General features: G+C 62.0%; 56 protein-coding genes and 3 tRNA genes. 28 read left to right on the forward strand and 31 right to left on the reverse strand.

The window, feature by feature from the left end; translation table 11 throughout:
• The coding region (locus LB554_RS26905; protein ID WP_263486042.1) for a GTP-binding protein at nt 1-203 on the reverse strand (203 nt) is incomplete at its 3' end.
• Between the two features lie 293 nt (nt 204-496).
• Between LB554_RS26905 and LB554_RS26910 the strand changes: the two genes are divergently transcribed.
• Nucleotides 497-1384: a DMT family transporter gene (locus LB554_RS26910; protein WP_023773054.1), complete on the forward strand. Its 888-nt coding sequence runs from the start codon at nt 497-499 to the stop codon at nt 1382-1384.
• 109 nt (nt 1385-1493) lie between these two features.
• On the opposite strand, the gene LB554_RS26915 is transcribed toward LB554_RS26910, so the two are convergent.
• On the reverse strand, nt 1494-1751 hold the full coding sequence (locus LB554_RS26915; protein WP_015318000.1) for a GlsB/YeaQ/YmgE family stress response membrane protein: 258 nt from the start codon (nt 1749-1751) through the stop codon (nt 1494-1496).
• A gap of 132 nt (nt 1752-1883) precedes the next feature.
• Between LB554_RS26915 and LB554_RS26920 the strand changes: the two genes are divergently transcribed.
• Nucleotides 1884-2348 carry a YidB family protein gene (locus LB554_RS26920; protein ID WP_015318001.1) on the forward strand — a complete coding sequence of 155 codons (465 nt, stop codon included), beginning with the start codon at nt 1884-1886 and terminating at the stop codon, nt 2346-2348.
• Nucleotides 2349-2426: 78 nt separating this feature from the next.
• Here the strand turns inward: LB554_RS26920 and LB554_RS26925 are convergent.
• Both LB554_RS26925 and LB554_RS26930 read right to left on the reverse strand, forming a co-directional pair.
• Nucleotides 2427-2500 (reverse strand) — tRNA-Gly (locus LB554_RS26925).
• Between the two features lie 89 nt (nt 2501-2589).
• Nucleotides 2590-2674: transfer RNA gene (locus tag LB554_RS26930), tRNA-Tyr, on the reverse strand.
• A gap of 200 nt (nt 2675-2874) precedes the next feature.
• On the opposite strand from LB554_RS26930, the gene LB554_RS26935 reads away from it, so the two are divergent.
• On the forward strand, nt 2875-3723 hold the full coding sequence (locus LB554_RS26935; RefSeq protein ID WP_224587852.1) for a TrmH family RNA methyltransferase: 849 nt from the start codon (nt 2875-2877) through the stop codon (nt 3721-3723).
• Nucleotides 3724-3843: 120 nt separating this feature from the next.
• Here LB554_RS26935 and LB554_RS26940 read toward each other — a convergent pair whose 3' ends face one another.
• The 3 genes from LB554_RS26940 to gcl all read right to left on the reverse strand — a co-directional run bounded on the left by LB554_RS26940 (nt 3844) and on the right by gcl (nt 7595).
• Nucleotides 3844-4755, reverse strand: coding sequence for a 2-hydroxy-3-oxopropionate reductase (locus LB554_RS26940; protein ID WP_140616907.1), 912 nt, complete (start codon nt 4753-4755; stop codon nt 3844-3846).
• An 89-nt stretch (nt 4756-4844) separates the two neighbouring features.
• The gene (gene otnI / locus LB554_RS26945) at nt 4845-5642 is read right to left on the reverse strand and encodes a 2-oxo-tetronate isomerase (protein WP_015318004.1); all 798 of its coding nucleotides are present in this window, start codon (nt 5640-5642) and stop codon (nt 4845-4847) included.
• A gap of 171 nt (nt 5643-5813) precedes the next feature.
• Entirely contained in the window at nt 5814-7595 is a 1782-nt protein-coding gene (gene gcl / locus LB554_RS26950; protein ID WP_224587854.1) for a glyoxylate carboligase, read from the reverse strand.
• A 208-nt stretch (nt 7596-7803) separates the two neighbouring features.
• Between gcl and bhcR the strand changes: the two genes are divergently transcribed.
• Together bhcR and LB554_RS26960 are read left to right on the forward strand one after the other, a co-directional pair.
• The gene (gene bhcR, locus LB554_RS26955; protein ID WP_224531065.1) at nt 7804-8625 is read left to right on the forward strand and encodes an HTH-type transcriptional regulator BhcR; all 822 of its coding nucleotides are present in this window, start codon (nt 7804-7806) and stop codon (nt 8623-8625) included.
• A 101-nt stretch (nt 8626-8726) separates the two neighbouring features.
• Nucleotides 8727-9149: a hypothetical protein gene (locus LB554_RS26960; protein WP_140720542.1), complete on the forward strand. Its 423-nt coding sequence runs from the start codon at nt 8727-8729 to the stop codon at nt 9147-9149.
• A gap of 67 nt (nt 9150-9216) precedes the next feature.
• Here the strand turns inward: LB554_RS26960 and LB554_RS26965 are convergent, their stop codons facing one another.
• The 3 genes from LB554_RS26965 to LB554_RS26975 all read right to left on the reverse strand — a co-directional run bounded on the left by LB554_RS26965 (nt 9217) and on the right by LB554_RS26975 (nt 10395).
• Nucleotides 9217-9522: a BA14K family protein gene (locus LB554_RS26965; protein ID WP_041163844.1), complete on the reverse strand. Its 306-nt coding sequence runs from the start codon at nt 9520-9522 to the stop codon at nt 9217-9219.
• A 293-nt stretch (nt 9523-9815) separates the two neighbouring features.
• Nucleotides 9816-10040: a hypothetical protein gene (locus LB554_RS26970; RefSeq protein WP_015318009.1), complete on the reverse strand. Its 225-nt coding sequence runs from the start codon at nt 10038-10040 to the stop codon at nt 9816-9818.
• Nucleotides 10041-10227: 187 nt separating this feature from the next.
• Nucleotides 10228-10395: a hypothetical protein gene (locus LB554_RS26975; protein WP_224587855.1), complete on the reverse strand. Its 168-nt coding sequence runs from the start codon at nt 10393-10395 to the stop codon at nt 10228-10230.
• Nucleotides 10396-10551: 156 nt separating this feature from the next.
• On the opposite strand from LB554_RS26975, the gene LB554_RS26980 reads away from it, so the two are divergent.
• Nucleotides 10552-10627, forward strand: a tRNA-Thr gene (locus LB554_RS26980).
• A 105-nt stretch (nt 10628-10732) separates the two neighbouring features.
• On the opposite strand, the gene LB554_RS26985 is transcribed toward LB554_RS26980, so the two are convergent.
• Both LB554_RS26985 and LB554_RS26990 read right to left on the reverse strand, forming a co-directional pair.
• Complete coding sequence (locus LB554_RS26985) at nt 10733-11302, reverse strand: DUF2569 family protein (protein ID WP_140792561.1); 570 nt, start codon at nt 11300-11302, stop codon at nt 10733-10735.
• Between the two features lie 127 nt (nt 11303-11429).
• Entirely contained in the window at nt 11430-12044 is a 615-nt protein-coding gene (locus tag LB554_RS26990; protein ID WP_224587856.1) for a TetR/AcrR family transcriptional regulator, read from the reverse strand.
• Nucleotides 12045-12135: 91 nt separating this feature from the next.
• Between LB554_RS26990 and LB554_RS26995 the strand changes: the two genes are divergently transcribed.
• Genes LB554_RS26995 through LB554_RS27015 form a run of 5 tightly spaced genes read left to right on the forward strand, consistent with a single transcriptional unit; the run spans nt 12136 to nt 16704 of the window.
• The gene (locus LB554_RS26995) at nt 12136-13221 is read left to right on the forward strand and encodes a spermidine/putrescine ABC transporter substrate-binding protein (protein WP_224587857.1); all 1086 of its coding nucleotides are present in this window, start codon (nt 12136-12138) and stop codon (nt 13219-13221) included.
• A 12-nt stretch (nt 13222-13233) separates the two neighbouring features.
• A complete protein-coding gene (locus LB554_RS27000; RefSeq protein ID WP_224587858.1) occupies nt 13234-14094 on the forward strand; it encodes an ABC transporter permease in 861 nt (286 codons plus the stop codon).
• 2 nt (nt 14095-14096) lie between these two features.
• The gene (locus LB554_RS27005) at nt 14097-14879 is read left to right on the forward strand and encodes an ABC transporter permease (protein ID WP_140717309.1); all 783 of its coding nucleotides are present in this window, start codon (nt 14097-14099) and stop codon (nt 14877-14879) included.
• Nucleotides 14876-15940 (forward strand): ABC transporter ATP-binding protein, encoded by a 1065-nt coding sequence (locus tag LB554_RS27010; RefSeq protein ID WP_224587859.1) that lies wholly within the window; start codon nt 14876-14878, stop codon nt 15938-15940. The genes LB554_RS27005 and LB554_RS27010 overlap by 4 nt, the downstream gene beginning before the upstream one ends.
• Before the next feature lie 2 nt (nt 15941-15942).
• On the forward strand, nt 15943-16704 hold the full coding sequence (locus LB554_RS27015; RefSeq protein WP_224587860.1) for an MBL fold metallo-hydrolase: 762 nt from the start codon (nt 15943-15945) through the stop codon (nt 16702-16704).
• Between the two features lie 135 nt (nt 16705-16839).
• Here the strand turns inward: LB554_RS27015 and LB554_RS27020 are convergent, their stop codons facing one another.
• The gene (locus tag LB554_RS27020) at nt 16840-17763 is read right to left on the reverse strand and encodes a hypothetical protein (protein WP_224587861.1); all 924 of its coding nucleotides are present in this window, start codon (nt 17761-17763) and stop codon (nt 16840-16842) included.
• Between the two features lie 284 nt (nt 17764-18047).
• Between LB554_RS27020 and LB554_RS27025 the strand changes: the two genes are divergently transcribed.
• Together LB554_RS27025 and glf are read left to right on the forward strand one after the other, a co-directional pair.
• The gene (locus tag LB554_RS27025) at nt 18048-18932 is read left to right on the forward strand and encodes a hypothetical protein (RefSeq protein WP_224587862.1); all 885 of its coding nucleotides are present in this window, start codon (nt 18048-18050) and stop codon (nt 18930-18932) included.
• Nucleotides 18933-18947: 15 nt separating this feature from the next.
• Nucleotides 18948-20132, forward strand: coding sequence for a UDP-galactopyranose mutase (glf, locus tag LB554_RS27030; protein ID WP_015318020.1), 1185 nt, complete (start codon nt 18948-18950; stop codon nt 20130-20132).
• 133 nt (nt 20133-20265) lie between these two features.
• Here glf and LB554_RS27035 read toward each other — a convergent pair whose 3' ends face one another.
• Nucleotides 20266-20487: a hypothetical protein gene (locus tag LB554_RS27035; RefSeq protein WP_083883050.1), complete on the reverse strand. Its 222-nt coding sequence runs from the start codon at nt 20485-20487 to the stop codon at nt 20266-20268.
• A gap of 306 nt (nt 20488-20793) precedes the next feature.
• Here LB554_RS27035 and LB554_RS27040 point away from each other — a divergent pair, with 306 nt between their 5' ends.
• Complete coding sequence (locus tag LB554_RS27040) at nt 20794-21567, forward strand: NAD kinase (RefSeq protein ID WP_041163462.1); 774 nt, start codon at nt 20794-20796, stop codon at nt 21565-21567.
• A 192-nt stretch (nt 21568-21759) separates the two neighbouring features.
• Nucleotides 21760-23343 carry a DEAD/DEAH box helicase gene (locus LB554_RS27045; RefSeq protein WP_181171181.1) on the forward strand — a complete coding sequence of 528 codons (1584 nt, stop codon included), beginning with the start codon at nt 21760-21762 and terminating at the stop codon, nt 23341-23343.
• A gap of 151 nt (nt 23344-23494) precedes the next feature.
• Here LB554_RS27045 and LB554_RS27050 read toward each other — a convergent pair whose 3' ends face one another.
• From LB554_RS27050 to LB554_RS27080, 7 genes are all read right to left on the reverse strand, one after another.
• Entirely contained in the window at nt 23495-24100 is a 606-nt protein-coding gene (locus LB554_RS27050) for a hypothetical protein (RefSeq protein ID WP_224587863.1), read from the reverse strand.
• 253 nt (nt 24101-24353) lie between these two features.
• Nucleotides 24354-25004 (reverse strand): OmpA family protein, encoded by a 651-nt coding sequence (locus LB554_RS27055; RefSeq protein WP_015318025.1) that lies wholly within the window; start codon nt 25002-25004, stop codon nt 24354-24356.
• Nucleotides 25005-25137: 133 nt separating this feature from the next.
• Nucleotides 25138-25506, reverse strand: a complete 369-nt coding sequence (locus LB554_RS27060; protein ID WP_015318026.1) for a GFA family protein — start codon at nt 25504-25506, stop codon at nt 25138-25140.
• Nucleotides 25507-25620: 114 nt separating this feature from the next.
• Entirely contained in the window at nt 25621-25989 is a 369-nt protein-coding gene (locus LB554_RS27065; protein WP_015318027.1) for a hypothetical protein, read from the reverse strand.
• A 585-nt stretch (nt 25990-26574) separates the two neighbouring features.
• Nucleotides 26575-27706, reverse strand: a protein-coding gene (gene prfB / locus LB554_RS27070; protein ID WP_015318029.1) for a peptide chain release factor 2 whose coding sequence is annotated in 2 segments (ribosomal slippage) — nt 26575-27639 and nt 27641-27706 — 1131 coding nt in all. Because the reading frame shifts where the segments join, the coding sequence is not laid out codon by codon here.
• A 124-nt stretch (nt 27707-27830) separates the two neighbouring features.
• The gene (locus LB554_RS27075; RefSeq protein ID WP_140720555.1) at nt 27831-30275 is read right to left on the reverse strand and encodes a penicillin-binding protein 1A; all 2445 of its coding nucleotides are present in this window, start codon (nt 30273-30275) and stop codon (nt 27831-27833) included.
• Between the two features lie 214 nt (nt 30276-30489).
• Entirely contained in the window at nt 30490-31767 is a 1278-nt protein-coding gene (locus tag LB554_RS27080; protein ID WP_224587873.1) for an N-acetylmuramoyl-L-alanine amidase, read from the reverse strand.
• Nucleotides 31768-32417: 650 nt separating this feature from the next.
• Between LB554_RS27080 and LB554_RS27085 the strand changes: the two genes are divergently transcribed.
• A complete protein-coding gene (locus LB554_RS27085; RefSeq protein ID WP_224587874.1) occupies nt 32418-35372 on the forward strand; it encodes a ribonuclease E/G in 2955 nt (984 codons plus the stop codon).
• A gap of 92 nt (nt 35373-35464) precedes the next feature.
• Here LB554_RS27085 and LB554_RS27090 read toward each other — a convergent pair whose 3' ends face one another.
• Together LB554_RS27090 and LB554_RS27095 are read right to left on the reverse strand one after the other, a co-directional pair.
• The gene (locus LB554_RS27090) at nt 35465-36412 is read right to left on the reverse strand and encodes a glutaminase (RefSeq protein ID WP_140823573.1); all 948 of its coding nucleotides are present in this window, start codon (nt 36410-36412) and stop codon (nt 35465-35467) included.
• 4 nt (nt 36413-36416) lie between these two features.
• Complete coding sequence (locus tag LB554_RS27095) at nt 36417-37565, reverse strand: pyridoxal phosphate-dependent aminotransferase (RefSeq protein WP_224587876.1); 1149 nt, start codon at nt 37563-37565, stop codon at nt 36417-36419.
• Between the two features lie 147 nt (nt 37566-37712).
• On the opposite strand from LB554_RS27095, the gene LB554_RS27100 reads away from it, so the two are divergent.
• The 6 genes from LB554_RS27100 to aat all read left to right on the forward strand — a co-directional run bounded on the left by LB554_RS27100 (nt 37713) and on the right by aat (nt 43052).
• Nucleotides 37713-39107 (forward strand): M48 family metalloprotease, encoded by a 1395-nt coding sequence (locus LB554_RS27100; RefSeq protein ID WP_140665507.1) that lies wholly within the window; start codon nt 37713-37715, stop codon nt 39105-39107.
• 69 nt (nt 39108-39176) lie between these two features.
• Nucleotides 39177-39995: a DsbA family protein gene (locus LB554_RS27105; RefSeq protein WP_224587877.1), complete on the forward strand. Its 819-nt coding sequence runs from the start codon at nt 39177-39179 to the stop codon at nt 39993-39995.
• Between the two features lie 145 nt (nt 39996-40140).
• On the forward strand, nt 40141-40575 hold the full coding sequence (aroQ, locus tag LB554_RS27110) for a type II 3-dehydroquinate dehydratase (protein WP_015318037.1): 435 nt from the start codon (nt 40141-40143) through the stop codon (nt 40573-40575).
• A gap of 26 nt (nt 40576-40601) precedes the next feature.
• On the forward strand, nt 40602-41054 hold the full coding sequence (accB, locus tag LB554_RS27115; protein WP_015318038.1) for an acetyl-CoA carboxylase biotin carboxyl carrier protein: 453 nt from the start codon (nt 40602-40604) through the stop codon (nt 41052-41054).
• Between the two features lie 10 nt (nt 41055-41064).
• Nucleotides 41065-42408: an acetyl-CoA carboxylase biotin carboxylase subunit gene (gene accC / locus LB554_RS27120; protein WP_015318039.1), complete on the forward strand. Its 1344-nt coding sequence runs from the start codon at nt 41065-41067 to the stop codon at nt 42406-42408.
• A gap of 26 nt (nt 42409-42434) precedes the next feature.
• The gene (gene aat / locus LB554_RS27125) at nt 42435-43052 is read left to right on the forward strand and encodes a leucyl/phenylalanyl-tRNA--protein transferase (protein ID WP_224587878.1); all 618 of its coding nucleotides are present in this window, start codon (nt 42435-42437) and stop codon (nt 43050-43052) included.
• Between the two features lie 9 nt (nt 43053-43061).
• Here aat and LB554_RS27130 read toward each other — a convergent pair whose 3' ends face one another.
• From LB554_RS27130 to LB554_RS27140, 3 genes are all read right to left on the reverse strand, one after another.
• A complete protein-coding gene (locus LB554_RS27130) occupies nt 43062-43445 on the reverse strand; it encodes a hypothetical protein (RefSeq protein WP_140720568.1) in 384 nt (127 codons plus the stop codon).
• Between the two features lie 63 nt (nt 43446-43508).
• Nucleotides 43509-44117, reverse strand: coding sequence for a DUF2155 domain-containing protein (locus LB554_RS27135; RefSeq protein ID WP_224587879.1), 609 nt, complete (start codon nt 44115-44117; stop codon nt 43509-43511).
• A gap of 138 nt (nt 44118-44255) precedes the next feature.
• On the reverse strand, nt 44256-44654 hold the full coding sequence (locus LB554_RS27140; RefSeq protein WP_015318043.1) for an NADH:ubiquinone oxidoreductase subunit NDUFA12: 399 nt from the start codon (nt 44652-44654) through the stop codon (nt 44256-44258).
• Nucleotides 44655-44883: 229 nt separating this feature from the next.
• Here LB554_RS27140 and panB point away from each other — a divergent pair, with 229 nt between their 5' ends.
• Together panB and panC are read left to right on the forward strand one after the other, a co-directional pair.
• Nucleotides 44884-45726: a 3-methyl-2-oxobutanoate hydroxymethyltransferase gene (gene panB, locus LB554_RS27145; RefSeq protein WP_224587880.1), complete on the forward strand. Its 843-nt coding sequence runs from the start codon at nt 44884-44886 to the stop codon at nt 45724-45726.
• Nucleotides 45723-46574 (forward strand): pantoate--beta-alanine ligase, encoded by an 852-nt coding sequence (gene panC, locus LB554_RS27150; RefSeq protein WP_224587881.1) that lies wholly within the window; start codon nt 45723-45725, stop codon nt 46572-46574. The genes panB and panC overlap by 4 nt, the downstream gene beginning before the upstream one ends.
• Nucleotides 46575-46708: 134 nt before the next feature.
• Here panC and LB554_RS27155 read toward each other — a convergent pair whose 3' ends face one another.
• From LB554_RS27155 to gatB, 3 genes are all read right to left on the reverse strand, one after another.
• Entirely contained in the window at nt 46709-47407 is a 699-nt protein-coding gene (locus tag LB554_RS27155; protein ID WP_140616931.1) for an AIM24 family protein, read from the reverse strand.
• Between the two features lie 151 nt (nt 47408-47558).
• A complete protein-coding gene (locus LB554_RS27160) occupies nt 47559-48053 on the reverse strand; it encodes a GNAT family N-acetyltransferase (RefSeq protein WP_224587882.1) in 495 nt (164 codons plus the stop codon).
• A gap of 4 nt (nt 48054-48057) precedes the next feature.
• Nucleotides 48058-49557, reverse strand: coding sequence for an Asp-tRNA(Asn)/Glu-tRNA(Gln) amidotransferase subunit GatB (gene gatB, locus LB554_RS27165; protein WP_224587883.1), 1500 nt, complete (start codon nt 49555-49557; stop codon nt 48058-48060).
• Between the two features lie 268 nt (nt 49558-49825).
• On the opposite strand from gatB, the gene LB554_RS27170 reads away from it, so the two are divergent.
• The gene (locus tag LB554_RS27170; protein WP_140617242.1) at nt 49826-50083 is read left to right on the forward strand and encodes a YjhX family toxin; all 258 of its coding nucleotides are present in this window, start codon (nt 49826-49828) and stop codon (nt 50081-50083) included.
• A 44-nt stretch (nt 50084-50127) separates the two neighbouring features.
• Here the strand turns inward: LB554_RS27170 and LB554_RS27175 are convergent, their stop codons facing one another.
• Together LB554_RS27175 and LB554_RS27180 are read right to left on the reverse strand one after the other, a co-directional pair.
• Entirely contained in the window at nt 50128-50559 is a 432-nt protein-coding gene (locus LB554_RS27175; protein ID WP_224587884.1) for a CBS domain-containing protein, read from the reverse strand.
• Nucleotides 50560-50645: 86 nt separating this feature from the next.
• A complete protein-coding gene (locus tag LB554_RS27180) occupies nt 50646-51401 on the reverse strand; it encodes a rhomboid family intramembrane serine protease (protein ID WP_224587887.1) in 756 nt (251 codons plus the stop codon).
• 430 nt (nt 51402-51831) lie between these two features.
• On the opposite strand from LB554_RS27180, the gene LB554_RS27185 reads away from it, so the two are divergent.
• The 3 genes from LB554_RS27185 to LB554_RS27195 all read left to right on the forward strand — a co-directional run bounded on the left by LB554_RS27185 (nt 51832) and on the right by LB554_RS27195 (nt 54093).
• On the forward strand, nt 51832-52464 hold the full coding sequence (locus tag LB554_RS27185) for a PAS domain-containing protein (protein ID WP_224587889.1): 633 nt from the start codon (nt 51832-51834) through the stop codon (nt 52462-52464).
• A 119-nt stretch (nt 52465-52583) separates the two neighbouring features.
• A complete protein-coding gene (locus LB554_RS27190; protein WP_015318053.1) occupies nt 52584-53201 on the forward strand; it encodes a PilZ domain-containing protein in 618 nt (205 codons plus the stop codon).
• A gap of 283 nt (nt 53202-53484) precedes the next feature.
• Nucleotides 53485-54093 carry a transglutaminase-like cysteine peptidase gene (locus tag LB554_RS27195; protein ID WP_140720580.1) on the forward strand — a complete coding sequence of 203 codons (609 nt, stop codon included), beginning with the start codon at nt 53485-53487 and terminating at the stop codon, nt 54091-54093.
• Nucleotides 54094-54177 lie beyond the last annotated feature (84 nt).

A 54177-nucleotide genomic window follows, 5' to 3' on the forward strand; every position in this document is an offset into this window, starting at 1 on the left:
GCGGTCTCGTATTCGACGTGAGCCGTCGAGATCGTGATGCCGCGCGCCTTCTCTTCAGGCGCCGCATCGATCTGGTCATAGCGCTTGTATTCGCCAAAATACTTGGTGATCGCCGCCGTCAGCGACGTCTTGCCATGGTCGACGTGACCAATCGTGCCGATGTTCACATGAGGCTTGGTGCGCTCGAATTTACCTTTTGCCATAGTCTCTTTCCTTGGACGGCCTGGACCTTCAGTTCAGTCGAATGCGGGGCGATTAGCGATAAAGGCCAAAAAACACAAGCGTCTTTTGCCCGGGCGCCATCTCACTCGGCCAGAACCCATGATCCGATTGCGGGGATGTGGCGCTGATATGGGGATCCGTCGTTGAAAATGGAATGGGCGAAAACCGAGGGAGCAAAGCGAGGATTGCTCGGGTCTCCACGTCAGTCGCTGTCGGATTTATCGGCGGTTCATGGCCCATTGCGGCAGCGATCCGCGTCTGATCTCCTGCGCCGATGCATTTCATCCCGACTGCCGTTCGCGGCCCGCTGTTCATGATCGTCTCCACCGGGTCGTATCTGGTCAACGACACGATGATGAAGCTCGCCACGTCGGGGTTGCCCTCCTACGAAGTGCTCTTCCTGCGTGGTGCCGCGGCAACGCTGTGGGGCCTTCCGCTGTTGTTTGCGCTCGGCTACGGCAAGCAGATCCCGCTGATCTTCGACAGGCGGGTGCTGCGCAGGAACCTCCTCGAACTGGCGGCGATCCTCTGTTACGTCGTCGCGCTCGCCAACATGCAGATCGCCGATTCCACCGCGTTGGGGCAGATCACGCCGCTGCTGATGCTGGTCGGCTCCTCGATCCTGTTTGGCGAGCGTATCGGCGGCCAACGCATGGCGCTGATCGGGCTGGGCTTCATCGGCGCGCTGATGGTGGCGCAGCCGACCATGCAAGGCATTTCGGTCTATGCCTTGCTGGCGCTCGGCAACGCGACGTTCGCCGCCGCGCGCGATCTGGCCGGCCGCAAGATCGCCGCCGAAGTGCCAGGAATGATCGTGGCGATCTCGGCGGTCGTCGTGGTCCTGATCGGCGCAGGCGCCGCGCACCTGGTTTCCGAGCGCTGGGTGGCGCCGGAGGCGCACCACCTGATGCTGATGGCGGGAGCCGGTTTCTTCCTGATCTTCGGCCACTTCTTCATCTTCATGGCCTATCGCGTCGGGCCGACCGGCGCGGTGGCGCCGTTCTATTACTGCTTCACGGTCTGGGCCGTCATTTCGGGCCTGCTGGTGTTCGGGCAATTCCCCAATGCACTGGCGGTCTGCGGCATCCTGCTGGTTGTCGCCAGTGGGCTGACCATCGTGTCGCTGGACCAGCGCAAGCGTCGGCTGGCCGTGGTTGCCTGATCCGCGGCTACGCACCGGCATAATAGTTTCCGATACCGTGAGCGCGGTCAGCACCGACGGCGGATCATCGCAATTCAGAATTCGGCAGCTGATAATCTGCCGATTGCGTCTAGATGGTCCGCTTGCCAGCGAACTGATGATAGGCCCACAACACCACGACGGCACCCACGACGGCGACGATCAGGCTATAGATGTTGAGGCCGGTCACACCCGAAGCACCGAAGGCGCTGAAGATCAGCCCGCCGACTATGGCGCCGACAATGCCGAGCACGATATCCATGATCATGCCCTGACCGGTCTTGTTGACGATCTTACTGCCAATGAACCCGGCAATGACGCCGAGAATGATCCAGCTGATGATACCCATTTTTTTCCTCTCCATTCCTCCGCCAACCGGACATTTTCATATGATTGTCAAAAGCTCAAGCCAGCTTGAAATTCCCCCCGAATGCGCCATTGTTGAAGATGGGCCGGGCTTGGTTGAAATGGAGGATCCACTATGGGACTTTTTGACAACGCCGTTCCCGGCGGCAATATCACCAAACCGCTGATGATCGCGCTCGGTGCGCTGCTGGTTGGGAAGATGCTGAGCGGCAGAAGCGCCGAACAGCCGGACCAGGCTCAGGCGCCGGCGCCCGCCGATCCCACGCCTGTCGGAACCGCGTCCGGTGACGGTGGGCTGCTCGGCGGACTGGGCGGGCTGCTCGACAAGCTCAAGAACGCCGGCCATGGCAATGTCGCCGACTCCTGGGTCGGCACCGGGCAGAACCAGTCAATCGGGGCCAATGAGTTGGGCAACGCGATCGGACCGCAGGTCATTCGCGAGATCGCCCAAAGGACGGGGCTCGACGAGCAGGAGCTGCTCAAGCAGCTATCGGCCGCCTTGCCCGGCATCGTCGACAAGCTGACCCCGAACGGCCAGGTACCGCAACAGCACCAGGTCGCCTCCGCCTTCAACAGCTGACGCGGCGCCCACCAATGCCTGAAGCGCTGCGCGCCTGCCGCGCAGTGTTTCGGCTTGCCGGTTGTTTCGCTGAAAATCTGGAGCGGGTAGCGGGAATCGAACCCGCATATTCAGCTTGGAAGGCTGCTGCTCTACCACTGAGCTATACCCGCGCCTTGCACTGAAGTATCGGATTTCCCGGGAAAGCGCCATGCGCTTTTCGCCTCCGATGCTTTCACGTTTCAGGGCTTCCGGCCGGCAGTGGTGGAGAGGGTTGGATTCGAACCAACGTAGGCTAAGCCAACGGATTTACAGTCCGTCCCCTTTAACCACTCGGGCACCTCTCCAGTCTGCCGCCGGAGCCATGCAACGAGGCATTCTTGCCGATCCGGACCCGAGATAGATGTCTTCTCCGAAACCAGCGAAGCGCCTTATGGCGGCAAGCCCATTGGGTGTCAACCGCGCGGCCACGGTTTTTCGATGTTGTTCGCCGGCTGCGGCGACAGGGCATATCCTTGGCCGGAGGACACGGCTATAGAAGCCGGCCATGAGCAACAATTCCAACACCCCCAAAGACACCCATTACGCCAAGCTGCGCCGCGCCTTCCGCGACGAGAAGAGCGGCGGCGCGCCGGCGTTCAAGCCACGGCAACCAGTGCCACCAGGCGAAAACGCAGCCGACGGGCTGGTGCGGCTCTATGGCCTGCATACGGTGCGCGCGGCACTCGACAATCCGCGCCGCCGGATCAAGAAAATGCTGGTGACGCGCAATGCGGCCGAACGGCTCGAGATCACCGATCTCGCCGCCCTGCCCTTCAAGGCTGAACTGGTCGAACCCAGGGACATCGACAAGATTACCGGATCGGACGCTGTGCACCAGGGGGTGCTGATCGAGGCCGAGCCGCTGAAGCCCAAGCGCCTCGACGCACTTGGCGACACAAGGTTGGTGCTGGTGCTCGACCAGGTCACCGACCCGCACAATGTCGGCGCCGTCCTGCGTTCGGCGGTCGCTTTCGGCGCTGGCGCGCTGATCACCACGGCGCGCCACAGCCCGCAGGAATCAGGCGTGCTGGCGAAATCCGCCTCCGGTGCGCTTGAGCATATCGACCAGGTCGAGGTGAAGAACCTCGCCGATGCGCTCGGCCAGTTGCACGAAGTGGGCTTCCAGACCATCGGGCTCGATTCGGACGGGCCGGCTGAGCTTGAAACCAGCTTTGCCGGCGACAGGATCGCTTTGGTGCTCGGCGCCGAGGGCAAGGGCCTGCGGCAGAAGACGCGCGAGACGGTGACGACGCTGGCCAGGCTCGACATGCCCGGCGCCATCCGCTCGCTCAATGTGTCGAACGCGGCGGCGGTGAGCCTTTATGCGGCGCGGGCATTTCTGAAGCGCGGCTGACTGGAAGCGGCAAGCCTCCCGCCAGAAATCAAAACGGGTCCCGGCGATGCTTGCCGGAACCCGTTGCTGGGTTAAGACGGAAGTTGACGGCCTGGGAACGTTACGCCGCCCTCTTCCGACCTATGCCGCTTTGATTTCCCTTGCCTCCTTGCCGATTTCGAAATTCGCCATCCGCTCCAGCGCCCTCACCAGCGCGGAATGATCTTCCTTCGCGCCGCCATTGGCGGCGCAGGAATTGAACAGTTGCTGGGCGGTCGAGGTGTTGGGCAGCGACACACCAAGCGCCTTCGCACCCTCCAGCGCCAGGTTGAGATCCTTCTGGTGCAGTTCGATGCGAAAGCCCGGCGCGAAGGTGCGCTTGACCATGCGCTCGCCATGTACTTCGAGAATGCGCGAGGCGGCCAGCCCGCCCATCAGCGCCTGCCTGACCTTGGCTGGGTCGGCCCCAGCTTTTGAGGCAAAAACAAGCGCTTCGGCGACCGCTTCAATGGTCAGCGCGACGACGATCTGGTTGGCGACCTTGGTGGTCTGGCCGACACCATTGGGTCCGACCAAAGTGATGTTCTTGCCCATTTTCTCGAACACGGGTTTTGCGCGCTCGAAGGCCGGTTCCTCACCACCGACCATGATGGTAAGCGAAGCCGCCCTGGCACCGACCTCGCCGCCGGAAACCGGCGCGTCGAGATAGTCGCAACCGAGATCGTTGATCCTTTTCGCGAAGTCCTTTGTCTCGATCGGCGAGATCGAACTCATGTCGATCACCAGCTTGCCCTTGGCCAGGCCGGACGCGACTCCGTTGTCGCCGAACAGCACATCGGCCACCTGCGGTGTGTCGGGAACCATCAGGATGATGATCTCGGCGGCCCTCGCGACGGCGGCATGGCCGGCGACCGACTTCAGACCCTTGGCGACGAGATCGGCCGGCGGTTTTGAGCGGTGGTCGCTGGCGATGACGCTGTAGCCGGCCGCCAGCAGATGCCCCGCCATCGGCGCGCCCATGATGCCCAGCCCGATGAAGCCGATGGTTTCCATTGCTTCTCTCCGTTTTTTGTCAGATCGCGTTCCTTCACGCCCAGAGGGGGCGCAACAGAACGCGACCTGAATTGCAAGATTCTTGACAGCTAAGCGGCAGCACTTCCCTGCCCGGTCAGTTCCCTGAACCACCCCAGACCGGCCTCCGTCCCTGCCTTCGGCTTGTACTCCGCGCCAATCCAGCCGGCATAACCAATCCGGTCGATATGCTCGTAGAGGAAGGGGTAGTTGATCTCGCCCGTCCCCGGCTCGTGACGGCCGGGATTGTCCGCAAGCTGGATATGCGCGATGCGGTCGAGGTTTGCCTCGATCTTGCGGGCGAGATCCCCCTCCATGATCTGCATGTGGTAGATGTCATATTGCAGGAACAGGTTCTTCGAGCCGACGCGGTCGATCAGCGCCAGCGCCTGGTCGGAATAGTTGAGGAAGAAGCCCGGGATATCGCGGGTGTTGATCGGCTCGATCAGCAGCTTGATGCCGGCTTGGTCGAGTTTCTCCGCCGCGAAAGCCAGGTTCTCGGCAAAGACATCCTCCAGCACCTTGCGGTCGACGTTGGCTGGCGCGATGCCGGCCAGGCAGTTGACCTGCCCGCAGCCAAGTGCCTGCGCGTAGGCGATCGCCCTGGCAATGCCCTGGCGGAATTCCGGCACGCGGTCCGGCAGCACGGCGATGCCACGCTCGCCCTTGGCCCAGTCGCCCGCCGGCAGGTTGAACAGCACCTGCGTCAGGCCGTTCTTCTTCAGTCGGGCGGCGACCACCTCGGGCGCATGATCGTAAGGGCCGATATATTCGACCCCCTTGAAGCCGGCGCGGGCGGCGGCATCGAAACGGTCGAGGAAATCATGCTCGCCAAAGAGCATCGACAGATTGGCTGAAAAACGCGGCATTCTTTTTCTCCTTTTCTTGCCTGGAACCAAAGCCGTGTTGAGATTCAGGTCAGGCCGAGTCGAAAATGGTGGTTTCCGAGAACCGGAGCGGAGCGTACTTTTCGTACGTGAGCACCGGAAGCGCAGGAAGCCGCCGTTTGCAGGCCGGCCTCACCTGAATCTCAGCATGGCTTAGTCCAGCATCACGATCGCGGTGGGCGCGTCTTCCTGATGTTCGGCAAGGTCTTCGAATTCGGTGATCTTGTCGATCTCGGTCCCCATCGAGATGTTGGTGACCCGTTCGAGAATGAATTCGAGCACGACCGGAACCTGGTGTTCCTTCAGCAACCGCTGCGCTTGCTTGAAGGCGCCGGCGAATTCCTCCGGCTTGCGCACCCTGACCGCCTTGCAGCCCATTGCCTCGGCGACGGCGACATGGTCGACGCCATAGCCCGCCTCCGGATCGTCGGCCCGGTTGATGTTCTCGAAAGCAAGGCTGACCTCATAGTCCATCGAAAAGCCGCGCTGCGCCTGGCGGATGAGGCCGAGATAGGCATTGTTCACGACCACGTGGATATAGGGCAGCTTGTGCTGCGCGCCGACCGCCAGTTCCTCGATCATGAACTGGAAGTCGTAGTCGCCCGACAGCGCCACGATGGTGCGCTCGGGATCGGCGGCGCGCACGCCGAGTGCGGCCGGCAAGGTCCAACCAAGCGGGCCGGCCTGGCCGCAATTGATCCAGTTGCGCGGCTTGTAGACATGCAGGAACTGCGCGCCGGCGATTTGCGACAGGCCGATGGTGGTGACATAGGTGACGTCACGGCCGAACGCCTTGTTCATCTCCTCGTAGACACGCTGCGGCTTCAGCGGCACCTGTTCGAAGTGGGTTTTGCGCTTCATCGTCTTCTTGCGGCCCTGGCATTCCCTGGCCCAGCCCGCCCAATCGCGCAGCCTGCCCGCCGTCTTCCACTCGGTGGCGGCGTCGAGCAGCATCTTCAGTGCAGCGCCGGCATCCGAAACGACGCCGAGATCGGGGGCGAAGACACGGCCGATCTGTGTGGGCTCGATGTCGACATGGATGAATTTCTTGCCCTTGGTGTAGACGTCCACCGAACCGGTGTGACGGTTGGCCCAGCGGTTGCCGATGCCGAAGACGAAATCGGCTTCCAGCATGGTGACGTTGCCGTAGCGGTGCGAGGTCTGCAGCCCGCACATGCCGGCCATCAGCCGGTGGTCGTCAGGAATCGCGCCCCAGCCCATCAGCGTCGGAATGACCGGAACGCCCGTGATCTCGGCAAACTCGATCAACAGGTCGGACGCGTCGGCATTGATGATGCCGCCGCCGGCAACGATCAGCGGCTTCTCGGCCGCGTTGAGCATCGCCAGCGCCTTTTCGGCCTGGGCGCGCGTCATCGCCGGCTTGAATGGCGTCAGCGGCTCATAGGCATCGATGTCGAACTCGATCTCGGCCAGTTGGACGTCGACCGGCAAGTCGATCAGCACCGGACCCGGCCGCGACGAGCGCATCAAATGGAACGCTTTTTGCAGCGCCATCGGCACCAGATAGGGCTCCATCACCGTGACCGCCCATTTGGCGACGGGCGCAGCGATCGCGGCGATGTCGACAGCCTGGAAATCCTCCTTGTTCAGCCGCGCGCGCGGCGCCTGGCCGGTGATGCACAGGATCGGAATGGAATCGGCCGCGGCCGAATAGAGCCCGGTTATCATATCGGTGCCGGCCGGCCCCGACGTGCCGATGCAGAGGCCGATATTGCCCGCCTTGGCTCGGGTATAGCCTTCGGCCATATGCGAGGCGCCCTCGACGTGGCGGGCAAGGACATGGCGGATCGTGCCCCTCGCCTTCAATGCCGAGTACAGCGGATTGATCGCCGCACCCGGCACGCCGAAGGCACAGGACATGCCTTCCTTTTCGAGAACGAGAACAGCGGCATCGACAGCGCGCATCCTGGCCATTTCCAGCCTCCACGAGATGATTGTTGGATGGCTAAGGATGTCATCGGGCGGGCGCTTTTTCAATTTTTTCAGAATATTTTTTCATTTCTAATAAACGGCTCTTACCAACTGATTTTGTTTCCTTTTCTCTTTTCCAGGATTTGCACCGAGAATTTCACGAAAAACTTTTTCATTGCATCTTGGGAGAAACGGGCGAGAATGCCAGCCCATGGAAACGAGCGAAAAACGTCAGCGTGGCCGCCCGCGCGCCTTCAATGGTCCGGCCGAAGCTGCCTCGGTGCAGTCGCTCGACCGGGCCTTGCGTATCCTGGCCATTGTCGCCGAAGGCAGCGGCCTGTCGCTGAGCGAGATATCGGCGCAGAGCGGGCTTGCCGCCTCCACCGCCTACCGCATGCTGACGACACTCGAAAACCACGGCATGGTCGAGTTCGATACATCGGACCAGCTCTGGTCGATCGGCGTCGAGACCTACCGCATGGGCGCGGCGTTCCTGCGCCGCCGCAAGCTGGTCGACCGCGCCCGCATCGTCATGCAGGAACTGATGGAGAAGACCGGCGAGACCGCCAATCTCGGCGTCGCGGAAGACGATTGCGTAGTCTTCGTCAACCAGGTCGAGACGCACCAGGCGATCCGCGCCTTCTTCCGGCCGGGTACGCGCAGCCCTTTCCATGCCTCCGGAATCGGCAAGGCGGTGCTGGCACATCTCGAACCGGAGCGCGTCGGAACCATCCTGCGCAAGGCGGGCCTGCAGCGCTATACGGACAAGACCCTTTCCGACATCTCCGCCCTCGCGCACGATCTGGCCGTCGTCAAGCATCGCGGCTGGTCGGTCGACGACGAGGAGCGCCATCCCGGCATGCGATGCGTGGCCGCCGCCATCTTCAACGAGTATGGCGAGCCGATCGGCGGCGTTTCCGTGTCCGGGCCGACGGTGCGGGTCACGCCCGAGCGGCTGGCCGAGATCGGCCCGCTGGTGCGCGACGCGGCGGCCGAAGTGACGAAAATGATCGGCGGCTCGAAGGCAGGCTGATCAAGGGATAGACTAAACGCGCCGAAAATCGCTGCATGCCGCCGGCTGCATGGGATTTGACCGTCTTGCCGTCGCGTTCGAATGCATGCGAAAGGGCGCGCATGAGGAAAGTGGTTCAGCTTCTGCTTGCCGTTTCGCTGTGCGGATGCGTGGCGGCGGCACCACGACCCGATACCGGCGACCAGCGGGTCAATCCCATCCCGATCTCGCTCGCGCTGGAGGAGATCATCACGGCCGGTATCCGCCAGCGGCTGCCGGATTCGGCCTCCGCCAGGTTCGGAACCATGCTCGCAGGCGAGCGAAAGCTTGATGGCCGCGAGGAGATCGTGGTTTGCGGCACCGTCAATGCCAAAACCTCATCCGGCGTCGGCGACAAGCCATTCATCGCCAAGGTCTACCCGGACGCCGCAAGCCGCTTCGAACTGGTCGCGATGGGCGACGAGACCGAGGTTGCCCGGCTTCAGATTGGCGGCATCTGCCGCGCGGCCGGTCTGCCGATCCTCGACCCGAAGATGCACCTCTAGAAAGACGGTCTTCAAACGACGAAGAGGGGCTGCCTCGCAACCCCTCTTTCCAGTCGCCCGCCGCCACTCAGAGCCGGCAGTAATGGCTGTAGCCGTCACGGCCGATATAGGTGTCGGAGTCCGGATCGTAGCTGGAGTAGCGATCGAAGCAGCGGCGGACGTGCCAGGAACCGCCATCTTCATCGACATAGACGGTGCGCGGCTGCTGCTGGGCAAGCAGGCTGCCGAGAACGAAACCGCCGACGCCGGCGGCGATGCCGATGCCGAGGCCGTGGTGATGCGAGTGGGCAGCAGAGGGCTGGACGGTGCCGACCAAAGCGGTGGCGGCGACGGTGGTGGCGATGAGGCCGGAAACGAGTGTGCGCTTGAACATGATGATCTCCTTGCTTCGTTTGGAGAGGCGAGCCATCCGCCTCTTGATGATCTGTCGTTGCGGCAAGGAAAAAGGTTCGACGGGGTTTTGATTTTTTTCGAAGAGCAGGAATTCGCTGGCTGAAAAGGCGTGGCGACCCTCGCCGACGTTGATCATCCATTCCGGCACTTCAGGCACCTTGCGCCGATCGGTCATCGTCCGTGACGGCGACTGGAAGCGCCGCGTTCGATGAGAAAAGGGCGGCCGAAGCCGCCCTTTGCTGGATTGGTTTCAATCAAGCCGCCAGGCTGCGCTCAGTAGAGGATGATGTGGCGGTGGTGGTGATGACGATGATGGTGATGGCCATAGACCCACCAGTAATCCGGATAGTCCGGGTAATCCTGGTAGTACAGGTAGTCGTCGAAATGACGATGATGATGATGCATGCCGTGAGCCGACGAAGACTGAACGGTGCCGGCGAGCGCGCCGGTTGCAACGACGATGGCGACGATGCTGGAAACGAAACTGCGCTTGAACATGATGATCTCCTGGATCTCTGATCGAGGCGACCATTCGCCTCTGAGGATCAGTCGGCGCGCCGCGGCGAAAGGTTCGACAGATCTGGAGATTTTTTTGGCGCACTGTTGGCGAAACTGAGTAGGCAGCACCGGCTCGCGCCATGACCGGCAGCAATTGCTCACTACTCACTACTCACCACTCCCCCACTCAGCCCATGCCGGTGACATGCCGAAGCCAGAAGGCGAGCGCGATAAAACCGATGATGGTGGTGACGCCTGTCCAGTCGACATTGGCCTTCTTCACATCGCTGAAGAGCTTCACCAGCAGCATCCACGCCACGACGACGATAGGGAGAATGATGACAAGCCTGATCATGCGACACTCCGTTCAGCGCATTGCACTTACCCTGATGTAGGAAGCGCGTTCGCGGATTTCAGCATGCGGGCACGTGGGCATCCTCCACCACGGCTGATGCCCAAAAACGGAGTTTTGTCTTTACTGGCGCAACAAATATGCTAACCGGAGCGCCGTGCCCTTGTAGCTCAGCTGGTAGAGCAGCGGTTTTGTAAACCGAAGGTCGGCGGTTCGATTCCGTCCGGGGGCACCACCCTACGCTCTTCGAGCTCCGGGTGGCAGGCCACCCCAACCCCGTAGAGACGCAGGAGTGTCCTCCGAAAACCCCCTTGAAGGGCGATTACGTCGCCACCCCCCTTTACGAAGCGCTCGCGATTTGGGCCGACACGTTCGTCCTGGTGAACGTATTCCTCACCCTCACAGACTTATAGACATAAGCGGCCCAGATGCCGGTCACCACAAACGAAGCCATGGGTGCCGCCAGCGCGTCGCCTGCGAGCACCTTGTTTACCGGAACGCCCAGGATTGACGAAATCCAGATCGTATCCAGGATAAACACAACAGGAATCGCAAACCATTGGCAGAGAAACAATTGCGGGAATCGACGGCTTCGCCGCAGCATTGAAACCAGCACCACCAGCTGAAGCGCCAGAAATGCCAGATTGAGGGCAACCTCGCCATACACAGCCAGAGAGCCGTTTGGGAGGGTCATGAGTTGCTGGTAGCCGTCGGCGGAATTGCCGAAATCGGCGAGCGTGCGCAGCGGTGACAATGTCTGACCGATAGCCAGCAGCATCAGCCAGCCACCGAAGCCCACAAGTGACTCAGGATTCTGCGACGGCTTCGCGGCTGACCGGACAGCAAAGAAAACAGGCACGCCGATCAGCAGCAGCACGATCGCCCAATGCCAGATGGAAAACGTCCCCATTTACCCTTCCCCCTTTTTATACCCCTATAAGTTGTAGCAGATTTCAAACTCAACTCAAGAGCCAATCATCGCGTAAGACGCCGTCCGATGCCGAAGCGACAACTTCTCCTGCCTGCTCCTGACGCCCTCACACTCCGATCGCCGCCACCAATATCCGGTTCTGCCGCCGTATCGCGGCCCTCAACTCCGGTATCCTGGCTTCATCCCGCTTCACGAATTCGATGAACATCATGTTCATGTTGTTGAAGATCAATTCGCCGAGTGCCGTGCCGTCGATATCCTGCCGCACCAGACCGATCTCCTGAAGACGGGCGATCAGCGCGCGGATCTGTTCGGTGAGCGAGCGGTCGAGGCCAGTATAAGCTTGGCCGAACGGGCTGTCGGGCAGTTGCGTCGAGATCGCCATCGCCTGCCGCCACATCTCCTTGCTGAGATAGTGCAGCGAGTGCTCGATATAGATGCCGATCAGCGTGTCCAGGGCGTCGCCGACATTGGCGGGCGGCCGGGAGACCACGCCGCGCCCGGCATTGAGCACCTCGTCGACTTCCATCGAGACGATGGCGCCGAGAATATCGCCTTTGTTCTGGTAGTAATTGTAGATGGTGCCGATCGAGACTTCGGCCTGCGCGGCGATCGTCTCGATCTTGGCGCCCTCATACCCGGTCTCGCGAAAAAGCGCCGCCGCCGCCTCGATGATACGCCGGTGGCGATCCGCCTTTTGCCTTGCCCGCAATCCGCTCATATCAGCCTCTTGCCACAAAAACAGAATTGACTCAATTTTAGAATTGGTTCAATTTTTTGCAAGAAGCCACAAAGGCAAGGGAGAACACTCGATGTCCGTCAAATCCGGCAATCCGCTTTCCGTCCTGAAGCGCCAGATGCACGCTGCATGTGCCGCCACGGCATTGCTGCTTGCGGCGGGCAGCCTCGCCGAAGCCGCCGATCTCAACGCGCTGATCTGGTGCGACCATTCCGATCCTGCGCTGCTGCAGCCTTTCGAGGAGGCCAACAACGTCAACGTCAACGTCAAGGAATTCGAAGGCACCGGGGCTGGGCTGGCCATCATCGAGCAGTCGCAGCCGGGCGACTGGGATGTGATGGTGATCGATAGCATCGACGTGCCGCGCGGCGTCGAGAAAGGCCTGTTCGAGCCGCTGCCGGAAGACAAGCTGCCGTTCGCCGATCTCTTCCCGCAGGTGAAGATGGACGGCTCGACCATTGTCGGGGGCAAGCGCTACGGCATCACCGAAAAGTTCGGTTACAACACGATCGGCTTCAACAAGACAAAGGTCGATCCGGCGGACATGCAATCCTTGGCGTCGCTGACATCAGACAAGTACAAGGGCAAGGTCGCCATCTACGATTATTATCTCCCCGTCATCGGCATGGCGGCATTGGCCATCGGCAAGAAGACGGCCGATCTCACGGAAGCCGACCTGCCCGCGCTCAAGGAAGAGCTGCTCAAGATGAAGGCCAATGCCAAGCTGGTCGGTGAAGTCACCGCCAGCCAGACGGCGCTGGCGACCGGCGAGGTCGACATATTGGTCGGCGGCGGCGAATGGGTGACGGCAGGGCTGGCCAAGGAAAACCCGGCGCTGGACTTTTCCATTCCAAAAGAAGGTGCGGTGCTGTGGTCGCAGTCGCTCGCCATGTTCAAGGATTCCAGGAACAAGGACACGGCGCTGAAATTCATCCAGTACATACTGAGCCCCGAGGGCCAGGCACGGCTCGCCACCTCGTCCTGTTACTGGGGCATGCCGTCCAACACCAAGGCCGCATTGACCGACGACCAGAAAAAGGTCCTGCGCTTCGACGAGCAGCCCGGCTTCCTCGCCCGTGCGCAGGCCTATCCGGCGCCGAGCGCCGACCTCGACAAGAAGATGCAGGATATGTGGACCGAAATGCTGCAGGCCAAGTGAGCCGATACGCTGATGAGCGCCGCGGGAAACAGTGAGGGCGCGCGGACAGGCCGTACCCTTCCCTGGGCGCTGGTCACACCGGCACTTGGCTGGACGCTTCTCTTCTTCGTGCTGCCCTTCGTCGCCATGGGGCTTTCGAGCTTCACCGCGCAGGAGGGCGGCGGGGGCACCCTGTCCAACTACAGCCAATTCTTCACCAACCCCGCCTACTGGCAGGCGATGGTGAACTCGCTGCAGGTCACCGCCATCGTCACCGTGGTTTCCGTGCTGCTTGCCTATCCCTTCGCCTGGATTCTGGCCGAACAGGTTCCTGAACGCTGGCAGCGGCTGGCGCTGATGCTGGCCGTGCTGCCGTTCTGGACCTCCTATGTCGTGCGCTCCTACTCCTGGCTGCTGGTGCTGGCGCAGAACGGCGTCATCAACCGGGCACTGACTGGCATTGGCGTGGTCTCCGAACCGCTGCAGCTCGCCAATACGCGCCTGGCCACCGTCACAAGCTTCGTGCATTTCTTCGTCATGCTTTTGACGCTGACCATCTTCGCCAATCTGAAGCAGCTCAGCCCCAGTTACCGCAAGGCCGCCGCCGATCTCGGCGCCGGACCGGTGCGCACCTTCCTGCATGTCATCCTGCCATTGACCTTGCCCGGCATCATGGTCGGCGCTTTTCTCACTTTCGTGCTGTGCATCGGCGACTACATCACGCCGCAGATCCTCGGCGGGAACAACGAGCTTCTGATGCCGCAGCTGGTGATGATGCAGATCGGCCGGCGCGGCGATTTTCCATTGGCCTCGGCGCTGTCGATCATCCTGATGGCGGTCGTGACCATCGCCTATCTCGCCTGCGCCCGCTGGCTAAAGATCGAGCGGACCTGATCATGCGCAGCATTGGCCGCATCGCTTCCTGGATTTACGCGCTTGCCGTCTACGGCTTCATCTTCCTGCCGGTCGTCGTGCTGGTGCTGTTCTCGCTGCAGTCGACGTCCTTCCCCATCCCCCCGTTCACAGGCCCATCGCTGCGCTGGTACGAGGCGGTTCTTTCCGATAACCGGCTGACTTCGGCGCTGGCCAATTCGCTGCTGGTCGCGGTTCTTTCCTCGGCCGCAGCCGTCATGCTCGGCTTCCTGTCGGCCTGGGGGTTCGCGCGCTTCGTCCTGCCAGGCTCGGGCCTGCTGCGCGGTTTGATCACCTTGCCGCTCACCGTCAGCTATCTCATCATCGGCATGGGGCTGCTGGTGCTGTTCAACTGGGCCGGCGTGCCGAAATCTCTGCTTGCCGCCGGGATCGGCCATGTGGTGATCAACCTGCCGCTGTGCTTCGCCATCATCTACAGCCAGTTAGGCGACCACCAGATCAACATCGAGCGCGCCGCGCGCGACCTCGGCGCGCCGGAATGGAAGGTGCTGCTGTTGATCACCGTGCCAGTCATGGCGCCGGCCATTTTCGCCGGCTTCTTCCTGTCGATGACGTTCTCCTGGGACGAGTTCGTGATCTCCTTCCTGCTGACGCGCTTCGATACCACGCTGCCGGTGGAAATCTGGAACCTGCTGCGCTCCGGCCTCAACCCCAAGACCAATGCGGTCGGTTCGCTGGTCTTTGCCGTCTCGATCGTGCTGGTGGTGTTCTTCGAACTGACCTTGCTGCGAAGGAAATCGGCATGAACGCGCCCCTGGTCGATATCCGCGACATCTGGCACCGCTTCGGCCAGCATCCCGTGCTGAAGAATGTCTCGCTGACGATAGCGGCCGGCAGCTATACGATCCTGCTTGGACCATCCGGTTCCGGCAAGACGACGCTGCTCTCCATTCTCGGCGGTTTCGTCAATCCGAGCGAAGGCAAGGTTCTCATCCGCGGCCAGGACTGCACCTCGGTGCCGCCCGCCAAACGCCCGACGACGACGGTGTTCCAGGATTATGCGCTGTTCCCGCATATGAGCGTCGGCGGCAATGTCGGTTTTGGGCTGCGCATGCAAGGTGTCGATGGAGCGACGCGGGCAGCAAAAGCGCGCGATGCGCTGGCCCTGGTGGGCCTCGCCGCCGCCTTCGACAAGAAGCCGCACCAGCTTTCCGGGGGCCAGCGCCAACGCGTGGCGCTGGCGCGCGCCCTGGTGATCGAGCCGGCGGTGCTTCTGCTCGACGAGCCGCTCGGGGCGCTCGACCTGAAACTGCGCCGCCAGATGCAGGACGAACTGAAGGCGATCCAGAAGCGGGTCGGCACCGCCTTCATCCATGTCACTCACGACCAGGAAGAAGCGATGGCGCTGGCCGACCATTGCGTGGTGATGAATGACGGCCGCATCGAGGACGAGGGGCCGCCCGAGCGCGTCTATGCGAGGCCGGCGACGCGTTTTTCCGCGACCTTCATGGGCGAGAGCACGATTCTTGCCGGCACTGTCATCGAGTCCAGTGACAGGACGAGCACCGTCACGACACCGGTCGGACCGGTTTCCTTATCCAGTGCCTTGCCGTTGGGGTCTACTGCCGCACTGGCGATACGCCCTGAGCACCTTGTGCTTGGCGCTGCGTCGGCTGGCACGAAGCTCGGCGAGGCTGATGTGAGCGACGTCGTTTTCCAGGGCAGTTTCAAGCGCGTGCTGGCGACCTCCGTCGAAGAGCCTTCCCTGCGGTTCATCGCCAAGCTGCCGGCGACCTCCATCGTCCATGCGGGCGACAGGGTCGCGATTTCCTGTGATACCGACCAGATCATCTTGCTGACGGATTGAACATGAGCACGCTTGCGGTCATCGACGCACCGGACTGGTACGAAAAAATCCGCATGGCCGACGGCATCACGCTGATCCACGAGCCATGGATAAAACCGTTCTTCCGCTGCAATATGTGGCATGTGCGCGGACGCGACCGCGATCTCCTGTTCGACACCGGCCTCGGTCATTTCAGCCTGCGCGCCCATGTGTCCCTGGTGAGCGAGCGCAAGCTGACCTGCGTTGCCAGCCACACGCATTTCGACCATATCGGCTGCCACCATGAATTTTCCGATCGCTGCGTGCATTCGGCCGAAGCGGCAATCCTGGCCGATCCGCGCAACGAATGGACCGCTGCCGGCACCTATGCGACAGAAGAAATGTTCGATGGCATGCCGCGGGGCTGGGACACGGCGTGCTATCGCATCCAGCCCGCGCCGGCCGACCGTATGCTCGCGCATGGCGACATCATCGATCTCGGCGACCGGGCCTTCGAGGTCGTCCACACGCCAGGCCATTCGCCGGGCGGCATTGCGCTCTACGAGAAGAAGACCGGCATCCTGCTGTCCGGCGACATCATCTATGATGGCCCGCTGATCGATGATGTCTACCACTCGGACATACCAGATTACATGGCGACGCTGCTCGCCATGCGCGATCTCGACGTCTCGGTCGTCCATGGCGGCCATTTCTCGAGCTTCGGCAAGGTGCGCTACCGCCAGTTGATCGACGAATATCTCGAACAGAAACGTCAGGCCGGCTGCCATCTGCGGCAGCGCCCTTGAGGGCTGAGTTACGGCATCAAGTCGAAATGGCGTGGGAAGGCCTGGGCGGCACGAGCCCGTCACCACCCCTCGCAGTGCGCTGATGGTGACACAGTGGGCGACCGGCTCGCGACACGAACGGCCGGAGCCAGTGCGTCACTCGGGAATGGGTGCCGGAAGCGAGATTGTATAGCGCGGTGGCGCCGATCCCCTGCGGCGTCTCCTCCATTGCCTCAGCTGCTCCCTCCAGCCGACTGGCGGTTTTTCGTAGACAGGGGGAGCCAGGCCGGCGAGCTCATAATAACCTTCGAGAATGTTGGTGCGCAGTAACTGGCGTTCCTGTGTATAGAAGCTGAAATGCGCGACGAGCAGGTCACCGAAAATCTTGCCCGGCCGGTCCAGCTTGGCCGGAAGCGTCGCCGACAACCACTCTTCCTCGTCGCCACGCGGTTGAAAGTGCTCTCCGAGATCGACAATGTCCGATCCGAAAAAACCGATTGCGTTGATCGAAAAGCGTGACAGCCTGATCTCCCGGTCCGGCACGCGAAAATCCTGGAGCCGATTGGAGCGCACAGCTTCAATGAACACCGGGTGTAGGGCCTGCGGAAAGGTCGCATGCGCCCAGGAGAATTCGCATGACGCCTGACAGGTAAGCGGGCCATCCACCCGCACCCTGGAAAGCTGCTTGATCAGCGAATTGCAGATTGCGTTGTTGACGATCAACGGAGCGTACCAGATGGCCGATCCCCTTTCGGCCATGACCCTTGCCATGAATTTTCGAAAGAAGCCGTCCTCGACAAAAACTACATCGTCGTCGAGGCGTAGGTAGAAAGCACCGGGATCGTCGCAGAAGCGATAGAAATCGCCGATGACGTTGATCCCGCCATCGGCATGTGGAACCCGCTTGATCTTGCAACGCGGATCGGAGGCCGCCAATCTTTGTAGATAGGCCCGGTCAGCCTCGTTGCGACAGTTGTCCCAGAGGTGCCACTCATGCACATCGAGGTTTTTCAAAACATGATGGCCAAGCAGACGCAGATATTTCTCACGACCGGCCGGGGTGACAACGATCAGTTTCATAGAATTCCTGGTTCCTGTAAAATCAGAGTCCCGTACATCAGCGAATCTTGATTATCAGAACGCTCGTTCGGGCAATAGCTGTTGACATGACAGGCCCCTGCCCCATTGGATTCGCCTCAAAACACGACGAATCGTCATGACGTTTAAATACACCCGCTATGCCGGCAAGACATCGTGCTCAGGTAACGCCAGGAGATCTTCCTCATGCCCTTCGCATTCAACTTGCTTTCGTGTAGGGCTCGCCGAGGACCCGGATTGAGGGTATGAGTGTCGGAAGCAGGACTTTGACGAACACCACACACCGCAATCTCGTGATAGTCAGGGCAGGCGACAAATCTCTCCATCGTGGATGGGGGGCGGACGATCCCAATTGTGAATTTGATTTGATCGTCAGCTACTTCGGAAGTGATCCATCTGCGTTTCGGCTGCCGCTTGAAAACCGAGTCGACTACAAGGGCGGCAAATGGGATGGCATCCATGCTCTGCTGAGCCAACAGCCCGAACTTCTTGACCGCTACCAGTATGTCTGGCTGCCGGACGACGATCTGGAAGCAGACCGGGCGACCATCGAGGCGATGTTCGCCAACATGCGCCGGCTTGGCCTCCATATCGGCCAGCCGTCACTGACGCTGGACAGCTATTATTCCCACCTCCCGTTCCTCCGCTGCAGGAGCTTCGAGTTTCGCCTGGTAGACACGATCGAGATCATGGCCCCCTGCCTGAGAGCCGATGTAGCGGCCAAGATGCTGCCTCTGTTCAAACACTCCATGAGCGGTTTTGGTCTGGACTTGTTGTGGACCAGGCTTGCCGAAGAAAACCGTGGAACATCTGCCGTGTTCGACGCCTTGCCGGTCCGCCACACCCGGCCGGTGGGAGCTCACCTGAAAACAGCGATGCTCGAGTCAGGAAGAACGCCCGACAAGGAATATCGCCAATTGGCGTCGCAATATGGATTTGGCGAGCTTTTTCCATTGTCCTATGAGGCCGTCGATCGAAAAGGCCGGCGCTGGCGGTCGAAATCGATGATCGGCCTGCGTATGGTGGCCGACTATCTCTTGGACAGGAAAGCCTTTCGCCAGGCGAATCGATTGAGGGAATTGTTATGGCGCCTTCTGCGCAGGCAGTATTCCAAGTCCGTCGACCTGTCCCAAATAATTCTCAAGCCCTAAGGTTCGGATACGCGAATGGACAGGACCCTGCTGGGCAAGGCCGAAATCCTCATTGTCGGCGCTGGTTTTTACGGTGCAACGCTTGCCGAGCGCATCGCCACGCAACTCGGGCGACGCGTGCTGGTAATCGACCGGCGCCGGCACATCGGCGGCAATGCCTACACCGAACAAGATCCTGTCACCGGTGTGGAGATCCATCGCTACGGGCCGCATCTGTTCCATACATCCAACGAGGAGGTCTGGAATTACCTGCGTGCCTTCACCGGTTTTACCGCCTATCGCCATCGTGCATTCTCGACATATCGCGACAAGGTCTATCCGCTGCCGATCAACCTTGCCACGATGTCCCAGTTCTTCGGCAGGCGGCTAAGTCCGGACGAGGCACGCGACATGATTGCCGAGCAGGCGACGGAAGTTGGCGACCGTCCGCCGGCCAATCTTGAGGAGAAGGCGATCTCCCTGGTCGGCCGCCCTCTCTACGAGGCCTTGATCAAGGGTTACACCGCCAAGCAATGGCAGACGGATCCGCGCGAACTGCCGGCGCAGATCATCGCGCGCCTGCCGGTTCGCTACACATTCGAGGACGGCTATTTCAACGACCGGTTCCAGGGCCAGCCTGTGGACGGCTACACGGCGATCTTCGAAAAGATGCTGGCGCAGGAGCTTATCGAAACACGGCTTGGCATCGACTTCTTCGACATCAAGTCCTTGCTGCCGAAGGACCTGCCGGTCGTCTACACCGGGCCGATCGACCGCTACTTCGACTATAGCGAAGGCGAACTCGGCTGGCGAACCATTGATATCGATCTGGAGGTCATGGACACGCCGGACCATCAGGGCACGGCGATCATGAACTACGCGGACGAGGCCGTGCCTTATACCCGCGTGGTCGAATTCCGGCATTTCAACCCGGAGCGCCAGCACGGGAGCGCCAAGACGCTCATCGGCCGTGAGTATTCCCGTTTCGCAGGCCGCGCCGACGAGCCTTATTATCCGATCGACACGCGCAAGGATCAGGCGGTCTATCGCCGCTATCTCGACCGGGCGGGTGCGGAGAAAAACCTGCACCTCGGGGGACGGTTGGGAACCTACCGCTATCTCGATATGCATCAGGCGATCGGCGCCGCCCTTAAGGTCTTCGAAACCGTGCTCGAGCCCTATTTCGCCGGTCGGCTCGATTCCGTCTCGCGTTCGACATGACGGGCCGGGTTCTGAAGCCGCAAATCTCCGGTTTTCAGGTCGTCGCCGCCGATTTGCCATCGGCGGCTATCCGCTTCCTGAACCATTCGAAAGTACGCCGGATCCCCTGGTGCGGATCGATGCGGTGTTTGACCTATAGCGCCCTTTGCGGGCAAGGCATGCCGGCGGCATCGCCGCAACGCGACGCCGTGGGGATCGGCCTAGCGCTCGTTTCTTCCGACTGGCGCACCAGTTCTGCGAAGACAAGCGCGAAACTTCCCAACATGAGAAAGACGATGATCAGGCGTGCTACCGGCAATATGTCGGCCTCGTCTGGCTGGCGCATATCCCCTGGCATCGAGAACCGCGGGTTCATGCACGCATATCTGAACTGCCGCAGCGTCCTTTGCGTCCCGAAGTGGCAAGGTAGTGCTGCGGGCGCCCCACGCCACCCCATGCCGGCTAACATGATCGACCCGGCTTTACGAGAGCTTAAGCCCTGCCTTAACCATCACATTCGCTCGCGCCGTGACATCAACCGCGACCGGCTGGTGCGGCGGCACTGCCGCACCCTCGTCTCATGGGCTGACAGAGGCTCTCTTTGCAGACCTGCCTGCCCCATGCTACCCCGGCGCTGGCGCGCCAGAACCTGCCGGCGCCAATCGGTCGCGATCGGGGAGCCATGAGCACAGCCACCAACAGCATCGCCTTCGTCTCGTCCGACACAGCAGACGCCAAGGCGGCGCTGGATAGCCTGTCGGCGCGCTATGGCCAATGTTCGGTCGCCGAGGCGACCGTCGTGGTGGCGCTGGGCGGCGACGGCTTTCTGCTGCAAACATTGCGCGACACGATGGGTACGGGAAAAAAGGTCTACGGCATGAACCGTGGCACCATCGGCTTCCTGATGAACGAATACCGGTCCGGGGGGCTCACCGAGCGCATCGCGGCGGCGGTCGCCGAAACGATCCGCCCGCTGGAGATGCTGGCAACCACCTCGGATGGCGAACACGTCACGGCACTGGCGATCAACGAAGTGGCGCTGTGGCGCCAATCCTACCAGACGGCCAAGATCCGCATCAGCATCGATGACCAAATACGGCTCGAGGAACTGAACTGCGACGGCGTCATGATCGCGACGCCGGCCGGATCGACCGCGTATAATCTTTCCGCGCACGGCCCGATCCTGCCTCTCGACGCGCCGCTTTTGGCGCTCACGCCGGTCAGCCCGTTTCGTCCGCGACGCTGGCGCGGCGCATTGCTTTCCAACAAGGCGACCGTGCGCTTCGACATTCTGGAGTCGGAAAAGCGGCCGGTGAACGCGGCCGCCGACCACACGGAGGTCAAGGCGGTGACCTCGGTCACGGTGCGGGAATCGCCAACGGCCACCGCGACTTTGCTGTTCGATCCCAACCACTCCTGGAACGAACGCATCCTGGCCGAACAGTTCCGTTACTGAGCCGGCACAGTGACAGGAGGCCGGATTAAGCATCGCGATTAAGGTTACAACTTCACAATCGCGCCAATCCTACCCGTTTCTGTTGACAAATCGCGGGCTTGCGCCTAATCGCAATACCAATCTTGCAGGCGCGTGGCGCTTGCCGCGACGAATGACGTTGCGCTTCCCCGAACCAGCCAAAGACAGCAACACTTGTCCTCAGACACGACGATCGCTCAAGAAGCGTTGACCTTTTCAGACCTCGGCCTGTCGCCGAAGGTGCTTTCCGCAGTCACCGATGCCGGCTATCTCCAGCCGACGCCGATCCAGGCTGGTGCGATCCCGCACGCCTTGCTCGGCAAGGACGTGCTGGGCATTGCCCAGACCGGCACTGGCAAGACCGCATCCTTCGTGCTGCCGATGCTGACCCGGCTGGAAAAGGGCCGTGCCCGCGCCCGCATGCCGCGCACGCTGATCCTGGAGCCGACGCGTGAGCTTGCCGCGCAGGTCGAAGAAAACTTCGTCAAATACGGCAAGAACCACAAGCTCAACATCGCGCTGCTGATCGGCGGGGTGTCGTTCGACGAACAGGACAAAAAGCTGGAGCGCGGCGCCGATGTGCTGATCGCTACGCCTGGCCGTCTTCTCGACCATCGCGAGCGCGGCAAGCTGCTGCTCAACGGCGTCGAGATCCTCGTCATCGACGAGGCGGACCGTATGCTCGACATGGGTTTCATTCCCGATATCGAGCGTATCTGCGAGATGATCCCGTTCACCCGGCAGACGCTGTTCTTTTCGGCGACCATGCCGCCAGAGATCACCAAGCTGACGGAAAAATTCCTGCATGCGCCGGTGCGCGTCGAGGTCTCCAAGGCCGCTTCGGCGGCCACCAACATCATCCAGCGGTTGGTCAAATCGGGCTCGAAGCCTTGGGACAAGCGTGAAACGCTGCGCAACCTGATCAAGGCCGAGGATGCGGAGCTGAAGAACGCGATCATCTTCTGCAACCGCAAGATCGAGGTTTCGGAGCTGTTCCGCTCGCTGCTGAAATATGATTTCGATGCCGGTGCGCTGCATGGCGACATGGACCAGCGCGCGCGCATGCAGATGCTGGCCAATTTCCGTGACGGCAAGCTGCGCTATCTCGTCGCCTCGGATGTCGCCGCGCGCGGCCTCGACATTCCCGATGTCAGCCATGTCTTCAACTACGACGTGCCGATCCATGCCGAGGACTATGTCCACCGCATCGGTCGCACCGGCCGCGCCGGACGCTCCGGCAAGTCCTTCACCATCGCGACCAAGTCCGACACCAAGTATATCGACGCCATCGAACGGCTGATCGGGACCAAGATCGAGTGGCATGACGGCGACCTGTCGACGGTGGTTGCCAGCGAAGGCGAGGACGATGCTCCGCGCCGCGGCAAAGGCGCGCCACGCCGCGCCGGCCGCAAGGACGAGGACCGCAACGACAGGGGCGGGCGCAAGAAGAGCGGCGAGCGTCGCGGCAGACACAGCGAGGAAGATGCCTCGGCCGTGGTTGCTCAGCCGCAGGAGCAGCCCGATGTGGCCGAGACGGCCGATATTGTCGAACGGCGCGCCCGCAAGGATGCAATCCGCTCGGAAAACACCGAGCGCAAATCGTCCGACCGCAATGAGCCGCGCGCCCCTGAGCGCGGCGACACCAGGCCGCAGCGCAGCAACAACCGCCCTGCCCGCCACCATCAGGAAGACAACGACGCCACGGTCGGCTTCGGCGACGACATGCCGGCCTTCATGCGCATCGTCGCCAAGGTCTGATTCCAGCCAGCAAGCCGCCTAGCCGGCTTGCCTTCTTTTTTGCCCTGCAGCCGACAGCAATTCGAGGAAAAGCCGCGTAGCGCTCTTCCGTCGCGAATTGCGTGGAAACAAGCAGGTGGGGCGATTCAGGCGAACGCTGATCCGCTCCAGTTCACATCGGCCCGGACATCATCTTGGTCGGTTTTTCCAGCATCGGAAACTCGGCCTTGTTGCATTTCACCCTTGGGTTCGTCGGACTGAACATGCCGTTCGGATTGTCATCGAGCCAGGCGTGAAGATCGTAGTGGACGAACTCCTTCGGGATGAGCGGATAATGTCCCTCCATCGGGCCCATGAAGGTTTGACCGAACAGCTTCGGCGGCGCCTTGATGTCCGGGGTTAGCGGCACCAGCCATTCCACGCCGACCAACTTCAGGCCTTTCTTGGTCGGCTCGTAGATCAGGACGTTGGGCTTCATCGGGTCGAGTTTCTGGCCGACGCTTGGAACGTTGACGAAGTGGATGCCCATGGCGCCTTTCGGATAGTCCATGGAGCCGGGTATCTTTTCTCCGCTGTAGTAGACGCAGCCGACCGTCGAGAGATAGAGATCGCGGACGGCGGCGGTGTAGTCCTGATATTTGGCGAGCGATTTTTTCAACGCGTCCATGTCGGCCTTGTTGGCGTCCTCGGCATGAGCCGTGGCGAGGCCCAACCATGCACCTACAACACCTGTCAAAGCGAGGACGCCGCAGCGCCCAAGGCTGGCTGTTCTTGTCATGCATTCCTCCCAGATTTCTGATCTGGCCGTGCAAGACCGAGGCGGCGGCAAAGTCGTTGATTGCGCGGCCGATTAAACCGCCCCATCCCCTTTGGAACGCGGCAATGCTAATCCTTTCCACGGCTGCGGAAAAGAACTTATTAGATATTGCTAATTTTATTTGACTGCTGTCACGAAACTGGCACCGCCAGTATACGCCTGGATGAAAACGGCCCCCATTGGGGGCCGTTTAGCGTGACAAACACGGCCCTGCTCAGGTGAGCGGCGAAAGCTGGATCTCGACGCGTCGGTTCTGGGCCCGGCCCTCGGCCGTGGCGTTGGAGGCGACGGGCCTCGTCTTGCCAAATCCGGTGACGGCGAAGCGGCGCTGGTCGACGCCCTGGCCGGACAGATAATTGGCGACCGCCAGGGCACGGCGCTGCGACAGGTCGAAATTGTGCTGGTCGCCACCGGTCGAATCGGTGTGGCCGAAAACGTCGACCGTGGTCTGCTTGAACTTCTTCAGCACCAGCGCCACCGAATTCAGCACCTGGTAGAAGCCGGGCTTCACCGCGTCCTGGTCGGTGTTGAAGGTGATGTCGGACGGCATGTTGAGGATGATCTGGTCGCCGCTGCGGGTGACGCTGACGCCGGTGCCCTCGAGCTGCCGGCGCAGTTCCGCCTCGTTCTGGTCCATAGTGGCGCCAATGGCGCCGCCGGCCAGCGCGCCGATGCCGGCGCCGATCAAGGCATTGCGGCGGTCATTGCCGCCGGCAAGCAGACCAAGGCTGGCACCGGCCAGAGCGCCAAGGCCCGCGCCCGCCGCCGTGTTCGAAATCTTCTGGTCGCCCGTATACGGATCGGTGGTGGTGCACGCGGTCACGAGCAGAGCCGTCGCCATAACGACGAGCACGGTCTTCTTCATAGGATGGTCCCTCTCCAAGTCACGCCTTACGATGGCGCCAAATCAGCCCTTGCCGCGACTTGTAGCATGAAATGCGGCGAAAAACGGAACGGGAAAAGCGCCTGCCGATTATCCAGTTGGCCGCCCGGTGTGGCTACCAGAGATTCTTGCCGTCAATGACCACCACTTCGACTTTATCGAGATCGAAATCATCGAAAAGCCGCGCGTTGACGCTGATCTTCGGATTGTCGAAATCCGGCTCGCCGGTCGACCAGTCCGGCGTTTCGGTGAAGGTGCCGCAGCCGCAGGTTGCGCAAAAACCATGCTTTACGGTTTTTGAGCCCCACTGATAAAAGGAAACATTCTTCAGCGGCGTGACGAGCTTGAACTGCGATGGGGTATAGTAGGCCCAAAGCGAGCCGCGTTTCGAGCAGAACGAACAGGTGCATTGCGTCACCGTCTGCGGCGCTTCCGACACCTCGAACATCGTCGCCTTGCAGTGGCAGCTTCCCTTGATGGCCATGAATATCACCTCTCCATTGTCCGCCGCCCAAGCGGCAAGGCACCATAAAGAAGCGATCCTGACAACTGGCCGTCAGCAGCCTTTGCGCCAATGCACTTCAACTGTCGGCGCGTCTCAAAATGAGCGCGGCGGCACGAACAGGCATATAGTCTTGCCGGCATCGAGACCGGCCTGATGCGCGCACCAGTGAAATTCGCCGTCAGGGCTGTCCTTGACGCGCTTGTCCGTCATCGGAACGACTTCGCCGGTACCGGCAATCACGTAGCCTTCGGGCTTTTCCAGCACTTCGCCGGTGTGCGTGGCACGACAGTCATAGTTGGCGCAGCAGGCGAACGGATAGCTCCAACCCTGCGGCTTTGCCGCCGTGGGCTTGGCATCATGAGCAAAGGCCGCTGGCGCGAACATCGCGACGGCAAACAGAGAAAACATAAGTCGGCCGACCGGTTGAACGGCTCGGGCCGATCTGGGCGTGGCAGCAGACATGGGACGTTCCTTTCGAGCGTCAAGCTTTTCGCCTGCCCGTTCCCGGAACGTGTCTTCCCAGTGGCCGGATCATCAGTCGCAGATATGCCGCGTCCGGCCATAAATGCTTTTTGTCTCCCAGCATTCGGATGCTGGGCTGATTCCTTGGTCGGCGCAAGAAGCCGCTGCGCCAGATATGGGCGCACGCCATAACACACTGCTACCGCTGACGAGATTCAAGCCAGGTAAGTTCCCGGCAGGCGGGGCATGCAAACAACGGGATTGGCCCGGAGTGGTTCCAGCCGCTCAAATCCAATCACATGCTCTTGATTGCCGGTGACAGTGCCGACGATCGTCCGCAAAGGAAAATCAGCCACCCTGCAGCCGAAGAAGGTATAAGCAGCCGGCCGAACGGCGAACATGCGCCGCGCTCGCTTTGGGAGGAAGAAAAGCCCCTTCCCGCACCAGAGCGATATGCCGAGTCGGGACCCAATCACCACGAACTTGTCGCGCCGCACCGGCGAACACTTGAGACCAACACCGGGCGCCGCACGACAATACGTCCGCTTTTGCGACCGGCTCGCGATCATTGCCCGCGCAAGCAGCCTAATCCAGATCCGCCACCGCTTCGCCCGCGCCGCCCTCGATGCGTTGCGATAGCGAAGCTTCCATGAAGTCGTCGAGGTCGCCGTCGAGCACGCTCGAGGGGCTGGTGCTTTCGACACCGGTGCGCAGATCCTTGACCAGCTGATAGGGCTGCAGCACGTAGGAGCGTATCTGGTGACCCCAGCCGATGTCGCTCTTCGATGCCTCAGTGGCATTGGCCACCGCTTCGCGCTTCTTCAGCTCTTCCTCGTAGAGGCGCGAGCGCAGCATTTCCCAGGCCTTGGCCTTGTTCTTGTGCTGCGAGCGTTCTGCCTGACAGGCGACCGCGATGCCGGTGGCGATATGGGTGATGCGCACAGCCGAATCGGTGGTGTTGACGTGCTGGCCGCCCGAACCCGATGAACGATAGGTGTCGATGCGCACGTCGGATTCAGAGACGTCGATCTCTATCCTGTCGTCGACGACAGGATAGACCCAGACGCTGGAGAAGGACGTATGACGGCGCGCATTGCTGTCATAGGGTGAGATGCGCACCAGGCGGTGGACGCCGGATTCGGTCTTCATCCAGCCATAGGCATTGTGGCCCTTGATCAGCAAGGTCGCGGACTTGATGCCCGCCTCTTCGCCGTCATGCACTTCCAGCACCTCGACCTTGAAGCGGCGGCGCTCGGCCCAGCGCGTGTACATGCGCAACAGCATCGAGGCCCAATCCTGGCTCTCGGTGCCGCCGGCGCCGGCATGGATTTCGAGATAGGTGTCGTTGGCGTCCGCTTCGCCCGAGAGCAGCGTTTCCACCTGTCGGGCCTTGGCCTCGCCCTGCATCGAACGGATCGCGGCTTCGGCTTCGGCGACGACGCCTTCGTCGCCCTCTTCCTCGCCGAGCTCGATGAGACCGATATTGTCTTCCAGCGCCTGGGTCAGGCCCTTGACCGCCGCGATGCCTTCCTCGAGGCCCTGGCGCTCGCGCATCAGCTTCTGCGCTTCCAGCGGTTCGTTCCAGAGACTGGCGTCCTCGGCCCGCACGTTCAGGTATTCAAGCCGCTTTATGGCCTGATCCCAGTCAAAGATGCCTCCTCAGCAGGGTTATCGCCTGCCTGATCTCGTCGACGATATTCTGCGTTTCCGCGCGCATGGCCTGATGTTTTGTCCTGTTGCTGAAATGACGCTTCGGTCGGCGCGATACATAGGGACGGTGCCGCCATGTGTAAAGCGAAATGGGCCAGCCGGAGGCTGGCCCAACTGGACGCGTGAATTCGTCAGTAAAGGCCGCCGCCGCCGTCCTGGATGGCCTGGTTGGCCTGCGGCGACAGCGCGCCGCCCGAGGCGTTGGAGCCATCGGCACCCATGCCGATCACCCAGTAGCTGTCAGCGGGGCCGGTGCCCGGCTTGAAAGCCTCGATGATGGTGCCCGCATCGCCCGAGGAGGAGCGCATGCCGGTCTTGCGGTTGATGGCGATCAGGTTCATGCCGTCAGGCACCTTGAAGTCGACATTGGGCGTGCCGTCCAGCGCCACACGCATGAAGTCCTTGAAGATCGGGGCGGCAAGACCGCCGCCGGTGGCGCCGTGGCCGAGGCCGCGCGGCGTGTCGTAGCCCATGTAGAGACCAACCACGAGGTTCGGCGTATAGCCGATGAACCATGCGTCCTTCTCATCGTTGGTGGTGCCGGTCTTGCCGGCGATGTGGCGGCCAAGTTCCCCGATTGTGGCGCCGGTGCCGCGCTGGACGACGCCTTCCATCATCGAGGTGATCTGGTAGGCGGTCATCGGATCGAGCACCTGCTCGGAATTGTCGACCAGTTCCGGCTCCGGCTGGTTTTTCCATTCAGGAGCGTTGCAGCCTTCGCAGCCACGTTCGTCCTGCTTGAACACGGTCTTGCCGTAGCGGTCCTGGATACGATCGATCAGCGACGGTTTGATCGACTTGCCGCCATTGGCCATGATCGAATAGGCCGAAACCATGCGCATGACGGTCGTCTCGCCCGAACCCAGCGCCATCGGCAGATATGGCGCCAGATGATCATAGACGCCGAAGCGCTCGGCATATTCGACGACCAGCTTCATGCCCATGTCGTTGGCAAGCCGCACCGTCATCAGGTTGCGCGACTTCTCGATGCCGGAGCGGAGCGTTGCCGGCCCGGCGACGGTGCCGTCATAGTTCTTCGGCGTCCAGGTGGTGTTGCCGCTCTGGATGGTGATCGGTCCGTCCATGATCACCGAGGCCGGAGTATAGCCATTGTCGAGTGCGGCCGAATAGACGATGGGCTTGAATGACGAACCCGGCTGGCGCATCGCCTGGGTGGCGCGGTTGAATTCGGACTGCGAATAGGAGAAGCCGCCGACCATGGCCAGCACGCGGCCGGTGTGCGGATCCATCGCGATCAGGCCGCCTTCCACCTCGGGAACCTGGCGCAAGCTGTAGGTATTGTCGGAGCCGTCGTTCTTCTGGACGAAGATGACATCGCCCGGCTTCAGCACGTCGGCCGGCGACTTGGCCTTGACTGTCTTGCCCTCGACCACATGGCGCATGGCAAAGCCCATGTCTTCCTTGCTGACGGTGCCTTCGACGCGTTCCTTCACGATATCGCCCGACGCCTGGCGTGCGGGCTGCAGGCCGATCGACAGCCCGGACGCCGAACTGTCGAGCACGACGGCCAGCGACCACTCGGGAACGTCTTCCAGTCCCTTGACGGCGCCCAGCGGCACACCCCAATCGCCGGAGACATCGATCGTCTTCAACGGCCCGCGATAGCCACGCAAAGTATCGTATTTCATCAATCCATTCTGCATCGCCTTGCGGGCGATGAGCTGGACCTTCGGGTCAAGGGTGGTGCGAATCGACAGCCCGCCCTCATAGAGCGCGTTCTCGCCATAGCGGGCGATGATCTGCCGACGAACCTCTTCCGTGAAATACTCGCCGGCGAAAAGGTAGGAACCGCTGCGGCGCGGAGCAACGCCAAGCGGCTCGGCCTTCGCCTTTGCGCCCTCTTCAGGCGTCACGTAACCGTTCTCGACCATCTGGCCGATGACCCAGTTTCGCCGTTCAATTGCGCGGTCGGCGTGCTTGAAGGGATTGTAGTTGGCCGGACCTTTCGGGAGCGATGCCAGATAGGCGGCCTCGGCCACGGTCAGCTCGTTCACCGATTTATCGAAGTAGGTCAGTGCCGCACCGGCAACGCCATAGGCGTTGAAGCCAAAGAAAATCTCGTTGAGATAGAGCTCGAGGATACGATCCTTGGAATAGGCCTGTTCGATGCGGAACGAGAGGATGGCCTCCTTGACCTTGCGTTCCAGGGAACGCTCGTTGGTGAGCAGGAAGTTCTTGGCAACCTGCTGGGTGATCGTCGAGCCGCCCTGCATGGGGCCACCCGAAACGTAAGTGATAACCGCTCTGCCCAATCCCGTTATATCGACACCGGGGTGGCTGTAGAAGTTCTTGTCCTCAGCCGACAGGAAGGCAGCCTTGACGCGATCCGGGATAGCCTGGATCGGCAAATACAGGCGCCGTTCCCGCGCGTACTCGGCCATCAGCGCGCCATCCGAGGCATGGATGCGGGTGGTCACCGGAGGCTCGTACTTTGCAAGCACTTCGTAGTCAGGCAGATCCTTCGCTACATGGCCGATGTAGAGGGCAACGCCCGCCGCGGCCAGGAGGGCCAGCGTCGTGCCTATGCCGAAGAAATAGCCAATGAGACGAATCATACCCGCTCCAGTCCTTGGTTCGGGAATTTCCTAAACGAAGCCGCCTTTCACGCAAGCTTTCGAGCCGGTCCCAACCCGTAATCGAAAACCCATGTCGCCACCATGTGGACAAAATACGGCAAGGCCTGATTTCGCAGCCGCAAGCCCGAAATAAAAGCGCAGGGTGTTGTCATCGCGCAACGCCGCCTCTGGTTGCAGGCGCCGCCGGGCATTGTCAACCTCCGGTTCCAGCCCCGGCACGCGCGGAAGCGAACAATGCCACGGCATTGGTGATGCTTTGCGCTGCCTTGCCGCGCCACTCGGCGTCAAGCAGTTGCGCCTCGTCCTTGGCATTGGAGAGATAGCCGAGCTCGACCAGCACGGACGGCACGTCGGGGGCCTTCAGCACCTTGAACCCGGCCGAACGCTGCGGATTGTTGATAAGACCGACGCTGGTCGACAGCTGACCGACCAATGTGTGGGCAAAACTCATCGAGAAGGTGTGCGTCTCGCGCCGGATCAGGTCGATCAGGATGTCGGTCACTTCCTTGCTGTCGTTCTTGATGACCATGCCGGCGAACTGGTCGGACAGGTTTTCACGGTCGGCCAGCGCCTGCGCTTCCGGATCGGAGGCCTTGTCGGAGACGGTATAGACGGTGGCGCCGCGGATGCCCTTGACGCTGATCGTGTCGGCATGAATCGAAATCAGAAGATCGGCCTCATGCTGGCGGGCAATGCGGACGCGGTCGTCCAGACGCAGATATTCGTCGGTATCCCGGGTCATGAAGACATCGTATCGGCCGGCGGCCGCGAGTTTGTCGCGCAGCTCGGTGGCAAAGGCCAGCGTGACGTTCTTCTCGATGGTGCCGTTCAACCCTTCGGCACCGCCGTCTATGCCGCCGTGGCCGGGGTCGATGACGACGGTGAATCGGTGGCCTGGATTGGAGACAGGCCCGGTTCCGACCCGGCCGCCCTTGTCGGTCGAAACCGTGGAACCGGTCGTCAGCGCCTGATTGGCAAGAGCGGCGTCGAACTCACGTTCGGAGGCCGCCGACATGTCGACGGCAAGGCGGTAGCCGGTTCCGTCCTCGTTCTTGAGCACATCGAGCTTGTCGACGGCGAACGGCCCCTTGCCGGTGAGGATCAGTCGCGAGACGCCCTCGCCGAGCTCGCCGAGCCGCACGCCCTTGACCAGGCCACGCGGCTTCAGATCCTTGGCATCGATGGCAAATCGGGTGTTCGCAAGATCGATGACAAGGCGATTGGGTCCGCGCAGCAGGAACCATTTGATGTCAGGCTCGCGATCGAAATCCATGACGATGCGCATCTTGGTGGCATCGCCGGCCATTTTGTAGCCCTTGGCCATGAGCGGAGCGTCGGCCGCATTGGCAACCATGGAAAAGGCTACAGGGGAAAAGACTTGGGAAATCGCCGCCAGCAGCAGGAGACAGAAGGCACGGAGAACCTGGCCGCCAACACGACATCCCTTGTCTGTGAAGTCCGCCAGTCCCATCTTTCTTCCAGTCGCTCCCGGTTTGGCGCCAGGCGCCGGTTCGTTTCGTCAACATGCCGGTTAGGCCGCGAGCTCGATTAACGATTGGTATCCAGAGAAGGTTAACCAAGCCTTTTCACGCAAGGACGGGGCCAGGCTTACGCTACGGAACTGCTTTTTGCCGGCATCGGAAATCGGGGTTGCCTTCCAACCCGTCAAATCATAAAAGCGATGGTGGATCACTGCAATCCTGGAACCGCCCTCCTCCGCAGCTTCCTGCTACAGGGTCAGATGAAAGGCGGCTCCTTTCGCTTCACGCGAAAAGGCTTCAGGTGATTGCGACGAATTTCGCAGGTGTGCTCCCGTGGCGGGGGAATCGCCTGCGTGAGGAAAACGGCCCGGGTTTGTTCCCGCGCCGGCTCTGTATGAGCAAACAAGCTGGTCCGGTTTCCGGGCTTTGGTTCAAAAGGTTCTGCTGGTGACGATGGCTTCAAGCGCAATCATGGAAAGGTCCGCATCAAACCGCGCCAATATGGCTGCGGGCGGCACCGCCATGACACGCAGGCAGCGTCCGGCGGACATTCAGACATCCGGCACCCACACACCAGAAACGCAGCAGCGGGCTTTGCCTTGCAAGCTGCGGCTGACGGCTGCCGGGAGGAAACGAAATAATGCCCAACAAAATGCTGATAGACGCCTCCCACCCGGAGGAAACACGCGTAGTCGTCGTACGCGGTAACCGTATCGAAGAATTCGACTTTGAATCCCAGGACAAGAAGCAGCTCAAAGGAAATATCTATCTCGCCCGTGTAACGCGCGTCGAACCCTCCCTTCAGGCAGCCTTTGTCGAATATGGCGGCAACCGTCACGGTTTTCTCGCCTTCAGTGAAATACACCCCGATTACTACCAGATTCCGGTCGCCGACCGTCAGGCACTGCTGCGCGCGGAAGCGCAGGAGGCCGAGGACGAAGAGAACGAGGACGGCGAAGGCGACGATCGCCAGAGCCGGGATCGTGGACGGCGCGGTCGCCGGCGCGGCGGCAAGCCCCGCGACCGTGGTGAAAACAGGCGCGATGCCGGCACGGCCGAATCCGGCGAGGCAAGCGAAGCCGCCGGCGAGGCAGACGAAAACAACGACAATGGCCCGGATGACAATAGCCCGGATGTTGTCGCCGAGAACATGGCCGACGTTTCCGGGACCACGGAACACGCATCCGACGCCTCGGAATACGCCGACGCATCCGAACAGGACGAGGCTTCTTCCGAACAGGATAAAGGCGAGACCAACGACGGCCCTCCCAAGTCGATCGCCGCCTCCGTCGAAGGCGATGTGATTTCCGAGCCCATCCCGCATGCCGAACAGGCCAGCGAAGCCACCTCCACCGACAATGATCGCGGCATGCTGGAGGAAGTATCCTCTTCCCATCCGGACGATCATGAGATCGAATCGGTCGGCGCCGAGGACGCGCTCGAGGAAGTGCGCAATCGCCGCAAGCCGGTGCGCCGCCAGTACAAGATCCAGGAAGTGATCAAGCGCCGGCAGATCCTGCTGGTGCAGGTCGTCAAGGAAGAGCGCGGCAACAAGGGCGCGGCGCTCACCACCTATCTGTCGCTCGCCGGCCGCTATTCCGTTCTGATGCCGAACACTGCGCGCGGCGGCGGTATTTCGCGCAAGATCACCAGCGCGGTCGACCGCAAGCGCCTCAAGGAGGTCGTCGCCGATCTCGAAGTGCCGCAAGGCATGGGGGTCATCCTGCGCACCGCCGGCGAGAGCCGCACCAAGGCCGAGATCAAGCGCGACTACGAATATCTGATGCGGCTGTGGGAGAACGTGCGCAATCTCACGCTCCAGTCCACGGCCCCTGCCCTTGTCTATGAGGAAGGCAGCCTGATCAAGCGCTCGGTGCGCGACCTCTACAACAAGGACATCGACGAGATTCTCGTCTCCGGCGAAGAGGGCTATCGCGAGGCCAAGGATTTCATGCGCATGCTGATGCCGAGCCACGCCAAGGTGGTTCAGCCGTTCCGCGACACGACGCCGATCTTCGTGCGCAACGGCATCGAAGCGCAGCTCGACCGCATGCTGCAGCCGCAAGTGACGCTGAAGAGCGGCGGCTACATCATCATCAACCAGACCGAAGCGCTGGTCGCCATCGACGTCAATTCGGGCCGTTCCACCAAGGAGCACTCGATCGAGGACACCGCGCTCCACACCAATCTGGAAGCGGCCGAGGAAGTCGCCCGCCAGCTCAGGCTGCGCGACCTTGCCGGCCTGATCGTCATCGACTTCATCGACATGGAGGAGAACCGCAACAACCGCTCCGTCGAGAAGCGGCTGAAGGATCACCTCAAGAACGATCGTGCTCGCATCCAGGTCGGCCGTATCTCGCATTTCGGCCTGATGGAGATGTCGCGTCAGCGCATCCGCGCCAGCGTGCTGGAATCGACCATGAAGCCGTGCCCGCATTGCGGCGGCACCGGCCATGTCAGGTCCGATTCGTCGGTGGCGCTGATGGTGGTACGGGCAATCGAGGAGTTCCTGCTCAAGGATTCGCGAAGCCACATCACGGTGCGCACGCCGGCCGCGACCGCGCTCTACGTGCTGAACCACAAGCGCGGCACGCTGGTGGAACTGGAAAGCCGCTTCGGCCTGACGATCACCATCGAGGCAGACGATGCGGTCGGTGCCCAGCACTACGCGATCTTCCGCGGCGCGCTGGCCGAAAAGCCGGAAGGTTTCGTCGAGGTGCGCAGCCTGCCGGCCTATGTCGAGCCGGAAGAGCCCGAGGACGAGATCATCGTCGCCGAGGAGGAGGACGAGGCGCCGGCCCAGGCCGAACAGCCGCGCCACGCCCAACAGCCGCAGCATCAGCAGCCCAAATCCGGCGAGGACGGCGAAGGCCGCGATCGCAAACGCCGCAAGCGCCGCAGGCGGCGTGGCGGCAAGGACCGCGACCGCGAGCATGGCGCCCCGACCGACGGCGCTTCCCTCGCCACGTCCGATGACGGTTTCTCCGCGTCGGAAGGCGCGGCGGACCATGGCGATGCCGAGGTAGACGACGAGGCTGCGGTCGCCGCAACCGAAACCGTCGAAACGGCGGAAGGGTCCGACGATGGCCAGGGCAAGAAGCGTCGGCGCGGCAAGCGCGGCGGCAAGCGCAACCGTCGCGAAGACGGTGAAGGCGAGACCGAGGCGGAAGCCGGCGAAACGACCGAGCCCGCCGAAGCTGATGCTTCGCTAAGCGAGCCTGCGTCGATCGAGCCGGTGGCTGCCACCGCCGTCGAACAACCCGCGGCTACCTTGAGCGACGAGGTGCCAAGCACCGAGAAGCCCAAGAAACCGCGTCGCGCAGCCAAGCCGAAGAAGGCGGCCGCCGAAGCCGTCGCCGAGGAGCCGACCGCGGAACTGGCCGTGCAGGCACCGGCCGAAACGCCAGCCACGGCATCGGACGAGGCAGCGGCCGCCGAGGAGACGCCGAAGGCCCGGCCATCGCGCCGCAAGGCGGCAGCCGCTGATACGCCTGTCGTACCGGTGGTTTCCTCGACCGTCGCCGACGAGCCTGAAGTCAAGACCGAAGAAAAGCCGAAGCGTGCCGGCTGGTGGCAGCGGAAAGGCTTTTTCTAAGCTTTTCAAATCGTTGAATTGATTCTCTGAGAAAGAATCCCGCGCCGATCGAATGAACGGCGCGGGATTTTTCTTATCGGCAGGTCACGTTTCTAAGGCGCGAAGATCGACCAGTTCATCATCCTGGCGAGCTTTTCCAGTGCGATCGAACCCAGCTTGGAATTGCCGTTGGCGTTGAGGCCAGGCGACCAGACGGCGAGCGAGGCGACACCCGGCACGATGCCCAATATGCCGCCGCCGACGCCGCTCTTGCCGGGGATGCCGACGCGGAAAGCGAAATCGCCAGAGCCGTCATAGTGGCCGCAGGTCAGCATCATGGCGCCGATGCGCCGCGCCCGCTCCGCCGACACCACGGAATGCCCGGTTGCCGGGTTCTTGCCGCCATTGGCGAGGAAGCGGCCGGCCATCGCCAATTGCCGGCAGCTCATGGCGATGGCGCAATGGTGGAAATAGACGCCCAGCGCCAGTTCCGGTGCATGATGGAGATTGCCGAAGGATTTCATGTAATTGGCGAGCGCGAAGTTGCGGTAGCCAGTGGCACGTTCGGAAGCCGCGACCTCGCGGTCGATGATGATCGTCTCGTCGTCGGCGAGGAACTGGATGAAGCGCAGTATCTCGCCGATCGCCTCGCGCGGCTGGTGACCGGCAAGCAGGATGTCGGAAATGACGATGGCGCCGGCATTGATGAACGGATTGCGCGGAATGCCATTCTCATGCTCCAGCTGGACAATCGAGTTGAACGGGTTACCGGAGGGCTCGCGCCCCACTCGCTTCCACAGCGCATCGCCGACATTGCCGAGCGCCAGCGTCAGGGTGAACACTTTCGAGATGCTCTGGATCGAAAAAGCCTGCTCGGCATCGCCGGCCACGAGCGTGCGGCCATCATTGGTGACGGCCGCGATGCCGAATTTCTTCGGGTCGACCTTGCCCAGTTGGGGAATATAGGTCGCGACATCGCCGCGATCGATGCGTTCCGCCATTTCCGCCGCGACTTCCGCCAATGCTTGATCAAGTTTGGGGGCCTGTTCGAGTTCCGGCATGACGCTACCTCAACCAGCGTTCGATGCGCGCCATCGCCTCGACCATGTCGTCGTGGCTGCCGGCGTAGGAAAACCGCATCGTGCGATGCCCCGCCCTGGTGTCGAAATCGCGGCCGGGTGTCGCTGCAACATGCGCCTCGGCCAGCATCCTGCGGGCGAAGACCATGCTGTCATTGCTGTGCCGGGTGACATCGCAAAAGGCATAGAAGGCGCCATCCATGGGCGCCGCCAGGGGAAAACCCAGCTCCGGCAAACGCTTCATCAAGAGCTCGCGATTCCAGGCATAGCGTCCCTTCACCGCCTCCAGTTCCTCGGTTGCGGCAAAAGCCTCGATCGCCGCAATCTGCGACAGCTCCGGCGGCGAGATGTAGAGGCTCTGGGCGATGCGCTCGACCGGCCGCACGAGTTCTTCCGGCAAAACCATCCAGCCGATGCGCCAGCCGGTCATGCAGTAGTATTTCGAGAAGGAGTTGATAACCGTCACGCTGCCGCTGAAGGCGAGTGCCGTGGTGTCGGGGGCGCCATAGGCCAGCCGATGGTAGATCTCATCGGAAATGACGGCGATGCCGAGCGATTCCGCCGTGGTGACCAGCGTCGCCAGCTCGTCGGCTGAGATGACGGCGCCCGTCGGATTGGCCGGACTTGCGAACAGCACGCCCTTCAGCGGCGCCTCGCGATGCGCGGCTTCCAGATGGCCAGCATGCAGATAAGCCGCGTCGCCGAGCTCGATTTCAACCACGTCGATGCCAAGGGCTGCCATGATGTTGCGATAGGCGGGGTAGCCGGGCGCGGCGATGGCGACCCGGTCGCCCGGGTCGAACATCGCCAGGAAGGCGAGATTGAAGGCCGCCGACGATCCGGTGGTCACCGCGATCCGGCCGGGATCGACATCGAGGCCATAGTGATCCGCGTAATGCCCGGCGATCGCCTTGCGCAGCGGGGCCAGACCCAAGGTGTCGGTATAGCCTATGCGTCCAACCTCCAGCGCCTTGGCGGCGGCGGCGCGAACCCGTACGGGCGCTGGATCGGATGGCTGGCCGACCGCCATGGAAATCACCGGTATGCCCAGGACCTTCAGCCGGTTCGCTTCGGCCAGCACATCCATGGCGTGGAACGGCTCGACATTGCCGCGATGGGAGAGCGAAACGACCATTTTTACCCCTGTCCCGAGGATTGAGCGCGCCAGGTCCTGACGCATGCGCCGCACAAATGCCCGATTGATGTGAGGATCACAAGTTGAGGAAGTTTTTCAGGCGCCGACTTTTCATCTTTCGCCCGCTCGTCTACCAGTGGACACATTATGTTGAGCCGACCCAGATCGACGATTGCCCGGGCAGCGCGTGTCTTCGCGACGGTTTCGCTTGCCGCCGCGGTTGCGGTTGCCGGTTCGCAGACCGCCTTCGCCCAAGGCGTGCCAGTGGTCCGCGACGCCGAGATCGAAGCCCTGGTGCGCGATTATGCACGGCCGATCTTCAGGGCCGCCGGGCTGGCGAATGACGGCATCGACATCGTGCTGGTCAACGATTCCAGCTTCAACGCCTTCGTCACCGGGCGCCGGTTGTTCATCAACACCGGCGCGTTGATGACGGCTGAGACGCCGAACGAAATCATCGGCGTCATCGCACACGAAGCCGGGCATATCGCCGGCGGCCACCAGCAGAAGCTTCGCGACCAGCTCGAACGCGCCAAGACCATGGCCATCATCGCCACCTTGCTCGGTGCCGGCGCGATCGTTGCCGGTGCGACCACGAACAGCCGCAGCCTTGCCGGCGCCGGCATGGGTGTGGCGGCCGGCGGCGGCGAGATGGCGCAGCGCAGCATCCTCGCTTACCAGCGCACCGAGGAAATCACGGCCGACCGCTCGGCCATCACCTATCTCAATGCCACCGGCCAGTCCGGCATGGGCATGCTGAAGACCTTCCACCGCTTCCAGACCGCGCTGTCGCTGTCGGGCGCGCAGGTCGATCCCTACCGGATCAGCCACCCGATGCCGCAGGACCGCATCGCCAACCTCGAGGTGCTGGTCAAACAGAGCCCCAATGTCGACAAGATCGACGCGCCGGCACTGCAGCAGCGCCACGACATGATGCGGGTGAAGATTGCCGTCTACATGGAAGGCCAGGCCGCCGCGACGCGGCTGATGCAAAAGATGCGGGGCAGCATGGCGGCGCTGTATGGCGATGCCCAGTCGGCCTATCTCTACGGCAACATCGCCGCGGCGCTCACCAAGACCAACGCCCTGATCAAGGCGCAGCCCAAGAATGCCTACTTCCAGGAGCTGCTCGGCGATATTCTGATGAAAGCCAACAAGCCCGCGGATGCTGCCGACGCTTATTCCAAAGCGGTCAGCCTCGACCCGGCACGGTCCGGCCTGCTGCCTGTCTCGCTTGGCCAGGCGCTGATGGCGGTCGGCACGCCAGACTCGCTGAAGAAAGCTGTCGTGCAGATCAACAATGGCCTGGGCCGCGACAAGGAAAACTCCACCGGATATCGTTATCTGGCGCAGGCTTACGGGGAGCTGGGAGACATACCGGGCGCGGAGCTTGCCACCGCCGAAGGCCATTTCTATTCCGGCAACTACAAGGATGCCAAGATCTTCGCCATGCGGGCGCAACAGCAGATGAAGCGCGGCGAGCCGCGCTGGATACGCGCCCAGGACATCATAAACTACAAATCGTCAGGCAAGAGCCAGTAATCTCATGAACCTTCCGGCCGCGTGCTGCGACACAGCCAGACCGGAAAACAGGCAGAAGGAACGACAACGATGAAAAAGGCACTGCTGCTGGGCACCACGGGGGTTGCGGTCGCCCTTGCCATGCTGGCTTTCGGTTTTGTGGCCGGCAGTCCGCAGGTTGCGAAGGCCGGAACGGCACAGGCTGTCCAGACGGCTCAGCCTGTCCAGACGGCAGCCGATACCAAAATCGACCGCACCGAGGTCGAGGGAATCATCCGCGACTATCTCCTGAAGAATCCGGAAGTGCTGCTGGAAGTGCAGGACGCGCTCGAGGCCAAGCAGAAGGAGGAACAGCGGCTCGCGGCACTGGGCGTCATCAAGAACGCCAAGGACCAGATCTTCAATTCCACCTTCGACGGCGTCGTCGGCAACCCGAACGGCAAGGTCACGATCGTCGAGTTCTACGACTACAATTGCGGCTTCTGCAAACGCGCCATCGAGGACATGCGGGCGCTTACCAAGTCCGATCCGGACCTGCGTTTCGTGCTCAAGGAATTCCCGATCCTCGGCCCGGATTCGCAGAAGGCGAGCGTCGTCTCGATGGCGTTTCACCTGATGATGCCGGAGAAATACGGCGAGTTCCACAATGCGCTGCTCGGCGGCCAGGGGCGCGCCACCGAGGCAACCGCGATCAAGATCGCGCTTTCGCTCGGCGCCGACGAGGCGGCATTGCACGAGAAGATGAAGGACCCATCGATCACCGAGGCCTTCACCAAAACTTACGATCTTGCCAACAAACTGCAGATCACCGGAACCCCGTCCTACGTCGTCGGCAACGAGGTCGTGTTCGGGGCGCTCGGGCAGGAAGTGCTTGCCGAAAAGATCGAGGCGGCGAAAGCCGCGCTTTGAGCGGCAAGCGGTTTTCTTCACGGGCGCATTTCGGCCTGTTGTGGACAGTGAAAGAACGCACTTGCGCTCTTTCCGCGGGCGACTATGCCCGGTATAGAGGCCCAGCGCGCCGGCTTGATGCTGGCGCCGGAAAAGGTCGGTTTTTTTGAAAACGGTTTTTGTCCTGAACGGTCCCAATCTCAACGCGCTCGGCAAGCGCGAGCCGGGCATCTATGGCGGCAAGACGCTTGCCGCCATCGCCGACGACTGCAAGCAGGCAGGTGCGTCGCTTGGGATCGAGATCGATTTCCGTCAGTCGAACCATGAGGGCGATCTCGTCGACTGGATCCAGGAGGCCGGCGACAAAGCCGCCGGCATCGTCATCAACCCAGGCGCCTATAGCCATACCTCGATCGCAATCCACGACGCCATCCGTTCGATCGCGCCATTGCCGGTTGCCGAAGTTCACCTTTCCAACATTCACGCGCGGGAACCGTTCCGCCACGTCTCCATGGTCGCGCCGGTCGCTGTCGGCATGATCTGTGGCTTTGGGCCGCTCGGCTACACGCTGGCGCTGCAAGCGCTCGCCGCACGCCTATGACCGGCCAACAAACAGAAGGCTCGAAAATGTCGATAAAGAAGACCGGTGTTGACCAGCAACTGATCCGCGATCTGGCGGGCATACTGAACGACACCAATCTGACAGAGATTGAGGTGGAACTCGGCGACCTGAAGGTACGGGTGTCGCGGCAGGCGCCCGCCGTTCACGCGATTGCGGCCCCGCAGCCCACCTATGCACCAACGGCAACCCAGCCCGCGGCTGCCCCGGCGGCGGTCGACGTGTCGAAAAACGCGGTGACCTCGCCCATGGTCGGCACCGCCTATCTGGCGCCGTCGCCCGACGCAAAGCCGTTCATCGAGGTCGGCCAGAAGATCAAGGAAGGCCAGACGCTGCTGATCATCGAGGCGATGAAGACGATGAACCAGATCCCCTCGCCGCGCGCGGGCACGGTGACGGCGATCCTGTTCGAGGACGCGACGCCGGTGGAATACGGCATGCCGCTCGTCGTGATCGAATAGAGCGGACCTGATGTTCCAGAAGATCCTCATCGCCAATCGCGGCGAAATCGCGCTCCGGGTGCTGCGCGCCTGCAAGGAACTTGGCATCCAGACGGTGGTGGTGCATTCGACCGCCGACGCTGACGCCATGCATGTCAGGCTCGCCGACGAAAGCGTGTGCATCGGTCCGCCGCCGTCGCGCGACAGCTATCTCAACATCCACCAGATCGTCGCGGCCTGTGAGATTACCGGCGCCGACGCCGTGCATCCGGGCTATGGCTTCCTGTCGGAGAACGCCAAGTTCGCCGACATTTTGGCGGCGCACAACATCACCTTCATCGGCCCGTCCGGCGACCACATTCGCATCATGGGCGACAAGATCGAGGCCAAGCGCACGGCAAAGCGCCTCGGCATTCCGGTTGTGCCCGGCTCCGACGGTGCGGTGACCGAGGAGAAGGAAGCCAGGCGCATCGCCGCCGAGATCGGCTATCCCGTTATCATCAAGGCGTCGGCCGGCGGCGGCGGACGCGGCATGAAAGTAGCGCATACGGAGGCAGACCTCGAAATCGCACTGCAGACGGCACGCTCGGAAGCGGGCGCGGCCTTCGGCGACGACGCGGTCTACATCGAGAAATACCTGGAGAAACCGCGCCACATCGAGGTGCAGGTGTTTGGCGACGGCTTCGGCGGCGGCGTGCATTTCGGCGAGCGCGACTGCTCGCTGCAGCGGCGCCACCAGAAAGTCTGGGAAGAGGCCAATTCGCCGGCGCTCAACGCCGAGGAGCGGTCCCGCATCGGCGGCATCTGCGCAAAGGCGATCGCCGATCTCGGCTATTCGGGCGCCGGCACCATCGAGTTTCTGTACGAGAACGGCGAGTTCTATTTCATTGAGATGAACACGCGCCTGCAGGTCGAGCATCCGGTGACGGAAGCGATCACCGGCATCGATCTGGTCCACGAGCAGATCCGCGTCGCGTCCGGCGGCGGCCTTTCGGTCAAGCAGGAAGACATCAAGTTCAACGGCCATGCCATCGAATGCCGCATCAACGCCGAGGATCCGCGCACCTTCACCCCCTCGCCCGGCACCATCACGCATTTTCACACGCCAGGCGGCCTCGGCATCCGCGTCGATTCCGGCGTCTATTCGGGCTACAAGATCCCACCCTACTATGACAGCCTGATCGGCAAGCTGATCGTGCATGGCCGCAACCGCGTCGAATGCATGATGCGGCTGCGGCGGGCGCTCGACGAATTCGTCGTCGACGGGATCAAGACGACGTTGCCGCTGTTTCGCGATCTCGTCGGCAATGCCGACATCGCCAATGGCGACTACGACATCCACTGGCTGGAAAAATATCTGGCCAAGGGCGAATAGCCTCAACTTGCCGCTATAATGACGCGATGACCCGTCCCTACGCGCCAGGCTATCGCATCCCGACCGACCTTCTGCTCAAGGCATACGCCTCGGGCGTCTTCCCCATGGCCGAAAGTGCTGGTGACCCGGAGGTCTTCTGGGTGCGGCCGGAGACGCGCGGCATCATTCCGCTCGACGATTTTCACACACCCAAAAGCCTGAAGAAGACGATCCGCAGGCACCCGTTCGAAATCCGTTTCGATTTCGATTTCGAGGCGACGATCGATGGCTGTGCCGAAAAACGCGAGGAGCGCCGCTCTACCTGGATCAATGCGCCGATCCGCGAAGCCTATGTGCAACTGCACCGCATGGGTCATTGCCACTCGGTCGAGGCCTGGCGCGAGGGGCGTATGGTCGGCGGCCTCTATGGCGTCTCGCTCGGACGGGTGTTCTTCGGCGAAAGCATGTTTTCCAAAGAGACGGACGCGTCGAAGACCTGCCTGGTGAATCTCGTCGAGCGCCTGAAGGCACGCGGCTTCGCGCTGCTCGATACGCAGTTCACGACAGAGCACCTCAAGCGCTTCGGCGCGGTCGACGTGCCGCGCGGCAAATATGAAAAGATGCTGGCAGACGCGCTGAAAGGCGAAGCGGTTTTTTTTCCGTAGGATCAGGCCCTACTTGGGCGACGCCTCGAACGGCGTCTGCGCGTGGAACATCATCTTCCAGCCGTTGACGCGATGGACGTAGCCGGTGCTGACCAGCGCCGCATAGGGCTCGCCATTTTCGCGCGTCGCATGCGCTTCATAGGTCAGCATGACGATATCGCTGCCGGGTTCGATTATTCCCTTGAGTTTGATGTCGAGGTCGCGCCAGCGGTTGGGTTTGGCTGCGGTCTTGGCCAGATCGGCATTGTCCATGGCCTGTGCCAACTGTGGAAATGCCACAAGGCATTCGGTGTCGACATTGGCAGCATAATAGGCAGTGTCGCCCGTCCAGAACCCCTTTTCGAGCTCCAGCAACTCGGCCTTGTTGGCCATGATCCGCTTGCTGTCCGACATTGGCGTATCCTCAACGCGCGTGGTGATGGTCCAACGCGCGCCAGCCATGGCGGTTCCAAGAGATCAGTTGGTGTCCGTCGTAGCCGGTTCCACGGCGTCGTCGGGCTGTGCCGCGTCCGGAGCGACCGGGGGCTTTGGCTTGGTCGCGGCTGGCTTCGACGCGTCGGCTTTCGCCCCATCGGCTTTGGTCGCGCCACTCTTGCCAGCATCGGGCGCCGGCACATCCGACTTCTGCTTGCATTCCTTCAGCCAGACGTCATAGACGGCATGTTCGACGGCGTTGAGCCCCGGACTTTCGGCAAACATCCAACCGGTGAAGATACGGCGGATCTTGCGGTCGAGCGTGATCTCGTCGACCTCGACGAAAGAATCTGTTTTCGGCTGTTCGTTCTGCGGCCGGGAATAGCAGACGCGCGGCGTGACCTGCAGGGCGCCGAACTGCACCGTCTCGTCGATATAGACATCGAAGGTGATGATGCGGCCGGTGATCTTGTCGATGCCGGCGAACTCGGCGACCGGGTTGGTGATGCGATCCGATCCCGCGGGCGCCGCCGGCGCCGGGGCGGCGGGCGCGGGTGCGGGTGCGGGTGAAGCCGCAAAGGCGATGGTGCTGACGGCGAGGCTGGCTGCTAACGTCAGGCCGCCCGTCGATATCGGGTTGAAAAAGCTCATGCAGGGGTACCGGTGGTTCGCGCCCAGGTGATTCCGTCGATCGCCAAGGCTAGTCGCCGTTTTCTGATCAGCAAGCAGCTAAACACCAATTGTGGCGATAAAGGACCGGCCTGCACCTTACCTTTGCAACTCGCGCCGTTACGAGCCCGGCGTCCAGGCGTCGTAGTCGCCGGTGACCTGCGGGCGGTGTTGATTGGTCAGCACCGAGCCCTTCGGACGATAGGCCGATGGCGTGCCGGTCAGATTGGGTAAATGCGGCTTTTGCCAGTCGCGCGGCCGGTAGTCATCGCTGGGGGGAGCGATATCGACACGATGGTGAATCCAGCCGTGCCAGCCCGGCGGAATGGCCGAAGCTTCCGAATAGTTGCGGTAGATGACCCAGCGACGCGTGCGGCCTTCCGAATCGATACCGCCTTCGTAATAGACATTGCCGGCCTCGTCCTGGCCGACCCTCTTGCCGTAGCGCCATGTGTGCAGGCGCGTTCCCAGCGTCTGGCTGTTCCACCAGGTGAAAAACTGCGTCAGGAAAGTCTTCATCTCAGAACCCTCGCGCTGGCGGCGCCCGTTTCCTGCTTATGGCGTCAGGCCTTCGGGAAGGCAAGGGTTTTGCCACGAGGAGCGCGCAAATGGCGCGCCAGGGACCCGACACCAGCCTGTGATCCCCCGGGGGTGACCGGATGCGCGCTTGCCAAGCCTTGCCGCTCTTTCTAAAGCTCTGCGCGCCCATGCGAAAATCCTGTCCCGCTGGGGCCGAAGGAGGCGACGATTGGCCACGCAATTGCCGACCACCGACGTTCGCATCGGCGCCGACCTGATTCGCCGCCGCAAGGGCGGCACGCCGATCGTCTGCCTCACCGCCTACACCTACCCGATCGCTCGCCTGCTCGATCCTCATGTCGACCTGCTCCTGGTCGGCGACAGCGTCGCCATGGTCCTGCATGGCCACGAGACGACGCTGGGCGCCTCTCTGGAGATGATGATCGCGCACGGCCAAGCCGTGATGAGGGGCTCGGCCAGGGCCTGCGTGGTCGTCGACATGCCGGCCGGCAGCTATGAGAGGTCTGCCGTGCAAGCCCTGGCCTCGGCACGGCGCATCGTCGGCGAGACCGGCTGCCAGGCGGTGAAGCTCGAAGGCGGCGTCGACATGGCTCGTCAGATTGCCGCGATCGTGGCCGCCGACATCCCGGTCATGGGCCATATCGGCCTGCAGCCGCAATCGGTGGAAAAGGATGGCGGCTACAAGATCAAGGGCCGCACGGACGAGACTGTAGCCGCCCTGATCGCCGACGCGCAGGCGGTCGAGAAGGCCGGCGCGTTCTCGGTGGTCATCGAAGGCACGATCGAGACGGTCGCCGCCGACATTACCCGCCGCATAGCCATTCCAACCATCGGCATCGGCGCCAGCGGCGATTGCGACGGCCAGATCCTGGTCGTCGACGACATGGTCGGGCTGACGGTCGACCGCGTGCCTAAATTCGTCAAGCAATACGCCGACCTGCGCAGCGTGATCACGCATGCCGCGGAGCGCTACGCATCGGAGGTGCGGGATCGCGTTTTCCCCGGGCCCGCCCACGTCTTTTCAAAAACCAACGGCGGGGATGACGCGTGAGCCGGCCCCACGTCGTCGATAGCGTTGCCGCGCTTCGCGCGCGAATCCGCGACTGGCGACGCGACGGACAACGCATCGCCATGGTGCCGACCATGGGCGCCTTGCATGACGGGCATCTTTCGCTGGTCAAGATCGCCCTCGAAAGGGCTGATCGTTGCGTGGTGTCGATCTTCGTCAACCCGACGCAGTTCGCACCGACCGAGGATCTCGACAAGTACCCGCGCCAGTTGGCCCGCGACCTCGACATGCTGGCCGCGGCCAAAGCCGACCTTGCCTTCACGCCCGGTGTCAGCGAGATGTATCGCGCAGGCTTTGCCACGAGGATCTCGGTCGGCGGCCCGTCAGCCGGGCTCGAAACGGACTTTCGCCCCACCTTTTTCGACGGCGTCGCCACAGTGGTGGCCAAGCTTCTCCTGCAGGCCGCACCCGACTTCGCCATCTTTGGCGAAAAGGACTACCAGCAGCTTTGCGTCGTCAGGCAGCTTTGCCGCGACCTCGACCTGCCCGTCGAGATCATCGGCGCGCCGACCATACGCGACGCGCATGGCCTCGCCATGTCGTCGCGCAACGCCTATCTCGATGAAGCCGAACTCCAGATCGCTCGCCAATTCAACGTCATTCTGCGCAAGGCAGCTGCCGCGCTGGCGGCGGGCGCAGGACAGGAGGAAACGATCGGCGAAGCAGGCCGCGTCTTGGTCACGACCGGCTTCCAGACGGTGGATTATGTCGAGGCCCGCGAAAGCCTGACACTCACGCCATGGCGGCGCGACCGCGCGGGCCGCGTTCTCGCCGCCGCCTGGCTGGGAAAAACCAGGCTGATCGACAATGTGGAAGTTCCCGCCGCCTGATCGGCGTTGGCATTCTCAATCAAGGTCGAAGGCTCGCCCTGCCGATGCCATGGCACGGGGAAACCGAACCGCTGATAAGTCACCGCCGCGTTCGCGCTGGCCAGGCTTCATCCGTCTGGCTTCTGGCTCCCAGCCTATTCCTCGGTCGGCATATGCAGGTACATCGACTGAATGCCGACCCTGCCCGGCCCGGTGAAGCGGTTGACGATGAAATTCAAGTTGGCACCGAAGAAGCCGCTCGACAGCCGGTCGATCTTGGTCTCCATCCTGACCGAAGCATCCTTGAACAGCCACCCGCCGGGCTCGATGTCTATGATCTCGCCCGGAGCGAGCGTCTTTTCAAAAACGTTGCCATAGCCGTGCAGCCAGACGATGCCGTCACCGGTATCGCCGCGAAACCGGTCGATGAAGAAGCCACTCTGGCCGAACAGCATCGTCGCCAGGCCGCGTACGCGTTCGAACGTGTAGTCGACATTGCCGGTGGCGGCCAGAAACTGGTGCTCGCGGACCTGTATCTCCTCGCCTCGCCGCAGGTGAATCGGCACGATGTGACCCGGCCCATCACGGCTGAAGGCGATGATGCCCGCCCCCGACGCCTCGGTGACGAAGATCTGCATGCCGGCCATCATGCGCTTCAGCGCGCCCTTCAGCGATTTCAGGCCGATGGTGATTGTGGAATTCTTCCACAGCAGGATGTGGTGCTCGAAATAGACAGGCATCCGCGTCACATCGACGGAAAGCACGGGCACCAGTTCACCCGCTATGTGATAGGTGACGCCACCAAAGGTTTCGTCCGACACCTCGGTCGGCATCAGTTCCGGCAGACTTGGCATGGTTCCCCCCAAAGCCATCCCGCGTGTGTCGGTTTATTCCGGCTTCACACGGGTCGGCCTAGGCAGCTTTGGTGCCGGACACCGGGGCCGTCAAACGAAAACAGATCCCGCGACGCGCGCTCGCGCGAAGGTGATCACGCCGCCACGGTGCTCAGCCGGCAAGTACCCGTTCATAGATCAGCGCCGGGATGGCAGAGCCGGCGGAGCCGCAATTCTCGGTGCGGCCGATCTGAACGAAGCCGTTGGCCTGATAAAAGGCAACGGCGCGGGTGTTCTTCTCTTCCACTTCGAGCCGAATGCGGTGAGCTTCCGGAAAACTCTCGATGATCTCGTCGAGGAGCATGCCGCCGATACCACGACCCTGCAGCAAGGGAAGCACATAGAGCTGCCTGAGCATGACCACGCCGCCGCCATCGACGCTGTCGGCAAACGCCATGCCGCCAATGCGCTTGCCGTCATCGGCAACGAGGAACTCGCTGCTCGGCTTTACCAGCCTGGCTTTCAATGAGGCGATGGAGTGCCATTCATTGGTGATTTCGGTGACCCGTTCCGCGCCATAGATGGCGTCATACGTCGCATGCCAGGTCTCGACCAGCAACGCCCGGACGGCTGCGAGGTCGCGATCCCCGGCGGTGCGAACGAACATGCTTTTACTCGATGCCCAGCTTGGCCTTGACGAGGTCGTTGACGGCCTGCGGATTGGCCTTGCCGCCAGTCGCCTTCATCACCTGGCCGACGAACCAGCCGGCCATGGTGGGCTTGGCGCGAGCCTGCTCGACCTTGTCGGGATTGGCCGCGATCACCTCGTCGACCGCCTTCTCGATGGCCCCGGTATCGGTGACCTGCTTCATGCCACGGCTTTCGACCAGCTGGCGCGGATCCCCACCCTCGTTCCAGACGATCTCGAACAGGTCCTTGGCGATCTTGCCGGAGATGGTGCCTTCCTTGATCAGATCGATGACAGCGCCAAGCTGGTCTGGCGAAACCGGAGCGGATTCAATGTCCTTGCCGGCCTTGTTGAGAGCACCCAGCAGATCGTTGATGACCCAGTTGGCGGCGAGCTTGCCGTCGCGACCGGCCGCCACCTTCTCGAAATAATCGGCGATCGGCTTTTCCGACACCAGGATGGCGGCGTCGTAGGTCGAGAGGCCGAGCGAGGAGATCAGCCGCAGCTTCTTGTCATCGGGCAGTTCCGGCAATTCCTTGGCCAGCCTATCGACATAGGCCTGGTCGAATTCCAGCGGCAGAAGGTCGGGATCGGGGAAGTAGCGATAGTCGTGCGCCTCTTCCTTGGAGCGCATCGAGCGCGTCTCGCCCTTGACGGCGTCGAACAGCCGCGTTTCCTGGTCGATCCTACCGCCGTCCTCGATGATGGCGATCTGCCGGCGCGCCTCGTAGTCGATGGCCTGGCCGATGAAGCGGATCGAGTTCATGTTCTTGATTTCGCAGCGCGTGCCGAATTCGCCACCTGGCCGACGTACCGAGACATTGACGTCGGCGCGCAACGAGCCTTCGTCCATGTTGCCGTCGCAGGTGCCGAGATAGCGCATGATGGTCCGCAGCTTGGTCACATAGGCCTTGGCCTCATCGCCGGAGCGCATGTCAGGCTTCGACACGATCTCCATCAACGCCACGCCGGAGCGGTTGAGGTCGACATAGGACATGGTCGGGTGCTGGTCGTGGATCGACTTGCCGGCATCCTGCTCCAGGTGCAGGCGCTCGATGCCAACCTCGATGTCCTCGAACTCGCCCTGGCGGTCGGGGCCGACCGAGACGATGACCGTGCCCTCGCCGACGATCGGCTGCTTGAACTGCGAGATCTGGTAGCCCTGCGGCAGGTCCGGATAGAAATAATTCTTCCGGTCGAAGACCGACTTGTGGTTGATCTGCGCCTTCAACCCCAGGCCGGTGCGGATCGCCTGCTTGACGCATTCCTCGTTGATGACGGGCAGCATGCCTGGCATTGCCGCATCGACAAGGCTGACATTGGCATTGGGCGCGGCACCGAAAGCGGTCGAAGCGCCGGAGAACAGCTTTGCTTCCGAGATGACCTGTGCGTGCACCTCGAGGCCGATGATGATCTCCCAGTCGCCGGTGGCGCCGGATATCAGGCGTTTTGCGTCAGGGGTGCGAGTGTCGATGATGCTCATTGTGGCCTACGGACTGAAGTGCATTAATGCAACTTCGCTAGTGCAAACCGCCAAAAGAGACAAGCGCAAAGCCGCGGGCGCAAACCCGGGGGCTGGCCTCTTCGACCGCTTTCGCCTGTATCCGTTCGTCTCAATGGAGAGTGGATGTCCACTTACGCGCAGTCCCGGTGAGGCCCTGACCTCGTAGCGAGGCAGGGCAGAAAACCTGAAACCCCGTGCCGCGAAGCTTCGCGGCGGCGGTATTTTTCGTTTTCCGGGAACTCTTCACATGGATATTTCGCGCATTGAACAGCGCATCCTGCACCTGCTCGCGCAGGGCGGACGCATTGAAATCGAAAGGAACGACAAGAAACGGATCGCCTCGGTCAAATGCCTGACCCGCGACGGCTGGCATTACCCCGGCGTCGATCTCGACCTGTTTCGAAAATTGAAACGCAAGAAGGCGGTTTCGTCGTCCGGCGGCGGGCCCTACCGCATCACGAGGCTCGGGCTCGAACTCGTTCGCTCCGAACTCGACAACAGGTAGCCTTGGTGCCGCCGGCCGGCACCCGGCCGGCGGTTGCCGACCGCTCAGGCGGTGGCGATGTAGGCCCGGATTTCCTCGGCCTCGCGCTCGACGTCCTCGATGCGGCGCTTGACCACGTCGCCGATGGATACGATGCCATCGAGCAGGCCGTCCTTTTCCACCGGGAGATGGCGGAAGCGGCCCCTGGTCATGATCTCCATCACCTCGTTGACGGTGTGGTTTTCGTTACAGATCTTCACCTTCGGCGTCATCGCCGAACGCACTGCTAAATCGAGGGCGGCACCGCCTTCCCTGGCTACCACGCGCACGATGTCGCGCTCCGAAAGGATGCCGACGATCTTGCGATCGCCATTGGTGATGACCAGCGCGCCGATCCTGTGCTCGGCAAGGATGCGGATGGCTTCGCTCAGTTTTTCGTTCGGCCCGAGCGTCAACACGTCATGGCCTTTTTGCTCGAGAATGGCCTTAACCGTCATGGCGTCCTCCTCTACTTTGCCAACCGGTTCCTGCCTGACCGGCTTTCACATAAGAGTGAACATCGTGCGCCGTGATCGGTTGCATTTCAAGCCCGGTCGGAGGTCTCCCATTCGGGCGCTTGCCATATCCCGTCGAACCAGCGCAGGCCGAAGAAGCCCGCGACAAAGCCGCCGATATGGGCCTCCCAGGCGACCTGGCCATCCACGCCGGGCGCGAAGCCGAGAAGGCCGGTGGCCAGATTGATGATCATCCACATGGCCAGGAAGATGACGACGCCGCGCGAGCGCAGCACGACCCCGACCGGCAGCACCGGGCCGGCAAAAGCAGCCTTGCCGGCCGAGCGGCCGGTGCGGAAGCCAAAGCGCGCCGCAGCCCCCATCATGCCCGATATGGCGCCCGATGCGCCGACCAGCGGCGCTTCTCCGTACGGATGCATAGCCCAGAAGAGCGCCACCGAAGCCAACCCCGTGGCGGCAAAGAACAACGCGAACCGAAGCGCGCCGAGCCGATTGGCCAGCGGCGAGCCGAAGGCGGCAAGCCAGACCATGTTGATGGCGATATGGGCAAAGCCGCCATGCATGAAGGCATAGGTGAAAGGCCGAGTGAAGAGAAACCAGTCGAACCCGTACCGGCCGGTATAGAGGACCGGAATGAAAGCTCCGTCATAGAGCAGCGTCATCTGCTGGGCGTCGTTCAGCGCATATTGCTGCAGCAGGTAGACGACCGCGCAGATGCCGATCACCGCCAGCACGATCGGCGGCAGATTGAACACCGGCTCACGCACCGTTGGCGGCATGGTCTCGGCCGGTTCGGGCTCGGACGGATTTTGCTGTTCGCTCATCTGCAATCGCACTCGATGCTGGTTCGACTGGGCTGGTTCGACTGGGCTGGTTCGGTCTGGCGAGCATCTAGATCACCGCCGATGGAACCGCAAACGGCGAATCGTCCCGCTCCGAATCAATGGGGCGAATCAAAAAAGAAGCCGTCCAAGGTTTCCCCTGAACGGCCGGTCGAGCCCCTGCTCCCCTAAAACTCTTGACTGAAGTGCTGCCGATCGTCGCGAAACGACCGCTTCTGGAGTGGTTTTGGTGTGCCACGCGGCGGCCCAGGGCGCAACGTAAACCAGTTGTTAACCTTAACGGCCCCGACCCGTGAACAAGTGTTAACGACGCTGGCACGCTTCCTGCTCCCCAACGCATGTAGGTCATCGGAGGGCGCCCTTCTGTTCACCGATGGGACATCAGACGACAGAATGCGCGGAGCTTTGTAGTATGAACCAAAACGGATCGATCACGCTGTTCCACTATTGGAACCGCCTGCGTGACGGACGCCCCGCTCCGAAGCGATCGGAAGTCGAGCCGGCCGATATCAAGTCGCTGCTGGCCGACACGTTCATCCTCGAAAAGGACACGCGTGGGCAGCCTGTATTTCGCCTGGCCGGCACCAGGCTCTGCGCCTCCTACGGCCGCGAACTCAAGGGATTCTCCTTCCCGTCGCTGTGGCGGGAGAAGGATCAGAGGCTGGTTTCGCGGCTCATTCACGGGGTTTTCGAGCAGAAATCGGTCGTGCTGATCATTTTCGAGGGCTTCAGCCGCAACGGCCGCTCCAACAAGTTCGAATTGCTCGCCTTGCCGCTCGACGGCGGCATCGAAAATCCACGCTGCCTCGGCGTGATCACCGCCGTGGAGAAGCCGTTCTGGCTGGGCGCGGATCCGATCACCGACGCCTTGATCGATTCCATCCGCGTCATCGACCCGGAGAAGGAACTGCTGAACAGCCGTCCGGCGATCAACGTTCCCTCGCTCGTTCCCGACGAGATCGAGGCGCCCGAAACGATCTCCGCGCTCGGCCGTGCCCGCCGCATCCGCCATCTCGTCGTTTTCGATGGCGGGCGGGACGAATAGTTGACGATCGCATGGTCTTGCAGGCTCGTTTTTCCCCTTTGTTAACCCGATTTGTTGTAGTTCTCTGCTGAAGTTCCTCGCATCCACGCGCGGGAATGCCAAACGGGGTGTAGGCAGTCATGAGGTCAGCGGCGGTCGACTACGCGCCGTCCCAAGCTGAAAGGCGTAACTTTCAGCGCGTCCGGGTCAAAATCTACGGACGTTTCATGCTGGAGGACCGCACCGAGCACCCATGCCAGGTGGTGGACATGTCGCCCGGCAACGTGGCGCTTCGCACCGACCGCATTGGCATGCCCGGCGAGAAAGTCATCGCCTATATCGACCATATCGGCCGCATCGAGGGTGTGCTGACACGCACGCTGCCGGATGGCTTCGCAATGACGGTGATCGCGTCCGACCGCAAGAAGGACAAACTCGCCGCGCAGTTGACATGGCTTGCCAACAAGCACGAACTCGACCTGCCGGAAGACCGCCGCCACGAGCGCGTCTCGCCCCGCAACCCGACGAGCGTGCTGCAGCTCACCGACGGCCGCCAGTATCAGTGCCGGATCATCGATCTGTCGCTGTCGGGCGCCGCGATCGAGATCGACGTGAAACCGGCGATCGGCGTCCAGGTCATGCTCGGCACGATGCGGGGTCAGATCGTCCGGCATTTCGAAGATGGCGTCGCCATCGAATTCGCCGTCATCCAGCGCCCCGAGACGCTCGATTCCGAATTCAACACGCCGCGCGCCTGATCGGGCCGCAAAGCATGCCCGTCAAGCCGGCCTCGCGGCCGGCTTTTTCGATTTCGGGGTGCGGCGATTGATAGGTCTTGGATGGCAGGTCGCCATAGTCGGAAATGGTCCGCGGGAGGCCGAATTTGCCGAAACCCCAGCGCAGCAATCCAACCAATTCAATACTAAAATGATTCAAATTTTATGTTTATTCTATAGACGTTTTACTTAAAATCTACTTCGGACCTTTGCGTCGAATAAATCCAGATGTGGCACTGTCTCCTTCGAACGGGGAGACTGAACAATGAAAAAAACGAGGGGCAAGCTGTTGCTGATGGCAATGGCGATGCAGCTTTCCGCCTGGGGATCAGCATATGCCGCGGGACCGGCCTATATGCATACCGGCGGACGCACGACGCAGCCTGTTGGCCACTATGAATTCTGCCAACGCATCCCCGGCGAATGCAACGAGAAGACCGCCAAGGGGGCGCCTGTCGACCTGAGCCGCAAGCTCTGGGCGACGATCGTGAGCATCAACAATTCGGTCAACACCCGCATCAAGCCGCGCACCGACATGGAAAACTACGGTGCCGAGGAATACTGGGCCTACCCGGACAATGGCTATGGCGATTGCGAGGACTACGCGCTGGAAAAGCGCCGCGAGTTGATGGATGCGGGCGTGCCGGCCGGTGACCTCTTGATGACGGTTGCGCGCCAGCCGAATGGCGACGGCCACGCGGTGCTGACCGTGCGCACCAGCCTCGGCGAGTTCATCCTCGACAATCTTGAGACCAAGGTGCTGTCCTGGACGGATACCGACTACACCTATCTCAAGCGTCAATCGACGGAGAATTCCGGCGTTTGGGTGACGATCAACGACGGCCGTTCCGATGCGGTCGCCAGCGTCCGCTGAGGACGCCAATGAGATCAGGCGCGTTGCACGACGCGCCTAACGAGAAACCCGGTCGAGTCCCCACCCCCCCCCGGCCCCACCCCC

The sequence above is a fragment of the Mesorhizobium sp. CO1-1-11 genome (genome assembly GCF_020164995.1).
Classification (GTDB): Bacteria; Pseudomonadota; Alphaproteobacteria; order Rhizobiales; family Rhizobiaceae; genus Mesorhizobium; species Mesorhizobium australicum.

Excerpts from the sequence above, each read along its gene's own strand:
- LB554_RS26910 (WP_023773054.1), top strand. The coding sequence starts at position 497 with ATGCATTTCATCCCGACTGCCGTTCGCGGCCCGCTGTTCATGATCGTC.
- LB554_RS26915 (WP_015318000.1), bottom strand. The coding sequence starts at position 1,751 with ATGGGTATCATCAGCTGGATCATTCTCGGCGTCATTGCCGGGTTCATT.
- LB554_RS26920 (WP_015318001.1), top strand. The coding sequence starts at position 1,884 with ATGGGACTTTTTGACAACGCCGTTCCCGGCGGCAATATCACCAAACCG.
- LB554_RS26935 (WP_224587852.1), top strand. The coding sequence starts at position 2,875 with ATGAGCAACAATTCCAACACCCCCAAAGACACCCATTACGCCAAGCTG.
- LB554_RS26940 (WP_140616907.1), bottom strand. The coding sequence starts at position 4,755 with ATGGAAACCATCGGCTTCATCGGGCTGGGCATCATGGGCGCGCCGATG.
- otnI (WP_015318004.1), bottom strand. The coding sequence starts at position 5,642 with ATGCCGCGTTTTTCAGCCAATCTGTCGATGCTCTTTGGCGAGCATGAT.
- gcl (WP_224587854.1), bottom strand. The coding sequence starts at position 7,595 with ATGGCCAGGATGCGCGCTGTCGATGCCGCTGTTCTCGTTCTCGAAAAG.
- bhcR (WP_224531065.1), top strand. The coding sequence starts at position 7,804 with ATGGAAACGAGCGAAAAACGTCAGCGTGGCCGCCCGCGCGCCTTCAAT.
- LB554_RS26960 (WP_140720542.1), top strand. The coding sequence starts at position 8,727 with ATGAGGAAAGTGGTTCAGCTTCTGCTTGCCGTTTCGCTGTGCGGATGC.
- LB554_RS26965 (WP_041163844.1), bottom strand. The coding sequence starts at position 9,522 with ATGTTCAAGCGCACACTCGTTTCCGGCCTCATCGCCACCACCGTCGCC.
- LB554_RS26970 (WP_015318009.1), bottom strand. The coding sequence starts at position 10,040 with ATGTTCAAGCGCAGTTTCGTTTCCAGCATCGTCGCCATCGTCGTTGCA.
- LB554_RS26975 (WP_224587855.1), bottom strand. The coding sequence starts at position 10,395 with ATGATCAGGCTTGTCATCATTCTCCCTATCGTCGTCGTGGCGTGGATG.
- LB554_RS26985 (WP_140792561.1), bottom strand. The coding sequence starts at position 11,302 with ATGGGGACGTTTTCCATCTGGCATTGGGCGATCGTGCTGCTGCTGATC.
- LB554_RS26990 (WP_224587856.1), bottom strand. The coding sequence starts at position 12,044 with ATGAGCGGATTGCGGGCAAGGCAAAAGGCGGATCGCCACCGGCGTATC.
- LB554_RS26995 (WP_224587857.1), top strand. The coding sequence starts at position 12,136 with ATGTCCGTCAAATCCGGCAATCCGCTTTCCGTCCTGAAGCGCCAGATG.
- LB554_RS27000 (WP_224587858.1), top strand. The coding sequence starts at position 13,234 with ATGAGCGCCGCGGGAAACAGTGAGGGCGCGCGGACAGGCCGTACCCTT.
- LB554_RS27005 (WP_140717309.1), top strand. The coding sequence starts at position 14,097 with ATGCGCAGCATTGGCCGCATCGCTTCCTGGATTTACGCGCTTGCCGTC.
- LB554_RS27010 (WP_224587859.1), top strand. The coding sequence starts at position 14,876 with ATGAACGCGCCCCTGGTCGATATCCGCGACATCTGGCACCGCTTCGGC.
- LB554_RS27015 (WP_224587860.1), top strand. The coding sequence starts at position 15,943 with ATGAGCACGCTTGCGGTCATCGACGCACCGGACTGGTACGAAAAAATC.
- LB554_RS27020 (WP_224587861.1), bottom strand. The coding sequence starts at position 17,763 with ATGAAACTGATCGTTGTCACCCCGGCCGGTCGTGAGAAATATCTGCGT.
- glf (WP_015318020.1), top strand. The coding sequence starts at position 18,948 with ATGGACAGGACCCTGCTGGGCAAGGCCGAAATCCTCATTGTCGGCGCT.
- LB554_RS27035 (WP_083883050.1), bottom strand. The coding sequence starts at position 20,487 with ATGAACCCGCGGTTCTCGATGCCAGGGGATATGCGCCAGCCAGACGAG.
- LB554_RS27040 (WP_041163462.1), top strand. The coding sequence starts at position 20,794 with ATGAGCACAGCCACCAACAGCATCGCCTTCGTCTCGTCCGACACAGCA.
- LB554_RS27050 (WP_224587863.1), bottom strand. The coding sequence starts at position 24,100 with ATGACAAGAACAGCCAGCCTTGGGCGCTGCGGCGTCCTCGCTTTGACA.
- LB554_RS27055 (WP_015318025.1), bottom strand. The coding sequence starts at position 25,004 with ATGAAGAAGACCGTGCTCGTCGTTATGGCGACGGCTCTGCTCGTGACC.
- LB554_RS27060 (WP_015318026.1), bottom strand. The coding sequence starts at position 25,506 with ATGGCCATCAAGGGAAGCTGCCACTGCAAGGCGACGATGTTCGAGGTG.
- LB554_RS27065 (WP_015318027.1), bottom strand. The coding sequence starts at position 25,989 with ATGTCTGCTGCCACGCCCAGATCGGCCCGAGCCGTTCAACCGGTCGGC.
- LB554_RS27075 (WP_140720555.1), bottom strand. The coding sequence starts at position 30,275 with ATGATTCGTCTCATTGGCTATTTCTTCGGCATAGGCACGACGCTGGCC.
- LB554_RS27080 (WP_224587873.1), bottom strand. The coding sequence starts at position 31,767 with ATGGGACTGGCGGACTTCACAGACAAGGGATGTCGTGTTGGCGGCCAG.
- LB554_RS27085 (WP_224587874.1), top strand. The coding sequence starts at position 32,418 with ATGCCCAACAAAATGCTGATAGACGCCTCCCACCCGGAGGAAACACGC.
- LB554_RS27090 (WP_140823573.1), bottom strand. The coding sequence starts at position 36,412 with ATGCCGGAACTCGAACAGGCCCCCAAACTTGATCAAGCATTGGCGGAA.
- LB554_RS27095 (WP_224587876.1), bottom strand. The coding sequence starts at position 37,565 with ATGGTCGTTTCGCTCTCCCATCGCGGCAATGTCGAGCCGTTCCACGCC.
- LB554_RS27100 (WP_140665507.1), top strand. The coding sequence starts at position 37,713 with ATGTTGAGCCGACCCAGATCGACGATTGCCCGGGCAGCGCGTGTCTTC.
- LB554_RS27105 (WP_224587877.1), top strand. The coding sequence starts at position 39,177 with ATGAAAAAGGCACTGCTGCTGGGCACCACGGGGGTTGCGGTCGCCCTT.
- accB (WP_015318038.1), top strand. The coding sequence starts at position 40,602 with ATGTCGATAAAGAAGACCGGTGTTGACCAGCAACTGATCCGCGATCTG.
- accC (WP_015318039.1), top strand. The coding sequence starts at position 41,065 with ATGTTCCAGAAGATCCTCATCGCCAATCGCGGCGAAATCGCGCTCCGG.
- aat (WP_224587878.1), top strand. The coding sequence starts at position 42,435 with ATGACCCGTCCCTACGCGCCAGGCTATCGCATCCCGACCGACCTTCTG.
- LB554_RS27130 (WP_140720568.1), bottom strand. The coding sequence starts at position 43,445 with ATGTCGGACAGCAAGCGGATCATGGCCAACAAGGCCGAGTTGCTGGAG.
- LB554_RS27135 (WP_224587879.1), bottom strand. The coding sequence starts at position 44,117 with ATGAGCTTTTTCAACCCGATATCGACGGGCGGCCTGACGTTAGCAGCC.
- LB554_RS27140 (WP_015318043.1), bottom strand. The coding sequence starts at position 44,654 with ATGAAGACTTTCCTGACGCAGTTTTTCACCTGGTGGAACAGCCAGACG.
- LB554_RS27155 (WP_140616931.1), bottom strand. The coding sequence starts at position 47,407 with ATGCCAAGTCTGCCGGAACTGATGCCGACCGAGGTGTCGGACGAAACC.
- LB554_RS27160 (WP_224587882.1), bottom strand. The coding sequence starts at position 48,053 with ATGTTCGTTCGCACCGCCGGGGATCGCGACCTCGCAGCCGTCCGGGCG.
- gatB (WP_224587883.1), bottom strand. The coding sequence starts at position 49,557 with ATGAGCATCATCGACACTCGCACCCCTGACGCAAAACGCCTGATATCC.
- LB554_RS27170 (WP_140617242.1), top strand. The coding sequence starts at position 49,826 with ATGGATATTTCGCGCATTGAACAGCGCATCCTGCACCTGCTCGCGCAG.
- LB554_RS27175 (WP_224587884.1), bottom strand. The coding sequence starts at position 50,559 with ATGACGGTTAAGGCCATTCTCGAGCAAAAAGGCCATGACGTGTTGACG.
- LB554_RS27180 (WP_224587887.1), bottom strand. The coding sequence starts at position 51,401 with ATGAGCGAACAGCAAAATCCGTCCGAGCCCGAACCGGCCGAGACCATG.
- LB554_RS27185 (WP_224587889.1), top strand. The coding sequence starts at position 51,832 with ATGAACCAAAACGGATCGATCACGCTGTTCCACTATTGGAACCGCCTG.
- LB554_RS27190 (WP_015318053.1), top strand. The coding sequence starts at position 52,584 with ATGAGGTCAGCGGCGGTCGACTACGCGCCGTCCCAAGCTGAAAGGCGT.
- LB554_RS27195 (WP_140720580.1), top strand. The coding sequence starts at position 53,485 with ATGAAAAAAACGAGGGGCAAGCTGTTGCTGATGGCAATGGCGATGCAG.